Origin of the sequence: Gemmiger sp. (genome assembly GCF_036306485.1) — a bacterium.
In the GTDB taxonomy this organism is placed as follows: domain Bacteria; phylum Bacillota; class Clostridia; order Oscillospirales; family Ruminococcaceae; genus Gemmiger.
This window is the reverse complement of sequence record NZ_JAXJZK010000051.1, coordinates 114,910-171,506: the sequence shown is the minus strand read 5'-3', so window position 1 is coordinate 171,506 and position 56,597 is coordinate 114,910. Positions and strand designations below refer to the sequence as shown.

Annotated in this window: 57 protein-coding genes (2 of these 57 only partly in view); 49 read left to right on the top strand and 8 right to left on the bottom strand. The window is 58.0% G+C overall.

All coding sequences use genetic code 11. The features are described 5' to 3' along the window. From U0L91_RS11455 to tsf, 16 genes are all read left to right on the top strand, one after another. A protein-coding gene (locus U0L91_RS11455; RefSeq protein ID WP_330047077.1) for an HAD-IA family hydrolase crosses the window boundary here: on the top strand, positions 1-1,509 show its 3' portion. It extends 336 nt beyond the left edge of the window; the window shows 1,509 of its 1,845 coding nt (coding positions 337-1,845); its start codon lies beyond the left edge, outside the window; the stop codon is at positions 1,507-1,509. A gap of 6 nt (positions 1,510-1,515) precedes the next feature. After that, a complete protein-coding gene (locus U0L91_RS11450) occupies positions 1,516-2,553 on the top strand; it encodes a glycosyltransferase family 2 protein (protein WP_330047075.1) in 1,038 nt (345 codons plus the stop codon). Next, positions 2,550-3,395: an NAD-dependent epimerase/dehydratase family protein gene (locus U0L91_RS11445; protein ID WP_330047074.1), complete on the top strand. Its 846-nt coding sequence runs from the start codon at positions 2,550-2,552 to the stop codon at positions 3,393-3,395. Before U0L91_RS11450 ends, U0L91_RS11445 begins: the two co-directional genes overlap by 4 nt. Positions 3,396-3,409: 14 nt before the next feature. After that, positions 3,410-5,350 (top strand): rhamnan synthesis F family protein, encoded by a 1,941-nt coding sequence (locus tag U0L91_RS11440; protein ID WP_330047072.1) that lies wholly within the window; start codon positions 3,410-3,412, stop codon positions 5,348-5,350. Positions 5,351-5,358: 8 nt separating this feature from the next. Continuing rightward, complete coding sequence (locus U0L91_RS11435; protein ID WP_330047071.1) at positions 5,359-6,840, top strand: rhamnan synthesis F family protein; 1,482 nt, start codon at positions 5,359-5,361, stop codon at positions 6,838-6,840. Continuing rightward, positions 6,830-7,843: an acyltransferase family protein gene (locus U0L91_RS11430; protein ID WP_330047070.1), complete on the top strand. Its 1,014-nt coding sequence runs from the start codon at positions 6,830-6,832 to the stop codon at positions 7,841-7,843. Before U0L91_RS11435 ends, U0L91_RS11430 begins: the two co-directional genes overlap by 11 nt. A gap of 132 nt (positions 7,844-7,975) precedes the next feature. Next, positions 7,976-8,914: an HPr(Ser) kinase/phosphatase gene (gene hprK / locus U0L91_RS11425; protein WP_330047068.1), complete on the top strand. Its 939-nt coding sequence runs from the start codon at positions 7,976-7,978 to the stop codon at positions 8,912-8,914. A gap of 28 nt (positions 8,915-8,942) precedes the next feature. Further along, complete coding sequence (locus tag U0L91_RS11420; RefSeq protein ID WP_330047066.1) at positions 8,943-9,692, top strand: phosphatase; 750 nt, start codon at positions 8,943-8,945, stop codon at positions 9,690-9,692. After that, positions 9,689-10,645, top strand: coding sequence for an ROK family protein (locus U0L91_RS11415; protein ID WP_330047064.1), 957 nt, complete (start codon positions 9,689-9,691; stop codon positions 10,643-10,645). Before U0L91_RS11420 ends, U0L91_RS11415 begins: the two co-directional genes overlap by 4 nt. A gap of 28 nt (positions 10,646-10,673) precedes the next feature. Next, positions 10,674-11,588, top strand: a complete 915-nt coding sequence (gene murB, locus U0L91_RS11410; protein WP_330047062.1) for a UDP-N-acetylmuramate dehydrogenase — start codon at positions 10,674-10,676, stop codon at positions 11,586-11,588. Between the two features lie 30 nt (positions 11,589-11,618). After that, entirely contained in the window at positions 11,619-12,482 is an 864-nt protein-coding gene (gene rapZ, locus U0L91_RS11405) for an RNase adapter RapZ (protein WP_330047060.1), read from the top strand. 29 nt (positions 12,483-12,511) lie between these two features. After that, positions 12,512-13,426, top strand: a complete 915-nt coding sequence (gene whiA, locus U0L91_RS11400) for a DNA-binding protein WhiA (RefSeq protein ID WP_330047058.1) — start codon at positions 12,512-12,514, stop codon at positions 13,424-13,426. Between the two features lie 30 nt (positions 13,427-13,456). Beyond that, positions 13,457-16,990 carry a DNA polymerase III subunit alpha gene (locus tag U0L91_RS11395; protein WP_330047056.1) on the top strand — a complete coding sequence of 1,178 codons (3,534 nt, stop codon included), beginning with the start codon at positions 13,457-13,459 and terminating at the stop codon, positions 16,988-16,990. Between the two features lie 126 nt (positions 16,991-17,116). Then, positions 17,117-18,091: a 6-phosphofructokinase gene (gene pfkA / locus U0L91_RS11390; protein WP_330047054.1), complete on the top strand. Its 975-nt coding sequence runs from the start codon at positions 17,117-17,119 to the stop codon at positions 18,089-18,091. Between the two features lie 257 nt (positions 18,092-18,348). Continuing rightward, positions 18,349-19,077: a 30S ribosomal protein S2 gene (rpsB, locus tag U0L91_RS11385; protein WP_330047052.1), complete on the top strand. Its 729-nt coding sequence runs from the start codon at positions 18,349-18,351 to the stop codon at positions 19,075-19,077. A 45-nt stretch (positions 19,078-19,122) separates the two neighbouring features. Beyond that, positions 19,123-20,040 (top strand): translation elongation factor Ts, encoded by a 918-nt coding sequence (gene tsf / locus U0L91_RS11380; protein ID WP_330047050.1) that lies wholly within the window; start codon positions 19,123-19,125, stop codon positions 20,038-20,040. A 149-nt stretch (positions 20,041-20,189) separates the two neighbouring features. Here the strand turns inward: tsf and U0L91_RS11375 are convergent, their stop codons facing one another. Then, a complete protein-coding gene (locus U0L91_RS11375; protein WP_330047048.1) occupies positions 20,190-20,774 on the bottom strand; it encodes a xanthine phosphoribosyltransferase in 585 nt (194 codons plus the stop codon). A 306-nt stretch (positions 20,775-21,080) separates the two neighbouring features. Between U0L91_RS11375 and U0L91_RS11370 the strand changes: the two genes are divergently transcribed. From U0L91_RS11370 to U0L91_RS11350, 5 genes are all read left to right on the top strand, one after another. Further along, positions 21,081-22,268 carry an ABC transporter substrate-binding protein gene (locus U0L91_RS11370; RefSeq protein WP_330047045.1) on the top strand — a complete coding sequence of 396 codons (1,188 nt, stop codon included), beginning with the start codon at positions 21,081-21,083 and terminating at the stop codon, positions 22,266-22,268. 233 nt (positions 22,269-22,501) lie between these two features. Next, positions 22,502-23,383, top strand: coding sequence for a branched-chain amino acid ABC transporter permease (locus U0L91_RS11365; RefSeq protein ID WP_330047044.1), 882 nt, complete (start codon positions 22,502-22,504; stop codon positions 23,381-23,383). Between the two features lie 10 nt (positions 23,384-23,393). Next, a complete protein-coding gene (locus tag U0L91_RS11360) occupies positions 23,394-24,482 on the top strand; it encodes a branched-chain amino acid ABC transporter permease (protein WP_330047042.1) in 1,089 nt (362 codons plus the stop codon). Continuing rightward, positions 24,483-25,244: an ABC transporter ATP-binding protein gene (locus U0L91_RS11355; protein ID WP_330047040.1), complete on the top strand. Its 762-nt coding sequence runs from the start codon at positions 24,483-24,485 to the stop codon at positions 25,242-25,244. It abuts the gene before it with no gap. Position 25,245: 1 nt separating this feature from the next. Further along, positions 25,246-25,965 (top strand): ABC transporter ATP-binding protein, encoded by a 720-nt coding sequence (locus U0L91_RS11350; protein WP_330047038.1) that lies wholly within the window; start codon positions 25,246-25,248, stop codon positions 25,963-25,965. Between the two features lie 49 nt (positions 25,966-26,014). Here U0L91_RS11350 and U0L91_RS11345 read toward each other — a convergent pair whose 3' ends face one another. Together U0L91_RS11345 and U0L91_RS11340 are read right to left on the bottom strand one after the other, a co-directional pair. Next, entirely contained in the window at positions 26,015-26,593 is a 579-nt protein-coding gene (locus tag U0L91_RS11345; RefSeq protein ID WP_330047036.1) for a DUF4364 family protein, read from the bottom strand. 63 nt (positions 26,594-26,656) lie between these two features. Further along, positions 26,657-27,565 (bottom strand): S1 RNA-binding domain-containing protein, encoded by a 909-nt coding sequence (locus U0L91_RS11340; protein WP_330047034.1) that lies wholly within the window; start codon positions 27,563-27,565, stop codon positions 26,657-26,659. A 107-nt stretch (positions 27,566-27,672) separates the two neighbouring features. Between U0L91_RS11340 and U0L91_RS11335 the strand changes: the two genes are divergently transcribed. The 7 genes from U0L91_RS11335 to U0L91_RS11305 all read left to right on the top strand — a co-directional run bounded on the left by U0L91_RS11335 (position 27,673) and on the right by U0L91_RS11305 (position 34,369). Next, positions 27,673-27,861, top strand: coding sequence for a DUF951 domain-containing protein (locus U0L91_RS11335; RefSeq protein ID WP_330047032.1), 189 nt, complete (start codon positions 27,673-27,675; stop codon positions 27,859-27,861). Positions 27,862-27,904: 43 nt separating this feature from the next. Continuing rightward, on the top strand, positions 27,905-28,987 hold the full coding sequence (gene prfA, locus U0L91_RS11330; RefSeq protein WP_330047030.1) for a peptide chain release factor 1: 1,083 nt from the start codon (positions 27,905-27,907) through the stop codon (positions 28,985-28,987). Beyond that, positions 28,984-30,003 carry an L-threonylcarbamoyladenylate synthase gene (locus U0L91_RS11325; protein ID WP_330047028.1) on the top strand — a complete coding sequence of 340 codons (1,020 nt, stop codon included), beginning with the start codon at positions 28,984-28,986 and terminating at the stop codon, positions 30,001-30,003. The genes prfA and U0L91_RS11325 overlap by 4 nt, the downstream gene beginning before the upstream one ends. Before the next feature lie 6 nt (positions 30,004-30,009). Beyond that, on the top strand, positions 30,010-30,618 hold the full coding sequence (gene coaE / locus U0L91_RS11320; RefSeq protein WP_330047026.1) for a dephospho-CoA kinase: 609 nt from the start codon (positions 30,010-30,012) through the stop codon (positions 30,616-30,618). Further along, entirely contained in the window at positions 30,611-31,234 is a 624-nt protein-coding gene (locus U0L91_RS11315; protein WP_330047024.1) for a lytic transglycosylase domain-containing protein, read from the top strand. Before coaE ends, U0L91_RS11315 begins: the two co-directional genes overlap by 8 nt. A 40-nt stretch (positions 31,235-31,274) precedes the next feature. Then, complete coding sequence (locus U0L91_RS11310) at positions 31,275-32,666, top strand: aminopeptidase (protein WP_330047022.1); 1,392 nt, start codon at positions 31,275-31,277, stop codon at positions 32,664-32,666. A gap of 248 nt (positions 32,667-32,914) precedes the next feature. Continuing rightward, on the top strand, positions 32,915-34,369 hold the full coding sequence (locus U0L91_RS11305) for a radical SAM/SPASM domain-containing protein (protein ID WP_330047021.1): 1,455 nt from the start codon (positions 32,915-32,917) through the stop codon (positions 34,367-34,369). Between the two features lie 148 nt (positions 34,370-34,517). Here U0L91_RS11305 and U0L91_RS11300 read toward each other — a convergent pair whose 3' ends face one another. Then, a complete protein-coding gene (locus U0L91_RS11300) occupies positions 34,518-35,399 on the bottom strand; it encodes a YitT family protein (protein ID WP_330047019.1) in 882 nt (293 codons plus the stop codon). Positions 35,400-35,616: 217 nt separating this feature from the next. Here U0L91_RS11300 and U0L91_RS11295 point away from each other — a divergent pair, with 217 nt between their 5' ends. From U0L91_RS11295 to U0L91_RS11285, 3 genes are all read left to right on the top strand, one after another. Further along, complete coding sequence (locus tag U0L91_RS11295) at positions 35,617-36,486, top strand: sigma-E processing peptidase SpoIIGA (RefSeq protein ID WP_330047017.1); 870 nt, start codon at positions 35,617-35,619, stop codon at positions 36,484-36,486. 12 nt (positions 36,487-36,498) lie between these two features. Further along, on the top strand, positions 36,499-37,212 hold the full coding sequence (gene sigK, locus U0L91_RS11290) for an RNA polymerase sporulation sigma factor SigK (protein ID WP_330047015.1): 714 nt from the start codon (positions 36,499-36,501) through the stop codon (positions 37,210-37,212). Positions 37,213-37,315: 103 nt separating this feature from the next. Beyond that, positions 37,316-38,104 (top strand): SigB/SigF/SigG family RNA polymerase sigma factor, encoded by a 789-nt coding sequence (locus tag U0L91_RS11285; RefSeq protein ID WP_330047013.1) that lies wholly within the window; start codon positions 37,316-37,318, stop codon positions 38,102-38,104. A 4-nt stretch (positions 38,105-38,108) separates the two neighbouring features. Here U0L91_RS11285 and U0L91_RS11280 read toward each other — a convergent pair whose 3' ends face one another. After that, positions 38,109-38,768 (bottom strand): HAD family hydrolase, encoded by a 660-nt coding sequence (locus tag U0L91_RS11280; RefSeq protein WP_330047012.1) that lies wholly within the window; start codon positions 38,766-38,768, stop codon positions 38,109-38,111. Between the two features lie 113 nt (positions 38,769-38,881). On the opposite strand from U0L91_RS11280, the gene U0L91_RS11275 reads away from it, so the two are divergent. The 14 genes from U0L91_RS11275 to thrC all read left to right on the top strand — a co-directional run bounded on the left by U0L91_RS11275 (position 38,882) and on the right by thrC (position 50,676). Further along, positions 38,882-39,148 (top strand): YlmC/YmxH family sporulation protein, encoded by a 267-nt coding sequence (locus U0L91_RS11275; protein ID WP_330047010.1) that lies wholly within the window; start codon positions 38,882-38,884, stop codon positions 39,146-39,148. A gap of 102 nt (positions 39,149-39,250) precedes the next feature. Then, a complete protein-coding gene (locus U0L91_RS11270) occupies positions 39,251-39,598 on the top strand; it encodes a ComEA family DNA-binding protein (protein ID WP_330047008.1) in 348 nt (115 codons plus the stop codon). 31 nt (positions 39,599-39,629) lie between these two features. After that, positions 39,630-41,864 carry a polyphosphate kinase 1 gene (gene ppk1, locus U0L91_RS11265; protein WP_330047007.1) on the top strand — a complete coding sequence of 745 codons (2,235 nt, stop codon included), beginning with the start codon at positions 39,630-39,632 and terminating at the stop codon, positions 41,862-41,864. A gap of 30 nt (positions 41,865-41,894) precedes the next feature. After that, a complete protein-coding gene (locus U0L91_RS11260; RefSeq protein WP_330047005.1) occupies positions 41,895-42,275 on the top strand; it encodes an SRPBCC family protein in 381 nt (126 codons plus the stop codon). A 100-nt stretch (positions 42,276-42,375) separates the two neighbouring features. Next, positions 42,376-43,182 (top strand): M23 family metallopeptidase, encoded by an 807-nt coding sequence (locus U0L91_RS11255; RefSeq protein ID WP_330047003.1) that lies wholly within the window; start codon positions 42,376-42,378, stop codon positions 43,180-43,182. A 79-nt stretch (positions 43,183-43,261) separates the two neighbouring features. Next, entirely contained in the window at positions 43,262-43,621 is a 360-nt protein-coding gene (locus U0L91_RS11250; RefSeq protein WP_330047001.1) for a metalloprotease, read from the top strand. A gap of 63 nt (positions 43,622-43,684) precedes the next feature. Next, positions 43,685-45,547, top strand: coding sequence for a TIGR03960 family B12-binding radical SAM protein (locus U0L91_RS11245; protein ID WP_330046999.1), 1,863 nt, complete (start codon positions 43,685-43,687; stop codon positions 45,545-45,547). Continuing rightward, on the top strand, positions 45,522-46,169 hold the full coding sequence (locus U0L91_RS11240; RefSeq protein WP_330046998.1) for a TIGR03936 family radical SAM-associated protein: 648 nt from the start codon (positions 45,522-45,524) through the stop codon (positions 46,167-46,169). The genes U0L91_RS11245 and U0L91_RS11240 overlap by 26 nt, the downstream gene beginning before the upstream one ends. Before the next feature lie 161 nt (positions 46,170-46,330). After that, entirely contained in the window at positions 46,331-46,672 is a 342-nt protein-coding gene (gene rplS / locus U0L91_RS11235; RefSeq protein WP_330046996.1) for a 50S ribosomal protein L19, read from the top strand. A gap of 98 nt (positions 46,673-46,770) precedes the next feature. Continuing rightward, positions 46,771-47,286, top strand: a complete 516-nt coding sequence (lepB, locus tag U0L91_RS11230) for a signal peptidase I (RefSeq protein WP_330046994.1) — start codon at positions 46,771-46,773, stop codon at positions 47,284-47,286. 13 nt (positions 47,287-47,299) lie between these two features. Then, on the top strand, positions 47,300-48,235 hold the full coding sequence (ylqF, locus tag U0L91_RS11225; protein WP_330046992.1) for a ribosome biogenesis GTPase YlqF: 936 nt from the start codon (positions 47,300-47,302) through the stop codon (positions 48,233-48,235). Next, positions 48,213-48,851, top strand: a complete 639-nt coding sequence (gene rnhB / locus U0L91_RS11220) for a ribonuclease HII (RefSeq protein WP_330046990.1) — start codon at positions 48,213-48,215, stop codon at positions 48,849-48,851. Before ylqF ends, rnhB begins: the two co-directional genes overlap by 23 nt. After that, a complete protein-coding gene (locus tag U0L91_RS11215; RefSeq protein WP_330046989.1) occupies positions 48,838-49,194 on the top strand; it encodes a YraN family protein in 357 nt (118 codons plus the stop codon). The genes rnhB and U0L91_RS11215 overlap by 14 nt, the downstream gene beginning before the upstream one ends. A gap of 33 nt (positions 49,195-49,227) precedes the next feature. After that, positions 49,228-50,676 (top strand): threonine synthase, encoded by a 1,449-nt coding sequence (gene thrC / locus U0L91_RS11210; protein ID WP_330046988.1) that lies wholly within the window; start codon positions 49,228-49,230, stop codon positions 50,674-50,676. Between the two features lie 53 nt (positions 50,677-50,729). Here the strand turns inward: thrC and U0L91_RS11205 are convergent, their stop codons facing one another. Beyond that, positions 50,730-50,882, bottom strand: coding sequence for a DUF1540 domain-containing protein (locus tag U0L91_RS11205; protein WP_330046987.1), 153 nt, complete (start codon positions 50,880-50,882; stop codon positions 50,730-50,732). A 71-nt stretch (positions 50,883-50,953) separates the two neighbouring features. Here U0L91_RS11205 and U0L91_RS11200 point away from each other — a divergent pair, with 71 nt between their 5' ends. The 4 genes from U0L91_RS11200 (at position 50,954) to clpX (ending at position 55,125) form a co-directional block, all read left to right on the top strand. Beyond that, positions 50,954-51,637, top strand: coding sequence for a metallophosphoesterase (locus tag U0L91_RS11200; protein WP_330046985.1), 684 nt, complete (start codon positions 50,954-50,956; stop codon positions 51,635-51,637). Between the two features lie 114 nt (positions 51,638-51,751). After that, the gene (gene tig / locus U0L91_RS11195) at positions 51,752-53,068 is read left to right on the top strand and encodes a trigger factor (protein WP_330046983.1); all 1,317 of its coding nucleotides are present in this window, start codon (positions 51,752-51,754) and stop codon (positions 53,066-53,068) included. Positions 53,069-53,177: 109 nt separating this feature from the next. Further along, positions 53,178-53,777, top strand: a complete 600-nt coding sequence (gene clpP / locus U0L91_RS11190) for an ATP-dependent Clp endopeptidase proteolytic subunit ClpP (protein ID WP_330046981.1) — start codon at positions 53,178-53,180, stop codon at positions 53,775-53,777. 16 nt (positions 53,778-53,793) lie between these two features. Further along, entirely contained in the window at positions 53,794-55,125 is a 1,332-nt protein-coding gene (clpX, locus tag U0L91_RS11185) for an ATP-dependent Clp protease ATP-binding subunit ClpX (RefSeq protein ID WP_330046979.1), read from the top strand. A gap of 87 nt (positions 55,126-55,212) precedes the next feature. On the opposite strand, the gene U0L91_RS11180 is transcribed toward clpX, so the two are convergent. Then, a complete protein-coding gene (locus U0L91_RS11180) occupies positions 55,213-55,833 on the bottom strand; it encodes a glycerol-3-phosphate acyltransferase (RefSeq protein WP_330046977.1) in 621 nt (206 codons plus the stop codon). After that, positions 55,830-56,597, bottom strand: the 3' portion of a protein-coding gene (locus U0L91_RS11175; RefSeq protein WP_330046974.1) for an MGDG synthase family glycosyltransferase. It continues 366 nt past the right edge of the window; the window shows 768 of its 1,134 coding nt (coding positions 367-1,134); its start codon lies beyond the right edge, outside the window; the stop codon is at positions 55,830-55,832. Before U0L91_RS11175 ends, U0L91_RS11180 begins: the two co-directional genes overlap by 4 nt.

Below are 56,597 nucleotides of genomic sequence, written 5' to 3'. Positions count from 1 at the left end.
CATGCCCGCGGACAGAAACTCTATGCGGTCTCGGATATGTACCTGCCGGCGGAGGAAATCCGTGCAATCCTGACCGGCTGCGGCTACGATTTCCTGGAGAATGTGTTTGTCTCCTCGGAGTTCGGCGTACAGAAGCGGAGCGGGAAACTGTTCCGTCTCTTTCTGCACGAGACCGGATACCGCGCTGCGGACGTCCTGTTTGTCGGCGATGATCTTCGTGCCGACCGGATCGGGGCAGCGGCGGCGGGAATCCGCAGCTTTTTGGTGCCGGCTCGCCGGCCCCTGCCCTATACCGAGAGAACCGGGGACGATCTTGCCGATGCGGCGGCCGCCCTTCAGCAGATTCTTCCAAAGGACTCGCCGGCCGCTGCGCGGGGGGCTGAGCTTCTTGGCCCGCTGGCCGTTTCTTTTGCCGGCTGGCTGCACGCCCAGCGGCAGCAGCTTCCCGGGGCAAGACTGGTCTTTCTTGCGCGGGATATGGAACTGATCCGCCGGGTTTATGAAATGCTGTATCCCGGGGAACAGACGGACTATCTGCGGGTGTCCCGCAAGAGTCTGCTGCCGGCCCTGCTTTATCGCCCCATGGATGACGGTACCTTGGCCCTGCTCGCCGATGCCTTGCCTCGCCAGCGTCTGACAAGGGGACAGATCTGTGAATATCTGGGCCTGGATGCAAAGTTCCTGCCGGCAGATGCTCAGCAGATCTGCGATCTTCGTACCCGACCGCTGGACCGGGCGACGCGGGAACTGCTGCTCTCGCTGGCAGCCCGCTGCAAAACGGCGGCAGGGGAACCAATCCGCGAGGCCGCTGCGCTGGTACGGCAGTATTTGCAGCAGTCCGGACTGGACCATGGACAGATCCTGCTGGTGGATATCGGCAGCGGCGGCACGACCCAGCGGATTCTGGAGGAACTGACCGGCCATCCTCTTGACGGGCGCTATCTGGCCTGTGACAGCCGGCTGCATGAACAACTGCCGGCACAACGCGCCCGGGCGTTCCTGTTCGGCGGCAATCCGGCGCCGCTCTGGTACTGGGCGGGTCAGCCCATGCTGGAACGGTTTGTCTCGGAACTCTGCGGGCCGACGGTCGGATATGCCAGGGAGGATGACGGCCGGACGGTTCCCCGGATCGGCCGGTATGACCCGGCACAGGACGAGGTAATTCTGGCGCTGCGCAAGGGAACGCTGGCCTTCGCAAAGGCGTGGAAGGACTCCCCGCTCAGCGAACTCACACTGCCCGCACAGACCGTGTGTGATCCCTTCCTGCGGATGGTCCGCTGCCCGCGCAGCGAAGAGATTGCCCTGTTCGGCCCGCTGACCGTCGAGGACGGCGGCAGCTGGCAGCTGGCGGCGCCCCGGAAAATCACGGCGTATCTGCGCCGCCCGGCTCTTGCGGCGCGGGATTTCAGAAACTCGCGCTGGAAAGTCGCATTCATGAAACAACTGATCGGATTGCCGCTTCCGTATGACAGAATCTATGCGGCGATGAAACAAAAACAAGGCAGGTGAAAACGCATGGAACGGGCACCGCTCGTCAGCATTATTATGCCGGTGTACAATGCGGCGCCGTTCCTGCGTTCGGCGGTGGCCGATGTGCTCGGACAGACCGTCCGGGACTTTGAGCTGCTCCTCATTGATGACGGTTCCACCGACGGAAGTGCGGAACTGTGCCGGGAACTGGCGGCGGCCGATGCCCGGGTCCGGGCATACCATCAGCCCAACGCGGGCATCTGTGCCGCGCGCAACTGCGGGCTTGAGAGGATGCGCGGACGGTGGTTTACCTTCTGCGATGACGATGACCGCCTGCTGCCGACGGCGCTGGAAACCCTTCTCACCGCTGTGCGGGAGCAGGGGACCGATGCGGCGCGCACGGGGTACCGGCTGCTGCGCCAGAATGCCGCCGGCAAGCCGGTGGAACTGCCGCACCCGCCGGGGCGTGCCCGGAGACTGTCTGCGGACAGTACCGGGACCGAGTATCTGGCCTTCCTGCAGGACAGTGGCCCCCAGTTTGTCTGGAATGCGCTGTACAGCACCGAAAAATTCGGGTCGCTCCGCTTTGATCCGAACTGCAGGAACGGTTTGGAGGACTTTGTCTTCAATGCGGCGTTCTACGCCTGCAGACCGACGGTTGCGTATCTGCCCGACGTTACCTACGAACACCTCGAGCGCCGCGGCAGTACCTCGGCCTGCGCGGACCCTGCGGCGGTGCTGGCGCGGCTGCAGACCGTGCCGCGCTGGGTGGAAGGGGAATATGCGGCCGTCTGCGCCTGGTGCAGTGACCGGGAACGCGGCAGTGTCTGGGCATCCCGCTGTGCCGAGGTGATCGCCTTTGCGATGCACCAGATGCGGGACAGCCGGATGCCGCCCGGACAGGCCCGCGCCGCCTGGCGGATGCTGTACGCCGTGCTGGCGCCGTATCCGTATACGGTACTTGACTTTTGGTCCGTACTGCGTCAGAATAAAAAGAAAGCGGCGGTGCTGCTTTTGTTCCGCACGCACCTGCAGGGACTTTACGGGTTCCTGCCCAACAGGGAGGAAAAATTGCTGCGATGAAGAAAACCATTCTTGTGACCGGCGCAGCCGGTTATATCGGCCGCCATGTTGTCAAGACGGCTCTGGATATGGGATACTCGGTGATTGCCTCGGACTTTGCCTTCAAGGGCGTTGATGAGCGCGCCGAGTTCTGTGACCTGCCGATTTTCAGCGGGGACAAGAACATCTACAATACGCTGGGCCGTCCGGATGTCTGCATCCATCTGGCCTGGCGTGACGGTTTCCGTCACAATGCCTCCAGCCATATGAAGGATCTGTCCTCCCATGTCACCTTCCTGAACAATATGGTCAGCGGGGGACTGCCCGCCCTGACGGTGATGGGAACCATGCACGAGGTGGGCTACTGGGAAGGCGCCATCGAGGAGGATACGCCCTGCAATCCGCAGAGCCAGTATGGGATTGCCAAGAACGCCCTTCGCCAGAGCCTCATGCTCTCGCTGAAGGACTCGCCCTGTGTCCTGCACTGGCTGCGGGCCTACTACATTACCGGCGATGAGGCTCACGGCAGCTCGATCTTTGCCAAGATCACCCAGGCGGAACTGGACGGCAAGGAGACCTTCCCCTTCACCAGCGGCAAGAATCAGTACGATTTCATTGATCTGGAGCGTCTGTCCACGATGATTGTCGCGGCCAGCGTCCAGAACGAGGTCAACGGAATCATCAATGTCTGCACCGGCAAACCGCAGTCGCTGGCCGACCGTGTGGAGCAGTTCCTGCGCGACAAGAATTACCGGATCAAACTGGATTACGGCGCCTTCCCGGACCGTCCCTATGACAGCCCGGGCGTCTGGGGTGACCCCGCCAAGATCAATCAGATTCTGAAGAATGCACATCTGGAATAAACAAGGATGATACGATGAGACGACTGGGAATCTTTTTCTTCTATGAAAAAAACGGCGATGTGGATGAGTTCATCACCTACTATCTGCGCGACCTCGCCCGCAATCTGACGGAACTGATTGTGGTCTGCAACGGCAAACTGAGCGACCAGGGCCGCAAGGCATTTTCGGAATTCACCGACCAGATCATCGTCCGCGAAAACAAGGGACTGGATGTCTGGGCCTACAAGACGGCGCTGGATCATTACGGCTGGGACCGCCTGTGTGAATTCGACGAGGTGGTCATGACCAACTCGACCCTGATGGGACCGGTCCGCCCGCTGCGGGAAATGTTCGACGCGATGGCGGAGAACAAGGATCTGGATTTCTGGGGCCTCACGGTCCACCACGGGGCCGAGGGCAACCCCTTCAAGGGCAAGCATCTGTACAGTTATCTGCCGGTACATATCCAGTCCCATTTCATTGTCTACCGCAAAAAGTTCCTGCAGTCCCGCGATTTGCAGACGTACTGGGACAAGATGCCGATGATCGAGGATTACAACGATTCCGTTCAGCGGTATGAATCGGTCTTTACCAAACAGTTTGCCGACAAGGGTTACCAGTGGGATGTCTATGTCAAGACGGACGATCTGCGGGACTTCACCGATTACCCGCTGCTGGTCTGCCCGGTCCGCCTTCTGCGGGATAAAAAATGCCCGCTGTTCAAGCGCCGCAGCTTCATGCACGACTATGAGGCATACCTGAACGATACGGCCGGCGAGCCGGTGCGGGAACTCTATGCCTATCTGCGCGATCACACCGACTATCCGGTCGATCTGATCTGGAAAAACATGATCCGCACGATGCACCCGTATGATTTCACGAGAAATTTGGGCCTGACGCGGCTGATCCCGCAGCAGGTGCAGGACCCGGCCTGTGCACAGAAGGTGCGCAGCGAACGCCGGATTGCCCTGGCCATGCATCTCTATTTCATGGATATGCTGCCCCAGAGCTATGCGTTTGCGGCCAACATGCCGCCCGAGACGGATGTCTTTGTCTCCACCAATACGGCTGAGAAAAAGGCCCAAATCGAGGAGGTTTTTGCCACCCTGCCGGTTCATCATGTCACGGTCCGGGTGGTGGAGAACCGCGGCCGCGATGTGGGCGCGTTTCTGTGCGACCTGGCACCGCAGCTGGCGGAATATGACTATGCCTGCTTCATGCACGATAAAAAGGCAATCCAGACCAAACCCGGCAGCGTGGGTGCCAGCTTCGGCTATGTCTGCAACGAGAATGTCTGCAAGGACGCCGATCATGTCCTGAATATTCTGTGCGAGTTTGAAAAAGACCCCTACCTGGGCCTGCTCTGCCCGCCGTTCCCGACGCACGGCGTCTATTTCATGAATATGTGCTCCAACGGCTGGGGCCCCAACTTTGACAACACCAAGGCGCTAATGAAAAAGCTGGGCATCGACCGCCCCATTTCCGGGGAAAAGATGCCGATTGCCCCCTTCGGCAGCGTATTCTGGTTCCGCGTCAAGGCACTCAAGCCGCTGTTTGACTACGGCTGGAAGCATGAGGACTTCCCGCCCGAACCCCTGCCGCAGGACGGGACCATCAGCCATGCCATCGAGCGGATTTACCCGTTTGTGGCACAGGGGGCGGGGTACTATCCCGCCGAGGTCATGAGCACCGAGTTTGCGATTTCCCGCTGCGATGCCATGCAGGCGTATGCCGGCGGACTTGTGCGGCCGCTGGCAAGGGTGTTTGACTGCACCACCTTCGGCGCCGCTGCTGCCGCTGCCGGTGCCTTTGCATCGCGCCGCCATTTCTTCAGAAGCTACGGCCCGTACTCCAATTCCAGACGCCGCCGCGCCCGCAACTGGCTGCGCGACCGGATGTCCCCGGAAGCGTACAAGAGCATGATGCGCGTCAAGCGAACCGTCTTCGGACCGCACAACGCCCCGTATGAGGAGTAACACCGGCCATGAACAAGCGGCTCATTGTTTATTTCCATTATGATCCCCGCGGGCAGGTCGATTCGGCCTGCCGTTTTGCTGTGCAGGCGCTTGCACGGTGCGGGGACCTCTTTTTTGTCACCAACGGAACGCTGGAGGAAGCCTCCCGCCGTTGGGTCGGAAGCGTCTGCTTTGACTGTCTCGAACGCCCCAATACCGGGTTTGATGTGGGTGCCTACCGGGATGCGCTGTGCAGACTCGGCCGCCCGACGCTGGACCGCTATTCGGAAATTGTCCTGATGAACTACACGCTGGCCGGTCCGGTTTTGCCGGTGGAGCGGATGTTCGAGACGATGGACCGCCGTACTGAGCTGGATTTCTGGGGGCTGACCCGGCATTATGCCATGAAGAGCCGCCGGTTCGGCGGGCAGGTGCCGGAACATCTGCAGTCCCACTTTCTCGCGGTGCGGCCCCGGATGATGGAGGATTTCTGGAACTACTGGCAGACCATCCGGCTGCCGTCGCGGTACGAAGAGTCGGTGATCTGCCACGAAACGCGCTTCACCCCGTATTTTGCCGCCCGCGGTTACCGGTGGGACAGCTATGTGGATACCGGGGACCTTGCCCCGGTGTTTGTCAATCCCATCATGGCCTGCCCGGCCGAACTGATCCGCAGCCGCGGCTGTCCGTTTTTCAAGCGGCGCAGCTTCTTTACCCCCTACGGGGACGAACTGCGCCGTACCGATGGCCAGGCCGCCGCAGAGCTTTACCGGTATCTGCGGGAACAGACGGCGTTTCCGGTACAGGAGCTTGTTGCCTCCCTGCTGCCGGTCCAACCGCTGACCAATATGGCCCAGAACCTGCACTGGCAGTTCCTTCTGCCGGAGAAAGCGGATGGGAAACTGCCCCGGCAGCTGGGCCCGGACGATCTGCGCAGCCCCGTCAAGCTGGACCCCGACGGCATCTATTTCTTACCGCTGCCGCAGAATTCCGGCGATGCGATAGGGTGGTACCTTGACCGCAGCATCCCCGACGAGACGGTGCAGCGTGCGGCGGCCGCGCTTCTGCGCCGGGAACCGTGGATCGGCGTTCTTGGACCTGCATTGCCGCTTTTCCCGGCCTGTCTGGCAGAAAAACAAAGCCGCTGGCATCGGGACCTGCCGTATCTCCGGCAGCGGATGGAGGAACTGCATCTCAAGGTCCCGCTCGAGGAACGCCAGGCATTGCCGTTGCCCAACGGGGGCGGACTGTTTTTGCGCGCAGAGGCTTTTCCGCAGGGACTGCCGGCCATCACGCAGCGCGGGGATCTCTGGCTGCTGCCGCTGATTGCGCAGTACAACGGCCATGGCAGTGCGGTCTATGAGACAGCGTCGCAGAGCCTCGCCCGCGGTGCGGTGCTCGAACAGTGTCTGTACAATCAGATGGGGCTGCGCGCCAACGCAAAGAATCTCGCCCGCTCCGCAAAAGCGGCATGGCGGGAACGCAAAGGGGAGAACGGAAATGCCGGTTAAACGGCCACGTCTTTTTTATCTGGATCTGATCCGCACGGTCGCGCTGATCAGCATTCTGATCATTCATTTCAACGCCTCGGTGACGGGGTACTTTACCTATCCGTCCCGGCTGTTTGGCAGCATCCTGCCGTTCGGCATCTATCTGGGAGATTTCGGCTCCAGCCTCTTCTTCATGGTCTCCGGAACGGCTCTGGCCTTCACGACGAAGGAACCGTTTTCCGTCATGGCATTTTATAAAAAACGTGCCAAGGCGGTTTATCCGATGTTCTGGCTGGCGTGGTGCATCTTCTTCTCGCTGCGGTTCGTCACCCGTCCCTGGTACTACGCTTCCGCCAAGCCGGTCACCCTGATCCTGACGGTGCTCGGCCTTGACAACTACGCTGTGGCGGCCGGATGGGTGTCCCAGGACTTTGCTTGTGTGGGTGAGTGGTTCCTGGGAAGCATCCTCTTTCTCTATCTGCTGTTCCCGCTGCTCCGCGCCGGACTGAAAAAGCATCCGGTCCTGACCTGGGCGGCGGCTGCGGCGGTCTGTCTGCCGGTGCATGCTGCCGGTTGGGACGCCCACCTGCTGGCGGTGCATCTGCTGGAATTCCTTTTCGGAATGACCTTCCTGCGCTTCGGAAAACGGGCCAAAATTCTGACGGCAGCGGTCTGTGCGGTGTTCCTGCTCTCGCCGCTGTGGAAACTGGACAGCAAGATCACCTGCGCCCTGGCCAGTGCCCTGGTCTTTGTGGTGCTCGCCTGGCTCGGCGGCCGGATTCACTGCCCGCCGCTGCAGAATTTCTGCGCTTTGGCCGGCAAGTATTCCTATGCCATTTTCCTGACGCATCACGTCATCATCCTGCGTTTGGTGGAGGCGTTTGACCTTTCCGCCATCACCCGGCGCGATACGGTGCTTCTGTTCGGGGCGTATCTGTTCCTGGTCGGGCTGATCTCGGCCCTGCTGTTCCGTCTGGACAAGGCGGTGCACAGCGGAACCGCGGCTCTGTTCGCAAAATCGTAAGTCTTTCGGTACCTGCTTTCCCGGCGGGTACTTTTTTGTTTTCCGTATTTTTTCGTTTGGATTTACTGTACAAAAAAAATCTGTTACGGTATAATAGAACCAAATTGAACCGGTATGAAAGGAGCGTTTTTTGTGGAACAGTTTTCCGTCAGTCTTGAAAAGCTGGCTCAGGAATCCAACCTGACCGTTGCGTATACGCCCAAAGAGCTCGGAGAGATCAAGGTGTTCACCGCAGAAGTCTATCGCCCCGGTATTATGCTGGCCGGTTATTACCAGTATTTTGACCGGACCCGTATCCAGATCATCGGCCTGACGGAGTTGTCCTACCTCAACGAGCTGGAACCCGACATCCGCCGCACGCATCTGGAAAAACTGTTTTCCTTTGTGCCGCCTGCGGTGATCCTTTCCCGGGGACTGGACCCGCTGCCTGAAATGATGGAGTTTGCGCAGAAGTACGAGGTGCCGCTGCTGCTCTCCACCGAGATGACTTCTCCTCTGATGAGCACGCTGATCACGACGCTCAACACCGAGCTGGCCCCGCGCATCACGCGCCACGGCGTTCTCGTCGAAGTATACGGCGAAGGCATCCTGATTCTCGGCGACTCCGGCGTCGGCAAGAGCGAGACCGCCATCGAGCTGGTCAAGCGCGGCCACCGGCTGATTGCCGACGATGCGGTGGAGCTCCGCAAGGTGAGCAGCCGCAAGATTATGGGCATGGCGCCTGAGAATATCCGCCACTTCATCGAGCTGCGCGGCATCGGCATCATCAATGTGGCCCGGCTGTTCGGCATCGGCGCGGTCAAGAACAGCGTGGAAGTCGAGATGGTTGTGGAACTGGAACCCTGGGACCGCACCAAGAACTATGACCGCACGGGTCTTGAGACCAGTACTTATGACATTCTCGGGGTCAAGGTCCCCAGCATGCTCATCCCCGTCATGCCCGGCCGTAACCTCGCGGTCATCCTTGAGACCGCAGCCATCAATAACCGTCAGAAAGAGATGGGGTACAACGCGGCCCAGGAACTGCTGCAGCGCCTTGGTTTGCAGAATGACATCGACGGCGGTTTTTAATCCTCAAGAAACGGAAGTTTGAAATTTTATGCAGGTTATCGCAGATCTTCATACCCATACACTGGCAGCCACCCATGCGTTCCAGACCGTCCTGGAGATGGCAGCCCAGGCCAGACGGCTGGGCTATACGGCACTGGCCATCACGGACCACGGCCCGGCCATGCCGGATGCCCCGCATATCTGGCATTTCGGCAATCTCAGCGCCCTGCCGCGCACGGTGGACGGCGTGACGATGCTGTACGGCATCGAAGCGAACGTCATGGATACCAAGGGCGGCCTGGACATGACGCAGCGTCAGCTCAGCTCGATGGACTGGGTGGTGGCCTCCATCCACAGCCCCTGTATTCCCGGCCTCCTGACCGAGCGGGAAGCCAACCGGATCTGGCTGGCGGTGGCCGAGAACCCGGCAGTGGACTGCATCGGTCATTCCGAACAGCAGAACTACCGGTACGACTATGACCTGGTGACCAAGGCATTTGCCCGGAACGGGAAGGTTGTGGAGCTCAACGGCAATTCCTGCAATGTCCGCCGGGACGGGATTCCCAATATGCGGGCGCTGCTGCGGGCCTGCCTGAAGAACGGGTGCTCCATCACACTGGATTCCGACGCGCACAGCACCATGCAGCTGGAGGAAAACATTCCGCCGCTGCTCCGGATGCTGGAAGAGATGGACTTTCCCGAAGAGCTGGTTGTGAATGCGAACCGGCAGAACCTGATCCATACGCTGAAATCGCACGGTAAGGCCTGTGCGGAATTGATAGGAGGAAACAAAACATGAGCAAATATACAATCGGCATCGATCTCGGCGGAACGACCATGACCGCCGGACTCGTGGATGAAGCATACAATCTGGTGGGCAAGGTTACCTGGGCCACCCGCCTGCCGCGCCCGGCGGATGATCTGGAGAAAGCGCTGGCGGACCTCTGCCGCACGGTGGCCAAGGAATGCAAGGTGGATTTTTCCGAGGTTGCCTATGTGGGCATCGGCACGCCCGGCAGCGTCAACTTCACGACGGGCTTTGTGGGCTACAACACCAATTTTGGTTACTACGACTGGAACCTGGGCCCCGATATGGAAACGCTGCTCGGTTGCAAGGTCTATGTCGAAAATGACGCGAATGCTGCGGCATTTGGCGAGTACATTGCCGGCGGCGCAAAGGGGTATAAGGACGCCGTCGTCATCACGCTGGGCACCGGCATCGGCAGCGGCATCATTCTGGGCGGCAAGATTCTGCGCGGCTTCAACTTTGCTGCCGGCGAGATGGGCCACACCGTCATCGTCAAGGGCGGACGCCAGTGCAACTGCGGCCGCCGCGGCTGCTGGGAGCGGTATGCTTCCTCGCGGGCGCTGTCCGAAGATGCCAAGGAGGCCATGGAACAGCACCCCGAATCCCTGATGTGGAAACTGGCGGGCAGTCTGGACCGCGTCAACGCCAAGGTGCCGTTCGATGCCATGGCGGCCGGCGATGCGACGGCCAAGGCGGTCGTGGACAACTGGATTGAGTACGTTGCCTGCGGCATTGCCAACGTTGTGAATACCTTTGAACCGGAGGTCATCTGCATTGGCGGCGGTGTCTCCAACCAGGGCGAAACGCTGCTGGCGCCGGTCCGCACCTATGTCGAGCAGGAAACCAAGAACATTACCAGCGGCAACGTGCCGGCCATCTGCGCCTGCCGCCTGACCAATGATGCCGGCGTGATCGGCGCCGCGGCATTGGCCGATTCCATCTGAACCCGGTGACCTGATACGAGGAACCGCTATGAACGAACTGTTTTTATCCGCGCTGCGCGCCGAAAATCTTCCTTTTCTGACTGATGAGCCGCTGAGCCGGCATACCACTTTCCATATCGGAGGACCGGCAGATTGTTTCTGCCAGCCGCAGACCGTTCCCGAACTGACCCGGACACTTGAACTCTGCCGGCAGTATGGGCAGCGGGTGTATCTGCTGGGCAACGGCTCCAACACGCTGTTTTCCGATGCGGGATTCCGCGGGGCAGTGGTCTGTTTGTCCCGTCTGCAGACACGGTTTTCCGTGTCGGAATCTCCCGACGGCAGTGCGCAGGTGTATGCCGGCGCCGGCATGATGCTCTCCGCACTCTGCCTTTCGGTGCAGAAGCGAGGACTTTCCGGTCTGGAATTTGCCTACGGCATTCCCGGAACGGTCGGCGGTGCAGTTTATATGGACGCCGGTGCCTACGGCGGCGAGATGAAGGACGTGGTGACGGAGGTCTCCTTCCTGGACGAATCCTTCCGGCTGCGCACCTTGCCGGTCGGCGAGCTGGGACTCGGCTACCGCACCAGTATCTTTGAAAAGCAGCCCTGGTGCATCCTGGAAGCGGGGTTCCGCCTTCATGCGGGCGATGCCTCGACGATTCTGGCTTCCATGCAGGACTATATGAAACGCCGCAGGGACAAACAGCCGCTGGATCTGCCGTCAGCCGGCAGTACCTTCAAACGGCCGACGGGACAGTTTGCCGGCAAGCTCATTGAGGACTGCGGTCTGCGCGGGTTCCGTGTGGGCGGAGCCGCCATCAGTGAAAAACACTGCGGCTTTGTTGTCAATCTGGGCAACGCCACCTGTGCCGACGTCATCAAGCTGACCGACGAGGTGCGCCGCATTGTACAAGAAAAAACCGGCTATACGCTGGAACGGGAAATCCGTGTTGTGGAATAACATAACAAGACGAAAATACGAGGTAGGGCAATGAATTTTTTGGTGGTTACCGGCCTTTCGGGCGCAGGGAAATCCATGGCGGTCAACGCTCTGGAAGATATCGGCTTTTTCTGTATTGACAATATCCCCGTGGGCTTGCTGCCGAAAATTCTGGACTTTGCCCAGAAAGGCGAGAATCAGCTCAGCCGGGTAGCGGTCGTCATGGACGTTCGCGGTCTGCACTCGGTGCAGGATACCAAGGAGGCCCTGGACGCACTGGACGAAAAACAGATGCCTTATGATATTCTGTTTTTGGATGCCAATGATAATGCCATCCGCCGCCGGTATAAGGAAACCCGCCGTCTGCATCCCATGACGATCAGCGAGGGCCTGCCGGTCGGGGATGCCATCACCAAGGAACGCACAATCCTGCAGCCGCTGCGCGACAGGGCCAAGTATGTGATTGATACCTCGCTTCTGTCGGCCGCACAGAACCGGGAACGAGTCTGCGGACTGTTCCTCGGCAAGGATCAGTGCTCCATGTCGCTGAGCATTGTCTCGTTCGGGTTCAAGTACGGGCTTCCGCAGGAATCCGACATCGTCTTTGATGTGCGCTGCCTGCCCAATCCCTTCTATGTTCCCGAGCTCAAATCGCTGACCGGACTGGACCAGCCCGTGGTTGATTATGTGATGCAGTTCCCCGAATCCCAGGAACTGCTTCGCCGGATGGAAAGCTTTCTGGAATACGCTCTGCCGCTCTATGTCAAGGAAGGGAAGAGCCAGCTGGTGATTTCTGTGGGCTGTACCGGCGGCAAGCACCGTTCCATCACCTTTGCACGCAAACTCGGGGAGTTCTGCCAGAAACTGGGCTACCAGCCCAGCGTGCAGCACCGGGATGCCAACCGGACTTCCTGATTCCCGACAGGAAAGGAGATTCCCGTATTTTGAGTTTTTCCCAGGATGTCAAGGCGGAAATTCTGCGCCGCAAGGTTTCCCGTAACTGCTGTGCGGCTGCGGCAGCCTATGCGATTGCCTGCTTTGGCAAATATTTTGATGACCGCGGTGTGGTGCTCCAGACCGAGAACGAGGGCGTCGCACAGTTTGCCCAGAAGATGTACGCACGCAGCGGGATTGCGGGTACGGTGCTGCGCAAGGAACGCACCTGCGGCGCGATCTATGAATTCAGCGTCAAGGACCCGGAACAGGTCCAGAAGATGCTTGCGCTGTTCGGCCATACGGGACGGGAAACGACGCTCCGGATCCGGCCGGACTGTTTCAAATGCCAGAACTGTGTTTCTTTCTTTGTCTCGACGGCATTCCTTTGCTGCGGGACGGCAACGGACCCCGAAAAAGAATACAACATCGAATTTCTGTCCCCCCGTCACTCGCTCTCCCAGCAGCTCGAGGGAATTCTGGCCCAGCATGAATTCAACCCGCATCGGGCGGTCCGCAAAGGCGCCAATACCGTCTATGTGAAATCCAGTGATCATCTGGAAGATCTGCTCACCTTCATGGGCGCTACCAATGCGTCCATGCGCATCATGGAACAGCGGATGTACAACGACATGCGCAACAAGACCAACCGTCTGTCCAACTGCGAAACCGCCAACATGGGCAAGACCGTCCAGGCTGCTGTCCAGGTCCGACTGGCCATCCAGACGCTGGAGGAAGCCGGAGCGATGGAAACCTTGCCCAAGCCGCTGCAGCAGACGGCCCGCCTGCGGATGCAGTACCCCGACCTGCCGCTTGCCAAGCTGGCCGAAAAGTTTGATCCGCCCGTCAGCAAGGCGGGACTTTCCCATCGGCTCAAGCGGATTCAGGAAGCCGCCCGGCGGGTGAGCGATCCCTCCGGCCGGTAAGATCACCTGATTTTTTAAAGAAGGACCACTATGCCCGAGACCATTTCCCAAAACAAAAGACAGTTTGCCCACCTGCATCTGCATACCGAATACAGCCTGCTGGACGGCGCCTGCCGGATCGATCGGCTGTTTGACCGGATCAAGGAGCTGGGCCAGACCGCCGTGGCCATCACCGACCACGGCGTCATGTATGGCTGCGTGGCGTTTTATGACGCGGCCAAGGCGGCCGGCATCAAGCCGATCATCGGATGTGAGGTGTATGTCGCGACCCGTACCCGGTTTGACAAAGTCAACCGGATTGACGGCAACAACCACCTGATTCTGCTGTGCAAAAACGAGACCGGCTATAAAAACCTCATCAAGATGGTTTCGGCAGGCTTTCTCGAAGGTTTCTATTCCAAGCCCCGCATCGACAAAGATCTGCTGGAACAGTACCATGACGGCCTGATCTGTCTGTCGGCCTGTCTGGCAGGGGAGATCCCCCAGGCAATCCTGGCCGGGGATTACGAGCAGGCCCGGCGCACGGCGCAGTATTATCAGGACCTGTTCGGCGAGGGAAACTATTATATCGAACTGCAGGACCACGGCCTTGAGGAGGACCGCGTCGTGCTTCCCCAGCTGATCCGGCTTTCCCGGGAAACGGGAATCCCGATGGTGGCAACCAACGATGCCCACTATCTGCGGCGGGAAGACAGCAAGATACAGAGCATTTTGCTCTGTATCCAGACCGGCAAGACCATCCGCGACGTGGATCGTATGGAGTTCCAGACCGAGGAGTTCTATGTCAAGAGCACCGAGGAGATGTACGACCTGTTCTCGATGGTGCCCGAAGCGTGTGAGAACACCAACAGGATTGCCGAACAGTGCAATTTCGATTTTGTGTTCGGCGACACCAAGCTGCCCTATTTCAAAGCGCCTGACGGAATGGAAAACCAGGCGTATTTTGAAAAGCTCTGCTGGGAAGGCCTGGAACGCCGCTATCCCGGCAAGGTCACGCAGGAACTGCGGGACCGCCTGCAATATGAGATTGATGTCGTCAAAAAGATGGGGTACACAAACTACTACCTCATCGTCTATGACTTCATCAACTATGCCAAGAGCCGGGACATTCCGGTCGGACCGGGACGCGGCTCCGGCGCAGGCAGCCTGGCGGCCTACTGTGTCGGCATCACCGATATTGACCCGATCCGGTACAACCTGATCTTTGAACGCTTCCTCAACCCCGAGCGTGTTTCCATGCCGGACTTTGACGTGGATTTCTGCTATGAACGGCGGCAGGAAGTGATCGACTATGTCAACGAAAAATATGGCCGGGACCATGTGGCCCAGATTGTCACCTTCGGAACGATGGCGGCCCGGGCAGCGGTGCGCGATGTAGGCCGTGTGATGGGCATGTCCTATCAGGACGTGGACCGGGTTGCCAAGCTGATCCCGATGGAACTCAAGATGACGCTCAGCCATGCGCTGGAGGTCTCGCCGGATCTCAAAGCCATGTACGACAGCAATCCGGAGGTCCATGAGCTGATCGAAACCTCTCTCAAGGTCGAGGGAATGCCCCGCCATGCCTCGACCCATGCAGCCGGCGTCGTGATTACCCGGGAACCGGCCACCGAATATGTGCCGCTGTCCACCAACGACGGCCTGCCGGTCACCCAGTTCAACATGGTGGAGATCGAACGCCTCGGCCTGCTCAAGATGGACTTCCTGGGGCTGCGGACTCTGACGGTCATCCATGATACCGAGACGGCTGTCCGGCTGCGGGAGCCGGAATTCCGCGTTGCCAACATCGACTACGACGACGCCGACACCTATGCGATGCTTGCCAACGGCGAGACCGAGGGCGTGTTCCAGATGGAATCCACCGGCATGACGCAGGTGCTGGTCAGTCTGCATCCGAAGAACCTGGAAGATCTCATTGCCCTGATTTCCCTCTACCGTCCCGGCCCGATGGATTCCATCCCCACCTATCTGCGCAACCGCCGCGAGCCGGACAAAGTCACCTACAAGACGCCGCAGCTGGCCCATATCCTGGACGTGACCAACGGCTGCATCGTCTATCAGGAGCAGGTCATGCAGATCTGCCGGGAACTGGCGGGATTCAGTTTCGGCCAGGCTGACAACGTCCGCCGCGCTATGAGCAAGAAAAAACACAAGGTCATGGAGGCGGAACGCGAACATTTCGTTCACGGCTGCACCGAACCCGGCAAGGAGTGTGCAGGCTGCGTCAAGAACGGCATCCCGGAAGATGTCGCCAATGAAATCTATGACGATATGTCCAGCTTTGCCTCCTACGCGTTCAACAAATCCCATGCCGCCTGCTATGCCTATGTGGCGTTCCAGACTGCCTATCTCAAATGTCACTATCCCAACGAGTTCATGGCGGCCCTGCTGACCAGCGTGCTGGACAACACCTCCAAGGTCATCGAGTACTCTACTGAGTGCCAGCGTCTCGGCATCAAGGTCCTGCCGCCCGATATCAATGTTTCCCGCGGTGGATTCACCGCGGACGGCGGCAGCATCCGCTTTGGACTCAACGCCGTCAAGAGCGTGGGACGAGACCTGATTGACGCGGTGGTCCGGGAGCGGGAAGAACGCCCGTTCCGCGGCCTGTATGATTTCTGCAAGCGGATGCGTGGCAATACCCTCAACCGCCGCGCACTGGAAAGCCTCATCAAGGCCGGTGCCTTCGACAGCCTGGAGCCCAGCCGCCGCGGCATGCTCGAGAGCGTCGAGACCATCCTGAAAATCGTCGAGAATGACGCCCGCCAGAACCTGGAAGGTCAGCTGGACCTGTTCAGCGCACTGGGAGGGGAGGACGCTGAGCAGAACGATGACTATCAGGTCCCCCATATGCGGGAATACGAGACCGATGAACTTCTCAAAATGGAGAAGGAAGTCTCGGGACTTTACCTTTCGGGACATCCTTTGGATGCCTACCGGGAACAGATCAAGAAGATTTCCACCTGCACGATTGCCCAGCTGCAGGGGGAGAACGCCAAGGATTTTGACAACCGCACCGTGACCATTCTTTGCACGGTGGTCAAGAACAAGGTCATGACGACCAAGTCCAACACCCTGATGGCCTTCACCACCGTTGAAGACCTGACCGGCACCATGGAACTGCTGGTCTTTCCGCGGGTATATGCCAACTGCCGGGCCTATCTGCAGGAAAACGCCGTTGTCGTCACAAGCGGCCGGGTTTCGGTCAAGGAGGACGAGGGCACCCGCCTGATGGTGGAGAGCGTCCTGCCCGTGGAAGGATACGATGCCTCCAAGAGCTTCGGACAGAACCGTGCCGACAAGGTCAGCGAATCCGTCGCGGCTCCCGCTGCCGGGAGTATCTGGCTGCTGGTGCCGTCCATGCAGAGCCCCGAGATGCACCGGATTGAAAATCTTCTGCACAACATTTTTGATGGGCCCACGCCGGTCTATTTCAAGTTTGAGGACACCGGCCGCAGAATGCGGGCTCCCCAGCGGCTCTGGGCGCTGGATCATCCGCTTTTGCGTCAGGAACTGGAAAGAATTCTCGGACCTGATCACGTCAAGATCAGCAGTGCAAAATAAATCCATATGTTTTGCAAGTTTTGTCCATAATCCCCGGGCGCCGTCTATGGTATAATGGAGCCGAGGGAGTATGTTAAAAAATAAACTTATCTGTGTTTTCCGTTTACTCTCAAGGAGGACATTTTTATGGCGAAGGAAATCAAAACCATCGGCGTGCTGACCAGCGGCGGCGACGCCCCCGGCATGAACGCAGCGGTGCGCGCCATTGTGCGTGCCGGCATCACCAAGGGCTACCGCATGATGGGCATTCAGCGCGGCTACAACGGTCTGATCAACGGCGAGTGCTATGAGATGAACGTCCGCAGCGTTTCCGAGATCATCCACCGCGGCGGCACGATTCTGTACACGGCCCGCTGCCTGGAGTTCAAAACCCGGGAAGGCCAGGCCAAGGGCCTTGCGCGCTGCAAGGAACTGGGCATTGATGCGCTGGTTGTCATCGGCGGTGACGGCTCCTTTATGGGTGCCCGTGCGCTGGCAAACCTGGGCGTGCCCTGCATCGGCATCCCCGGCACCATTGACAATGACATCGCCTGCAGCGAGTACACCATCGGCTATGACACGGCCATGAATACTGCCGTCGAGGCCATCGACAAGCTGCGCGATACCACCCAGAGCCATGACCGCTGCAGCGTTGTGGAGGTCATGGGCCACCATGCCGGCTATATTGCACTGAATGTGGGCATTGCCACCGGTGCGCTGTCGGTGCTGCTGCCGGAGCGTCCCTTTGATTTCGAGCGCGATATTCTGCAGCGGATGCGTCAGACCCAGGTGACCGGCAAGAAGCATTTCATCATTATCGTGTCGGAAGGTGTCATCGGGGCGCAGGAACTGGCCAACGAGATTCAGGCTGCCACCGGCGTCGATTCCCGTGCAACGGTTCTCGGCCATATCCAGCGCGGCGGTTCTCCGACGGTGCGTGACCGTGTCAACGCCTCCCTGATGGGCTATCATGCGATTGACCTTCTGGACAAGGGCATTTATAACCGCGTCGTGGCGGTTTCGGGCGGCAAGATCGTGGACTACGATGTCAACGTGGCGCTGTCCATGCACAAGACCATCGATCCGTATGAGATCGAAGTGGCAGAGTCCATCTCGATCTGAGCGCAGAACTGTCCGATCCGCAGTCCGCTGGACTGCGGATTTTTTGCGGCTCCGGCGGACTATCGCGGGCCGGTTTTGCCAATTCTCTCGATGCAGGAAAAAAGTTCTTGCATTTTGTGTGGGATTGTGCTACTATATTACGGCAATACACACGCATTGCGTTGTTTTTTTGTGCCTTTTTGGCCGTCCGGCCGGAACGGTTAGAAAACAAGTACGCAGTGCGGAGGGTAAAAACTAAATTTTGGAGGAAAATTACTATGGCAGTCGTTTCTATGAAGCAGCTTCTCGAAGCCGGCGTACACTTCGGTCACCAGACCCGCCGCTGGAACCCCAAGATGGCGAAGTACATCTTTACGGAGCGCAACGGCATCTACATCATCGATCTGCAGAAGACCGTGAAGAAGCTCGATGAGGCTTACAACTTCGTGCGCGATGTCGCTGCTGACGGCGGCGAGATCCTGTTTGTCGGCACCAAGAAGCAGGCTCAGGAGTCCATCCGTGACGAGGCTACCCGCTGCGGTATGCACTATGTCAATGCCCGCTGGCTGGGCGGTATGCTGACCAACTTCCGCACCATCCGCAAGCGTATCGACCGCATGGAGCAGCTCAAGACCATGCAGGAGGACGGCACGTTTGATCTGCTGCCCAAGAAGGAAGTTGTCAAGCTCGAGCTCGAGATGGCCAAGCTGGACAAGTACCTGGGCGGTGTGAAGAACATGAAGACCCTGCCGAAGGCCATGTTCATCGTTGACCCCCACAAGGAGCGCATTGCCGTTTCTGAAGCCCGCAAGCTGAACATTCCCATCGTCGCCATCGTCGATACCAACTGCGATCCCGACGAGATCAGCTATGTCATCCCCGGCAACGACGACGCCATCCGTGCCGTCAAGCTGATCTCCGGTGCGATGGCTGACGCGGTCCTCGAAGGCAAGCAGGGCACCCAGGAGGCTCCTGCTGAGGAAGCCGCCAAGACGGAAGAGAACTAATTCCGAACGCATCCGAAACCTTTGAATCAGAAAGGACTTGTGAATATGGCTGTTTCTGCAAAAGACGTTATGGAACTCCGCCGCCAGACTGACTGCGGCATGATGGAGTGCAAGAAGGCTCTCGTCAAGGCTGACGGCGATTTTGCCAAGGCAATCGAGATCCTGCGTGAGGAAGGCCTTGCCACCGCCACCAAGAAGGCTGGTCGTATCGCCGCCGAAGGCATGGTTTATGCCACTTCCAACGCCAACGGCGCCGTTGTGGTTGAGGTCAATGCCGAGACCGACTTCGTTGCCAAGAACGAGAAGTTCGTTGAGTTCACCAAGGCTCTTGCCGATGTCATCGCCGAGCAGAAGCCGGCCGACGTCGAGGCCCTGATGGGCTGCAAGATGGGCGACGGCACGGTTGACGATGCCCTGAAGGCCCTGATCCTGGTCATCAAGGAGAACATCAAGATCCGCCGCTTCGCCGCCTACGAGGGTGCCTGCGCTGCTTATGTCCATGGCGGCGGCACGCACGGTGTCATCGTCAAGTTTGACACCACGCCCGAAGTGGCTGCCAAGCCCGAGTTTGTCGAGTTCGGCAAGGATATCGCCATGCAGGTTGCTGCTGCGAACCCGAGCTACCTCGACCGCAACGCTGTGCCTCAGGCTGCCATCGACAACGAGAAGAAGATCATCCTCGCTCAAATGGCCAACGATCCCAAGGCTGCCAGCAAGCCCGACGCCATCAAGGAAAAGATGGCTACCGGCCGTCTGGGCAAGTTCTACAAGGAGAACTGCCTGGTCGATCAGGCCTTCATCAAGGACGGCAACATGGACGTCAACGCCTATGTGAACGCCACTGCCAAGAAGCTGGGCGGCGACATCAAGATTGTTGCCTACACCCACTTCATCAAGGGCGAAGGTCTGGAAAAGCGCAACGAGGACTTTGCTGCCGAAGTTGCTGCTGCCATCAAGCACTGAGTTCCTGAAACGAAATGAAAAGGCCCCCGTCTGCCAGTCCGGCAGGGCGGGGGCCTTTTTGTGTCTGCCTGAAAGAATAACACCATGCAAAACCCCGGAACGCAGAATGCGTTCCGGGGTTGTTGCGATCAGATAACAGGGTTTGTCATTCAGTAGGTGCAGGGGCGGAAGGTGATGTGGCCATCGTCGTCCATCGAATCCACAATCGCGAGACTGGCCAGCTTGTAACCCTCGGCGCGCAGTTCATCGCCGCCCGGCTGGAAGCCCTTTTCGATGCAGATGCCGATGCCTGCAACCGTGGCACCGGCCTGCTTGCAGACATCCAGCAGCCCGCGCATGGCCTTGCCGTTGGCAAGAAAATCATCCAGGATCAGAACACGATCCTCGGGACCAAGGAATTTCTGGGCGAGGGTGATGTCGTAATCGCGGCCGTAAGTATAGGAGTGAACCGTGGAGGTGTACACATCGCCGTCAATGTTTTTGCTTTTGGCTTTTTTGGCAAAGACGACCGGAACATTGAAATGGCGGGCGGTCATGCAGGCAATGGCGATGCCGGAGGCTTCGATGGTCAGGATCTTGTTGATGCCGTCCTTCTCGAAGATCCGATGAAATTCGGCACCGATCTGATCCAGCAGCTCCACATCCAGCTGGTGGTTCAGAAAGCAGTCCACCTTCAGAACATTGCCGGGCCGTACCTGCCCTTGACTCAGAATTCGATCTTGCAAAAGCTTCATTACATATAACCCCTTTCAGACGCTTGCATCCATTATGCCGAATTTCGTCGAATTTTGCAATCCCCTGTGAAAAAAATACGGAAAAAGTCTGCCTTGACCACGAAGTCGCTCAGTTTTCGGGTTTGTTTTTTGTGCAAAACGTCCACAAAGATGAACAAACTAAAAATAAACTATGTCGATTTAACATATTGCAGTCTGTGTCCGGCAGCGCTATAATTTAGAATAACTTGCAGTGAAGAGATTGTGCAACTCAGATCGGAGGATTTTTCCTCCGGCACTGCAAACGAATGTAGGAGGGAATACATTATGAACAAGAAAATCGTCAGTGCATTGCTTGCCGCGGCCATGACGTTTGGTCTGGCCGGCTGTGGTGCCACCGGTACGTCCGGTTCGACCGGTTCTGAAGGCTCTACGATGGAGTCCGCCGATACCACCGGTGCCATCAAGATTGGCGGTATCGGACCCCTGACCGGCAGTGCAGCCGTTTACGGCACCGCCGTCAAGAACGCCGAGGAACTCGCCGTCAAGGAAATCAACGAGTCGATGGGCAAGACCGTCTTTGAACTGGAGTTCGAGGACGATGAGGGCGATCCTGAAAAGTCTGTCAACGCTTACAACCAGCTCAAGGACTGGGGCATGCAGATGCTCGTCGGTCCCGTCACCACCAACCCCTCTGTGGCTGTCGGTGCTGAGGCTGCCAACGACAACCTGTTCATGCTGACGCCGTCCGCCTCCGCTGAAGCGGTCATCGAGACCGGCGACAACGTGTTCCAGATCTGTTTCACCGACCCCAACCAGGGCGTTGCTTCGGCAGACTACATTGCCGAGAACAACCTGGCGACCAAGATCGGTGTCATCTATGACTCTTCCGATACGTACTCTTCCGGTATCTACGACAAGTTCTCTGCCGAGGCGGAGGTCAAGGGCCTGACCATCGTGGCAGCCGAGGCCTTCAACAGCGATAACAAGAGCGACCTTTCCACGCAGCTGATCAAGTGCCAGGATGCCGGTGCGGAACTGGTGTTCCTGCCGATCTACTACACCGAGGCTTCTCAGATCCTGACCGCTGCCAACAAGATCGGCTATGAGCCGAAGTTCTTTGGCTGCGACGGCATGGACGGCATCCTCAATGTGTCCGGCTTTGACACCTCCCTGGCCGAGGGCCTGATGCTCCTGACCTCCTTCGCCGCCGACGCACAGGACGATCAGACGCAGAAGTTCGTCGCCGCATATCAGGCAGCATACGGGGATACTCCCAACCAGTTTGCGGCGGATGCCTATGACTGCATCTACGCACTGCTGCCGTTTGCCGTCAGCGGTGATATCACGGCCGACATGTCCGCGTCCGAGATGTGTGACGTTCTCAAGGTCAAGATGACCGAGACCACCTTCGACGGCCTGACCGGTTCCGGCATGACCTGGGATGCTTCCGGTGCTGTGTCCAAGTCCCCCAAGGCTGTTGTCATCAAGAACGGCGCTTACGCTGCCCTGTAATTGCTGCCAGCTGCGCAGCTGATCCAATCGAATCCTTTGTCAATGGGGGCTGCCGAAACAGAACGGTTCGGCAGCCCTCATGCTTTTTTTGCAGGGATAGCGCGAATTTTATCGTCTCTCGTCGCAAAAGGGCATTGTCCTGTCACAACAGATGTGTTAATATTATATACATATTTTCTTCCTTGCGGTGTCCTTCGGGGCGGGGAAGGCGATTGAGTGAGGTGTTCTGCACAATGCAATTTTTATCCTACCTGATTAACGGCATTAGCCTGGGCAGTGTGTACGCGCTGATCGCGCTGGGCTACACCATGGTTTACGGCATTGCCAAAATGCTGAATTTCGCCCATGGCGATGTGATCATGATCGGCAGTTATGTGATCTTCTTCACCTTCGGTTCGTTCGGGATGAACCCGTTCCTGTCGATCTTCCTTTCGATGATTGTCTGCACGATTCTCGGTGTGACGATGGAGCGTGTGGCATACCGTCCTCTGCGCGAAGCGCCGTCGCTGGCCGTCCTGATCACGGCCATCGGCATTTCCTACCTGCTGCAGCAGGTCGCTCAGCTGCTCTGGACTTCCAACCCCAAGAACTTCAAGTCGGTGGTCAGCCTTCCGCCGCTTGAGCTGTTCGGCGGTCAGCTGGTCATCTCCTCCGAGACCATCGTCACCATCCTGGTCTGCATCGTCATCATGATTGCGCTGACAACCTTTACCAACCACACGGCCACCGGTCACGCCATGCTCGCCGTGTCGGAGGACCGCGGTGCGGCGCAGCTGATGGGCGTCAACGTCAACGCCACGATCTCTCTGACGTTTGCCATCGGGTCCGCGCTGGCGGCCGTGGCCGGCGCCCTGATGTGCTCGTCCTACACCATCCTGATGCCCACCACCGGCTCGATGCCCGGCATCAAGGCTTTTGTGGCGGCTGTGTTCGGCGGCATCGGTTCTATTCCCGGCGCCTTCCTGGGCGGTATCCTGCTGGGCATCATCGAGAACCTGAGCAAGGCGTACATTTCCACCCAGCTCTCGGATGCCATTGTGTTTCTTGTCCTGATCGTTGTGCTGATCGTCAAACCAACCGGTCTGCTGGGCAAGAAAGTCAATGTGAAAGTGTAAGGTGATCGACATGGCAATCACGAAATGGAAACATATGAAAAAAACCACCCGCAGCAATGTCATCACCTTCGGCATTGTCCTTGCGTTTTTCCTGGTCGTGGAGCTGCTGACGGCTCTCGGTCTCATGACCAACTCGTTTGCCGGTCAGCTCGTTCCCATCTGCGCCTACGTCATGATGGCGGTGGCACTGAACCTCGTGGTCGGCTTCCTCGGGGAGCTGAGCCTGGGCCATGCCGGATTCATGAGCGTCGGCGCATTCAGCGGCACGCTCGTCTGGATCTGCCTGTATGATGCGGCCCCGCACTGGCTCGGTCTGGTTCTGGCCTTCCTGATCGGCGGCGTGATGGCCGGTATCTTCGGCTTCATCGTCGGCGTCCCCGTGCTTCGTCTGTCCGGCGACTACCTGGCCATCGTCACGCTGGCTTTCGGCGAAATCGTCAAGAACATCATGAACGCACTGTATCTCGGTGTGGATTCCAGCGGCCTGCATTTTTCGCTGAAGGATTCCTCCTCCCTGGGGCTGGCTGAGGACGGCAAGATCCTCATCAACGGTGCCATGGGTATCACCGGCGTCAAGAAGGCCTCCACTTTCGGCATCGGCATCGTCCTGGTGTTCCTCACGCTGATTGTGGTGCTTAACTTCATCAATTCCCGCGCCGGCCGTGCGATCATGGCCATCCGTGACAATGAGATTGCCGCCAAGAGTGTCGGCATCAATATTTCCCGCTATAAACTGATGGCGTTTGTGGTGTCGGCTGTGATCGCCGGCATGGCGGGCGTGCTTTACGGCCTGGATTTCTCGACGCTGGTCGCCAAGAAATTCGACTACAACACCTCCATCAATATTCTGGTCTTCGTGGTGCTCGGCGGTATCGGCAGCATCCGCGGTTCCGTGATCGCCGCTGCAATTCTGACGGTTCTGCCCGAAATGCTCCGTGGCCTCAACGACTACCGCATGCTTATCTACGCCATTGTGCTGATCGTGATGATGATCTTTACCCGCAGCCCCAAGATTGTTGCATGGCGCGAAGGGGTAGAGGAAAAGATCCGCAGCCGATTCGGTTCGCACAAGACCAAACAGACAAAGGGGGTGGCGTAAATGGCACTGCTGGAAGTCAGCAACCTGGGTATTGCGTTCGGCGGTCTGCAGGCCGTTACGCAGCTTGACCTGAAAATTGAGAAGGGCCATCTGTATGGCCTGATCGGCCCCAACGGTGCCGGCAAGACCACAGTGTTCAACATGCTGACCGGCGTCTACAAGCCTACCGAGGGCAACATCGTGCTGGACGGCAAGGACATCACCGGTGCCACGCCGGAGGCCATCAGCAAGGCGGGCATTGCCCGTACCTTCCAGAACATCCGTCTGTTCAGTGAGATGTCTGTGCTGGACAACGTCAAGGTGGGTCTGCACAATCAGGTCCCGTACAGCATGTGGACGGGCATTCTCCGCCTGCCGTCCTTCCGTGAGAAGGAGCACGAGATGAACCGCCGGGCCATGAAGCTCCTGAAGATTTTTGATCTTGACAAGGAAGCCGAATTCAAGGCCAGCCAGCTCCCGTACGGCAAGCAGCGCAAACTGGAGATCGCCCGTGCACTGGCCACCAACCCGAAACTGCTGCTGCTGGATGAGCCGGCGGCCGGTATGAACCCCAACGAGACCGACGAGCTGATGAAGACGGTCCGCAGTGTCCGTGATCAGTTCGGCATCGCCATTTTGCTGATCGAACACGATATGAACTTTGTCATGGGCATCTGTGAGGAGATCACGGTCCTGGACTACGGTCGTGTGATTGCGCACGGCGACGGCAAGGCAATCCGCAACAACCCCAAGGTCATTGCGGCATATCTGGGAGGTGACTGAGATGGGGGAGCTGCTCTCTGTCAAAAATATCAACGTCTTTTACGGCTCGATTCATGCGATCCGGGATGTCTCGTTCTATGTCAACGAAGGAGAAATCGTCACGCTGATCGGTGCCAATGGTGCCGGCAAGACCACAACGATGCACGCCATCTCGGGCCTGCTGCGTCTGGCCAGCGGTGAGATTGACTATTGCGGTCATGTCATCAGCAAGATGGAGCCGCATAAGATCGTCCGTCTGGGCCTTGCCCAGGTTCCGGAAGGACGCCGCGTGTTCAGCGGTCTGACGGTTCAGCAGAACCTGCAGATGGGTGCCTACACCCGCCGTGACGGCAAGGAAGCCATCCAGTCGGACTATGATATGGTCTTTGACCTGCTGCCTCGCCTGAAGGAACGCCGCAACCAGCTGGCCGGCACCCTGTCCGGCGGCGAACAGCAGATGCTGGCCGTGGGCCGTGCCCTGATGTGCAAGCCCAAGATCCTGCTGCTGGATGAACCCTCGATGGGTCTGTCGCCGCTGCTGGTCAAGGAAATCTTCAAGATCATCCGGGATATCAACCGCAACGGTGTGACAGTCCTGCTGGTCGAACAGAACGCCAAGATGGCACTGGACATTGCAAACCGCGCCTATGTGCTGGAAACCGGCACGATCAAGATGGAAGGGGAAGCCACCGAGCTTGCCAACAACATCGAGGTCCGCAAAGCCTATCTGGGCTGCGAATAAACAAAAAAACACCCACATCCGCGCTGCTGCGGAGTGGGTGCTTTTTTGTTTACATGGCGCCTTCGGGCGGGCGCTCCTCATCGGTCAGCGGCTGGGTCAGGGTGGTCAGCAGCCTGGCGTAGATCTCGCTGCCGCGGGAGATGAACCGGTTCTTGACCTGCTCGGCGGTCAGAGCGTCCGGCATGGTCAGTTCCAGACGGAACGCATCATCGGCGTGGCCGTCATCCTGGATTGTGCAGGTCACACGGAAATGGTCGCCGACCTTCTGGATGGTGGCATGGTTCTGGGCTGCCTTGTGCACCCAGCTCTGGATGCGGATCACCGCCAGAATGGCGCTTTCCCGCACGCTGCGGGGCAGGTCCTCCGAGAGGGTATCCGCCACGACGGCGCCTTTGCGGGTGATGCGGTAGCCGTCCTCGCTCAGTTCGGCCAGTTCCTGGCTTTCCAGATCCACCAGGGCATTCGCGAACTCAAAGTAGTTGACCAGCTCCTCCTGCAGGACGGCGCCCTGCATGGCTTCCTGCGTGACAGGACCGACGGTCTTGATCAGATAACACAGAAGAATCCGGATCTCGACATCGCTCGTCAGTCCGCCCCGCTTCACCCCGCCGGTAAAGGCTTCCGCCATGGTATCACTTCCCGAATAAAATCTTTATCCTCATTATACAGGAGTTGCCCAAAAGTTACAAGATTAAAAAAACGTTTCGATCTGCTTGCGGCTCTGCGGCGTGGAGTAGGTCCAGTGCTTGAGTCTGCCGCGGGTCACAAAGTAATGCGGTTCAAACCGCAGCGGCTGATTCAGATGCTTGTTGACGATGACAAGCTTGATTTTCATCTTGTCCGGCAGAATACTCTTGATGTAAACGCTGACGGCCTGCCCCGGATGCAGCTCGGCGTCCGGCTCGGCCAGCCCGGCCAGGTTGGGGGCAATCTCAACAAAAACGCCGTAATCCTCCACACTGCGCACAATGCCCACCACCGTCTCGCCGGCGGCAAAACAGGCGGCGTTTTCACTCCATGTTCCCAGCAGCTCCCGCAGCGTCAGCACAATGCGTCCCTGCTCGTCGCGGTTCTTGATCACGCAGAGCAGCTGCTGGCCAACATTGACGCGATCGGCGGGGGAGGCAATCCGGGACACCGACAGACAATCGATGGGCAGCAAGGCGGAGATGCCGCAGCCGACATCACAGAAGGCACCGAAATTCTCGATATGGGTGACGGTGCAGGGAATCACGCTTCCGGCCTCCAACGTATCCAGATACCCGGTCCGGCAGGCCCGCTGTGCGGCTGCACGGGAAAGCAGATACACCATCTCTCCCGATTCGTCCCGCTCGGTTCCGGTGATGACAAAACAGGTCGGACGCCCCACGCGGGTCAGAACGGCAATGTCCTTGATGCTTTCGCCCGGTGCCACATCCAGACATTCCTCGAAGGGCATGTAGGCTTTCTGACCGCACAGTTCAAAGCGCAGGCGGCGGTTGGTGTCGAACGCCAGAGCGGTACTCTGCAGGACCTCTCCGGTGGCGATACAGTGATCCAGCTCTTCTTTGCGAAGATGCGACGCATTGCGGCAAAGCCCCTCGGCACGATATTCAAGCATTTCGTGGTTCCTCTTTTCTTCAGTATGGTTTTACAAGTTGCCTATTTGCAAAAATGCAAGGTTGGTATATAATAGAATCTGCGAAAAAATGAAAGGCGGCGGGATAGATGGACGTACAGGTCGGAGATGTGATCGTGACAAAAAAAGCGCACCCTTGCGGTGCAAACCGGTTTGAAGTGCTGCGCGTCGGCATGGATTTCAAGATCCGCTGTCAGAAATGCAGACATGAGATCATGCTTCCGCGGGTCAAGATCGAGAAGAACATCAAAAAGATCCTGCGTGGCGGGGAAGAGTAGATCGGAGCTCCTGTCCAATAGCTATGTAAGGAGAAGCTGATCTATGTTTGAAGAACTTCAAGATGTGGAGCGCCGGTACGAAGAACTTGCCTATCGGATGACAACCCCCGAAGCCATGGCCGATGCGGCGGAATACGGCAGACTGACACGCGATTATAAAGAACTGACCCCCCTTGTGACGGCGTATCGTTCCTACCGCAAGCTGTCCCGGGAGATCGCAGAGGAAGAACAGTTCCTCCGCAATCCGGAAAGTGATCCCGCCTTCACCGATATGGTACAGCAGGAGCTGTGCGAAAATAGGGCAAATTTGGAGGCTGAGGAACAAAATATCAAGCGGCTGCTTCTGCCCAAGGATGCCAATGACGAAAAGAACATCATCATGGAGATCCGCGCAGGGGCCGGCGGTGACGAAGCGGCACTGTTTGCCCACAGCCTGTTCCGGATGTATTCGATGTATGCGGCGCGCCGCGGCTGGACCTGCTCGCCGATCAGCATGAATGAAACCGAGCTGGGCGGCCTCAAGGAAGGCGTGTTCAGCATCGAGGGAGCCGGTGTGTACAGCCGGCTGAAATTCGAGAGCGGCGTCCACCGCGTGCAGCGCGTCCCCGAAACCGAGACCCAGGGACGGATTCACACCTCCACTGTGACGGTGGCGGTGATGCCGGAAGCCGAGGAAGTCGAGCTGGCCATTGATCCCAAAGATCTGAGGATTGACACCTTCCGGGCTTCCGGCGCGGGCGGACAGCATATCAATAAGACGTCATCGGCCATCCGGGTTACCTATCTTCCGACCGGGATGGTGGTGGAATGTCAAGACCAGCGCAGCCAGCGGGAAAACAAGGAACGCGCCCTCCAGGTGCTGCGCAGCCGTCTGCTGCAGCAGAAACAGGCCGCCTACGATGAGGCATACAATGCCCGGCGGCAAAGTCAGGTCGGCACCGGCGACCGCAGCGAAAAAATCAGGACCTACAATTTCCCTCAGGACCGTGTGACGGATCACCGCATTGCGCTGACGCTGCGCAATCTGCAGGATGTTCTGGACGGAAACCTAGACCGGGTCATTGATCCACTGATTCTGGCGGATCAGGAAGAAAAACTCAAGCAGCGTCAAGAGGAAACAACATGATTACAAAGGTTTTACCGATCAATGAGGAAAGCATCGCCCTGGCAGCCAAGCTGCTTCGCCAGGGGGAACTGGTGGCTTTGCCCACCGAAACGGTCTACGGCATCGCAGCAGATGCCCGCAATGCCGAGGCAGTCAAAAAGATTTTTGAAGCCAAGGGGCGCCCCCAGGACAACCCGCTCATTGTGCATATCTGCGGCATGGAAATGCTGCACGGCATCGTGGCGGAGGTGCCGGAGCGTGCCAAAAAACTGGCGGCAGCCTTCTGGCCCGGCCCGCTGACGATGGTCATGCCGCGCGGTCCCGAGGTGGCGGACGTGACCTGTGCCGGTCTGGATACCGTGGGCGTGCGGATGCCGTCCCATCCGGTTGTCCAGGCGGTCATCAAAGCGAGCGGCGTGGCATTTGCGGCGCCCTCGGCCAATCTTTCCGGCAAGCCCAGCCCCACCAATGCGGCGGATACCTTCGCCGATATGGATGGTCGGCTGCCTTTGATCCTGGACGGCGGCGAGAGCGCCGTGGGTGTGGAATCCACGGTGGTGGCCGTGACCGGCGACAAACCGATGATCCTCCGTCCCGGATATGTGACCAAGGAACAGATGGAAGCCGTCCTTGGCGAGGAAGTGCTGGTCAACCATGCCATTCTCGAAAAACTCCGGGATGGCGAGGTGGCCCGCTCCCCGGGTATGAAATACAAACATTATGCCCCGAAGGCGGAAGTCACGATCGTCAAGGGATCGTTCCCGGCGTATCGGTCCTACCTGGAAGCCCATGCGGCGCCCGGTGTCTGGGCCCTCTGCTTCGACGGGGAAGAGTCTCAGCTCCCGGTGCCCTGCATTTGCTATGGCAAGGCCGATGACGGCATCAGCGAAGCGCATCGTCTTTTCACGGCGCTGCGGGAACTGGATAAACACGGCGCCAAGACCGTCTATGCACGCTGCCCCCGCAGTGACGGGGTTTCGATGGCGGTCTACAACCGTCTGATTCGCGCGGCGGCATTCCGTGTGGTGGAGGTCTGAATGACCATGAAGATCATTGGCCTCACAGGGCGTTCCGGCTGTGGAAAATCCACGCTGACCTCCCTGATCGTCGGGGCGGGGTATCCCTGTGTGGATGCCGACAAGATCGCACGGGAAGTCCTGCTTCCGGGATCTTCCTGTCTGCCCCTGTTGCAAAATATCTTCGGTTCTGATATCGTAGAGGAAAAGACGGGCCAGCTCCGGCGCCGTCTGCTGGCCGACCGTGCCTTTGCCACCCCGCAGGGAACGGCGCAGCTGACGCAGATCACCCAGCCTGCGATCTATCGCCGCATCGACGAAGAGATCGAAAAGGCAGAGAAAGCCGGGAGCCGCCTGTTTTTTGTGGACGGTGCCGTTATCATCGGTACACCGTTCGAGAGCCGATGCGACCACATCGTGCTGGTTTCGGCGCCTTACGAGGTGAGCGTTGCACGGATCTGTGCACGCGACGGCATCTCCGCCGAGATGGCGCGCCGCCGGCTGGATGCCCAGGTCCCGGAAGAGACACTGCGGCAGGCAGCCGATTTCTGCATTGAGAACAACGGCACGGTGCAGCAGATGCAAGAACGCTGCAGGGCTTTGCTGGAGACCCTGAGAAAGGAGGCCTATGACTAAAAGCAGACGCAGAAGAAAGAGAAAGACCAGGACAGGGGGACTGCGCAGGGGATTGCTGCGGCTTTCCGTTGTGCTGCTGATTCTTCTGGCCGCCGGAATGCTTGTATTGTTCTTTGGGCACGACACGGTCATGAACACGGCATACCCCCGCAAATATCAGGAATATGTGGATTACTACGCCGACAAATACGAATTGGACCCGCTGATTCTGTATGCGTTTATCCGGACAGAGAGCAACTTCAATCCCGAAGCGGAATCCAATGTCGGGGCCCGCGGCCTGATGCAGATCACCGAGGAAACCTTCGACTGGATCAAGAGCAAAATCGCTGCCGACGAGCCGCTGACGTTTGATGACCTGTATGATCCCGAAACCAATATCCGGTTCGGAACCTACTTTGTCAGCTATTGCCTGCTGCGGTATCACGAAGATCTCGCAACGGCAGCTGCGGCCTATCACAGCGGATGGGGCACCGTGGACAGCCTGCTGTCGGATTCCGCTTACTCCCAGGACGGAGAAACCTTGACGGCATTCCCGTACCCGCAGATGCGTCGGTATGTCCAGAAAATCACCGATGCGTATGCGATGTACTGCGAAATATATGCGCCGGATTCATGATCCGGTGAAAATCTGAAAGAAAAGAGGACCAACCAAGACTATGAAATCCGCAAAAGAACTTCAGGCGCTGCTTTACAAGAACGAAACCGTGGCCGATCAGGCTCCGGAACAGATCGCCAAGGCAGCTGAATTCTGCGAAGGCTACAAGCGCTTCCTGGACAACGGCAAGACCGAGCGGGAAGTGACGAAATACAGCGAAGAACTGCTGAAGAAGGCCGGCTACAAGCCTTTTGTCGCCGGTCAGACGCTGAACCCCGGCGATAAGATCTACAAGATCAACCGTGCCAAGTGCGTGCTGGCTGCCACGATCGGCACCAAGAGCATTGCGGAAGGCTTCCATCTGAACATTGCGCACATCGACTCTCCGCGCCTTGACCTGCGCCCGGTGCCGCTGTTTGAGAAGGAGGGCATTGCCTACTTCCGCACCCACTATTACGGCGGCATCCGCAAGTATCAGTGGCCCACGATTCCTCTGGCCATCCACGGCGTTGTGTGCCGTCAGGACGGCAGCAGCGTTGAGATCAGCATCGGTGAGGCCGAGAACGATCCTGTCTTTACCATCACCGACCTGCTGCCGCATCTGGGCTCTCAGCAGAACGAGAAGAAGCTGCCCGATGCCATCACCGGCGAGAATCTGAACGTGCTGCTCGGCTCTCTGCCCATCGAGGAAAAGGATGCTTCCGACCGCATCAAGCTGCGTGTCCTGGGACTGCTCAATGAGGCATACGGCATTTCGGAGGCGGATTTCACCACCGCCGAGATTGAGATCGTCCCCGCTTTCAAGGCCCGCGATATCGGCTTGGATCGCTCGATGATCGGCGCCTACGGCCATGATGACCGTGTGGATGCGTACCCGGCACTGATGGCGGAAATCGAGAACAAGAATCCCGCCTACACCACGGTCTGCGTCCTGACTGATAAGGAGGAAACCGGCTCCGACGGTGTCACCGGCCTGAACAGCATGTACACCTTCCACTTCCTGCAGCAGCTCTGCGCCTGCCAGAATGTGGATGCCATCACCGCGTTCCAGGCATCCAAGTGCCTCTCTGCGGACGTGACCGCTGCATACGACCCGAGTTTTGCCGATGTCTTTGAGCCCTGCAACGGCACCTATGCGGGCCGCGGCGTGGCCATTTACAAGTACACCGGCGCTCGCGGCAAGAGCTCCACGAATGATGCATCGGCCGAAATGGTCAGCTACCTGACCAGCCTGATGCGCCGCAACGGCATTGTCTGGCAGATCGGCGAGATGGGCAAAATCGATGTCGGCGGCGGCGGAACCGTTGCCAAGTATGTTGCCAACCAGGATATTGACACCATCGATATCGGCGTGCCGGTTCTGTCGATGCATTCTCCGTTCGAGGTTGTCTCCAAGGCGGACGTTTACATGGCATACCTGACCTTCAAGGCTTTCGGCGAAGACGCGGAATAAATAATTCTGACCGCCCCTTCCTTTTATGGAGGGGGCGGTTTTTTGTGCGGAGCCGGATACGGCAGAATTTTTTTGAACAAAACGGGAGAAAACGGCAAACTATTTTACGAAGGGGTGGTAGAATGTTTGAACAAAACCCCTTTTTTGACTATGTACAAACGGCCGAAATTTGACTAAAATTACAACATGGCGAAATAATAGAAGGGAGCAGCATGAAACGTGCTGCTTTTTGTAAGGAGAGAGTATTTATGCCGATGAATAAAGTTGTGCATACCGCTCAGCGCGCCGCTTTCAGTGCGGCGGTTGACCTGGCAATCAATTCGATCCGCGGAAAAGGCACGGAAAAGCTGTCCGAGAATGCGGTCAAGCTGATCAATCTGGCCGAACCGCTTCTGAAGGACCGGTATCCCGCGTCCGCGTTTGAGGCGGCCAGAAAGTTTGTCTCGGACCCCAACAGCAAATGGATGCAGTACGCTTACCGCGCCATCAACGAGATTGATCCCCATATTCTCAAGATGAACGCGCTGAACCTCGTGTATGAAGGCATGTTTGCGGGCTACAACTATGTCGAGGAACTCCGCAAGAAGTACGACTGCAATATGCCCTGGATTCTGCTGTTCGATCCGACCTCGGCCTGCAACCTGCACTGCACCGGCTGCTGGGCTGCCGAGTACGGCAACAAGCTGAACCTCAGCTACGAGGATATGGATAAACTGGTCACCGAGGGCGAGGAGCTCGGCATCCACTGGTACATGTGCACCGGCGGCGAGCCGATGTGCCGCAAGAACGACCTGCTCAAGCTGGCCGCTAAACATCAGACCTCGGTCTTCCATCTGTTCACCAACGGCACCCTGATTGATCAGGAGTTCTGCGAAGAGGTCAAGAAGGTCGGCAACATGGCGTTCTTCCTCTCGGTGGAAGGCATGGACAACGCCACCGATGACCGCCGCGGCGAAGGGGTCTTCAAGAAGGTCATGCACGCCATGGACCTGATGAAGGAGAACGGCCTGCTGTTCGGCACCTCCATCTGCTACACTTCGGCCAACTACAAGGCCGTCACCAGCGACGAATTCATGGATATGCTGATCAGCCACGGCGTCCGCTTCAACTGGTATTTCCATTACATGCCGATCGGCGACGGTGCCAATGTGGACCTGATGCTCAACCCCGAGCAGCGTGAATACATGGTTCGCCGTGTCCGCGAAATCCGCGGCTTCACCGGCGGCAAAGAAATCTTCTGCATCGACTTCCAGAATGATGGCGAGTACATCGACGGCTGCATTGCCGGCGGCCGCCAGTATGCACACATCAACCCCAACGGCGATGTGGAGCCCTGCGTCTTCATCCATTACTCCAACGCCAACATCCATGAGAAGAGCCTGCTGGAATGCCTGCAGCAGCCGCTCTTCAAGGAATACCACAAGGGCCAGCCGTTCAACGAGAACCACCTGCGTCCCTGCCCGATGCTGGAAAACCCGCAGATCCTGGGCGAGATGGTCAAGCGCAGCGGTGCGCACAGCACCGACCTGCAGCAGCCGGAATCTCCGGAGGATGTCTTCCGCCGCTGCCGTCCCTACGCAACCAGCTGGATGCCCACGGCCGACCGTCTGTGGGCGGAAGAGCATCCCGGCTATGTGGACCCTGAGAGCCAGGAATGCACCTCCTGCGAGTCCTGCGCAGCCTGTGCCGGCGCCAAGGAGTAAAATCCGGAATCCGGCAGGGAAGAGTCCCTGCGGCAGTTCGGAGTGAATACAACCAAAAACAGCCTGTCTTTTCCTTTTCGGAGAAGGCAGGCTGTTTTTTTGATGCGACAAAAAAATCTCCCGCGCCAGGCGCGGGAGAAAATGACGATCAGATGGAGCGGAACCCTTTGCCGATGATCTCACTGCTGTTCACGATCGTGATGAAGGCATGGGGGTCGGCGGTGCGGATGAAGTTCCGCAGCATGGCGGCTTCATGGCGCGTCAGCACCGTCATCAGCATCCGCTTGTCATCGTGCGTATAGGCACCGAAGGCTTTCTGCTCCGTCGCCGAACGATTGAGGACCTTCACGATAAAATCCTCAATCCGCTCGGGGTCAGAGGTGACCACCGTGCAGACCTTGCGCAGGTTGAGACTTTCAATGGCGTTGTCTACCACGGTGCATTTGAGAATCAGGCCCAAAATACAGTACAGTCCGGTTTTGGCGCCGTACAGATACGCAGCAATCAGTACAATGCCAAAGTCACTGACCATCAGCGCACGGCCGATTTCCAGGCTGGTGTATTTGTGCAGGATCATGGCGACAATGTCGGTTCCGCCGGTGGAGGCGCCGACGTTGAAGACGATGGCACTGCCCACAGCCGGAAGAATAACGGCAAAACACAGTTCCAGGAAGGTATCGTCCGTCAGGGGCCGGGTCAGGGGCAAAACCTTCTGGCACAGGCTGACAAAAAAGGAGAGTGCGAAGGAAGAGTAAATCGTCCATCCCATGGCACGGGCGCCCAGAAAAATCAGGCCCAGAACGACCAGGATGGCGTTGACCAGCCACATGAAACCGCCTACATTCCAGGTCGGAAAGAGGGTCGCCAGAATGATCGATATGCCGGAGGTGCCGCCGAAAGCAAAATGGTTCGGCGTTTTGAAAAAGGCGATGCCCGCGGCAGTACAGAACAGACCGCTGTTCAGCAGTGCGAAGAAGATGGCGCTGTCCCGCAGCTGGGACTTGCTCAAATGAAGCTTCTCTTCGATCATACAGATCTCCATTTCTTTTGTTATATTCCGGGAAAAGGCAGATTTTCTCACTTTTGATCGGAACCCCGGGAAAATCCCGACTAAGCGTACCACCGAACCACGGCCCTGTCAAGCGTGCCGGACAAATCTTGCGGGACATCAGGTTTCCCGCATTTTTTCTCTGCGGAAGGAATACACTGGGAAAGCCACCATGGACCTGGGCAGGGGAGGAGATGCGGTGAAAACAGTTATCTATCTGGACGTATTGCTTCTGGTCAATTTTCTGATTGCCTATTTTCTGCTGCTTGCTGCCGGGATGCTCACAGGTCAGCAGGCGTCCTTCCGCCGGATGCTGCTGGGCAGCGTGCTGGCCAGCGGCAGTGCCCTGATTCTCTTTGCACCGGAACTGTCCTACCCAGCACAGGTTGCATACAAGCTGGTCACGGCCGGCGCCATTGTCGGGGCCTGCTACGGGATGCGGCGGGTCAGAAAGTTCCTCTCGGCAGTTTTCTGGTATGCGGCGCTCAACATCCTGCTGGCAGGACTTGCGATTCTGGCTATCCTGCGCACCGGCACACCGATGATCCAGACCGGCAACCTGACGGTCTATCTTCGTCTGCCGCCGGTATTGCTGCTGCTGTTGTCGGCGCTGTGCTGCCTGGCGGTGTGGGTGTACCTGTATTTTGCGGGCGGAACACCCCGGAAAACGCCGACCATCGGTGTGGAGTTTGAACTGTGCGGCAGTATGGTGCGTCTGCGTGCCATGCTGGACACCGGGTGCCATCTCAAGGACCCGGTTACCTGTCTGCCGGTGCTGGTTATCAGTTGGCCGGGCGCCCGGGGGCGGCTTCCCGAACCGGTTGACCGCTATCTCCGGGACTGGTTTGACGGCCGACGACCCGACCGCCCGCCCGAACAGACCTCCCTGCGACTGATTCCCTGCGCGACGGCTGCCCGGAATACGCTTCTGCCGGGATTTGCAGTGGACAACATCGGTCTCATCACCGAACACGGGGTCGTCGAACTGGGACATTCTGCGGTGGCGTTTTCGCCGCAGGAATTCAACTCTGCCGAATATGAAGCACTTTACGGCCCGGATTTTCTGTAAGGAGGGGTGATTATGGAAGCTCTGAAAACGATCCGCCGCAGTCTGGAACATCTGGTTCTCTGTTTCGGGAACCTACCGGATCTGCATTACATCAACGGCCCCGATACGCTGCCGCCGCCCCTGACATCCGGGGAGGAAAAAGAGGTGTTCGCTCAGCTGGAAGCGGGCGTGCCCGGTGCGCGGGACCGGCTCATCACACATAATCTTCGTCTGGTGGTCTACATTGCCAAAAAATTTGAGTCCGCAACCGCCGGGGTGGAGGATATGATCTCGATCGGAACCATCGGCCTGATCAAGGCGGTCAACACCTTTGAACCGGACAAGAATATCAAACTGGCGACCTATGCCAGCCGCTGCATTGAAAACGAAATCCTCATGTATCTTCGCAAAAGTTCCAACCGCCATCAGGATGCCAGCATCGACGAACCGCTCAACACCGATTCGGACGGCAATGAGCTGCTGCTGATGGACGTGCTGACCGGCGAACAGACGCAGGTCGGGGAGGAACTGGAACGCAGTGCCGAGCGTGCGGCCCTGCATGCTGCCGTTCAGGGACTTGCTCCGCGGGAGAGGCAGATCATGGAGATGCGGTTCGGGCTGCGGGATGGCGTCGAACATACCCAGAAAGAGGTGGCCGACGCCATCGGGATTTCCCAGAGCTATATCTCAAGGCTTGAAAAAAGGATCATCAAGCGGCTGAGACGCGAGATTGAATCCATTGTCTGATCGCATAATTTGCAGAAATTTCCATGCTGTCTGTCCGCCATCCCGCCAGCCCATACTTCCTGTATCAGCCGGGGCAGAATACGGCCCCGGAACAGACGGGAGGATGGTTAAATTGTTCACAGGCAAAGTAGAAATCTGTGGGGTCAATACGGCGATGCTGCCGGTTCTGAGCGAACGGCAGAAAAGCGAGCTGCTGGTGCAGGCCAAAAACGGGAACCAGGAAGCCCGGCGCCAGATGATCCAGGGAAATCTTCGCCTGGTATTGAGCGTGGTCCAAAAATTTACCGGCCGGGGAGAGAATCTTGACGACCTCTTCCAGGTCGGCTGCATCGGGCTGATCAAGGCCATCGACAACTTTGATCCTGGCCTGAATGTCCGTTTTTCCACCTATGGTGTGCCGATGATCCTCGGGGAGATCCGCCGGTTCCTGCGGGACAACAATCCGGTCCGGGTCAGCCGTTCCATCCGGGACCTGGCATATCACTCGATGCAGGCGCGGGAAAGTCTGCAGAAAGAAACGGGGCGGGAACCCAAGGTGAGCGAAATCGCCGAGCGGGTGGGCAATACCCCGGAAAACGTGGCCATGGCGCTGGAATCGGTGATTGAACCGGCGAGCTTGTATGAGCCGGCCTACTCGGACGGGGATGACAGTCTCTCGGTGATGGACCGGGTTCCCGAAGCCAGCTCCGAGGAAAGCTGGATCAGCACCATCATGTTCCGCGATACCATGCAGCAGCTGACCCCGCGGGAACGCAAGATCATTGCACTGCGCTATTTCTCCGGCCAGACACAGACACAGGTGGCACGCACGATCGGCATCAGCCAGGCCCAGGTCAGCCGTCTTGAGAAAAGCGCCCTGGGGCACATCAAAGAACAGATCTCTTCCCGCTGAACGGTCAGGACTCCTCAGAGGCGGATTTGACCTGCGCGGGGCGTGATGCGCGCTTGTCCAGCTTGATGCCGCACAGACCGAGTGCGCGGTTGAAGGACTTGTGATTTTTGTAAAGAATCCCGGTGATGCCCAGGTTGTAGGCGGCCTGGGCATTTTGCTTGCTGTCGTCAATGAAGATGGACTCGTCGTAGGCCAGGCCGTATTTCTGCATCAGCAGCCCGAAAATACGGGGGTCCGGCTTGCACAGATGAACCTCGCAGGAGGCAATGCCGCCGTCAAACAGCGGGAAAAAGTCCCGCTGCCGGATCTCATCGATGATGTCCTGGGAGATGTTGGACAGATAATACAGCCGGTAACCCGCCAGCTTGAGCTTGCACATCGTCTTGACGGTCCGTTTGTTGGTGTGCAGAATGGCCTGCCATTCGTCAATCACGGCCTGCACTTCAAAAGTGCGTCCGTGTTCGGCGGCGTTTTCCAGCATGATGCGGTTGGCGGTGCCGCGGGTGATGTCGCCCCGGTCAAGATCCTCCCACTCCTTGCTGCCGAACGTCAGGTCATACACTTCATTTTCTGCGTGCTTATTCATAAAATGATCCATCAGGAAATCGCGCGGCTTGAAATCCACAACGACACCGCCAAGATCAAAGATAATGTTTTTGTACATAGAGGTACCCTCCGGTTTTTGCTTTCCTATTATTATACACGCAAACTGCGAAATACACAAATGAAAAAACCGCTGCATAGAATGGAAACGAGAAAAAAGAAGGGGGCGATCCGATGACACTGCAGGAACTGCACGAAAAAGATGTCATTCAGATCAAATCGGGGGAGAATCTCGGGCGCATCGATGATCTGGTATTTGAAAATTCCCAGATTGTGCAGGTCATTCTGCACGGGCGTTCAAGACTGTTCGGGCTTCTGGGGCGGGACGATGACCTGGTGATTCCCTGGCTGGCCATCAAGACGATCGGGACCGATGTGGTGATGGTGGATACCGAGATTCCGCAGCCGCACGCCAGCCGCAGCAAGCACAGCTGGCTGTAAAAAACAGGAAAAATCTTTCCCGGCGGGATGAAATCAACGCCAAGGTATGTTATAATAAAAACAATTCTATGGCCTGCCCGGAAAACGGAGGAATTCTTTACCATGACATGGCGCCGAATGCTGGTTGTGACGGCCGCTGCGGTGCTGATCCTGCTGCTCGGTGCGGCATTTCTGATTGCGCCGGTCTGGCAGTTCGGCTATACGACGGGACAATCTCGGCAAACCGGTACGGACATCCGGAACGGGACGGCCTGTATCAATGTAAATACCGCCTCGGAGGAAGAGCTGATGGAACTGCCGGGGATCGGCCGCACCAAGGCGGCTGCCATCCTGACGTACCGGCAGGAACACGGTCCTTTTCTGAAGGTGGAAGATCTTGCGAACGTGGAGGGCATCTCGTCCCGGATGGTCAGCGACTGGGACGGGATGATCTGCGTTGCCGATCCCTGAACTCCCCAAATTGAATTAGGAGGAACCTGTTTTGGAAAAAACGTCGGACAGCATTTTTATTAACCGGGAACTCAGCTGGCTGGATTTTGACAGCCGTGTGCTGGCGCTCGCCAAGGAAAAGAGTGTCCCGCTGGCGGAGCGGATCAAGTTTGCGGCGATCTTCAGCAGCAATATGGACGAGTTCTTCATGGTCCGTGTGGGCTCGCTGTATGATCAGACGCTGCTCAAGAACAACAAGCTGGACATTGTAACCCATATGACGGCGTCGGAGCAGATTGCCGCCATCACGCCGCGGGTCGCGGAACTGCAGGCCAAGTGCGATAAGTATTATCAGCACCTGCTGACGGCTTTGCAGGAAAACCATTTCCGCAAGGTGGACTTTGACCATCTGGACAAGCATCAGGAACACTACTGGAAGGCCTACTATGAGCAGGAGATCTTCCCGATCCTCAGCCCGCAGATTGTCGATCAGCGGCATCCGTTCCCGTTCCTGCGCAACAAGGAAATTTATTTTGCCGTGCAGCTCAACAGCAAGAATGATGGTGTCTATTACGGCATCATTCCGATCAGCAACCAGTTTGAGCGGGTCCTCTTTACCAAGGAGGAGGACGGTACCACCAGCTTTGCCTTTGTGGAAGAGCTGATTGCCCATTTTGCGGGCCGTGTCTTCAACAAGAGCACGGTGCAGAAATCCTGCCTGTTCCGTGTCACCCGCAATGCGGACATCACGGTGGACGAGGGCATGATGGATCATGACATCGATTTCCGCGACGTCATGAGTGAACTGCTCAAGAAGCGGCGCAAACTGGCGGCGGTACGGCTCCAGTTCTGGCCGGAAGCGCCCCAGGATATTGTCAAGTTCCTGCGGGAAAAGCTCGTCGTTCCGGCGGACCGCTGCTATGCGCAGACCTCGCCGCTGGACCCCGGCGGGCTGTTCCGGCTGGCCTCCCGCGTCAGTGCGGAGGGCGGACCGGCCATGAGTTATCCGCCGGCACGACCCATCCAGGCGCCGCCGGACTATGATCTGTATACCGAGGCACACAAGCATGACGTGCTGCTCTCTTACCCGTACCAGAGCATCCGTCCGTTCATCCGGATGCTGATGCGGGCCGGGTCGGACCCTGACGTGGTCAGCATCAAGATGACGCTGTACCGTATGGCCAGCGACTCCCAGATTGTGCAGGCGCTGATCAACGCGGCGGAAAACGGCAAGGAAGTCGTGGCCATGGTGGAGCTGCGGGCCCGGTTTGACGAGCAGAACAACATCGACTGGTCCAAACAGCTCGAGGAAGCCGGCTGTACGGTCTTTTACGGATTTGACGATTACAAGGTCCATTCCAAACTGACCCTCATTACCAGCAAGGTCAACGGTAAATACCAGTACCTGACGCAGATCGGTACCGGCAACTATAACGAAAAGACCAGTGAGTTGTACACCGACCTCTCCTTCATCACCACACGGCAGGAAATCGGTGAGGAAGCCAGCGCCGTCTTCAACAATATGGCACTGCAGCGTCTGACCAGCGAGGCGGATACCATGCTGGTTGCTCCGCTGCGCTTCAAGAGTGTCCTGCTGGAACAGATGGATCATCAGATTGAACTGGCGCGCCGTGGACAGCGGGCCTCGATGATCCTGAAAAACAACTCCATCAATGATCCGCAGATCATCAACAAGATCAGCGAAGCCAGCTGTGCGGGCGTCCGCGTGGATATGATAGTCCGCGGCATCTGCTGTATCAAGGCAGGGGTGCCCGGCAAGACCGAAAACGTTCATATCCGCAGCCTGGTGGGACGGTATCTGGAACATTCCCGGATTTACTGCTTCGGCGAAGGCGAGGACATGAAGATCTATATCGCTTCGGGCGATTTCCTGACCCGGAACACCGAGCGCCGCGTGGAGGTCGGCGTCCGGGTGGACGACCCGGAGATTGCCAGAAAGCTGCGCGGAATCCTGGACCTGCAGCTTCGCGATACCGTCAACGCGCGGGAAATGCAGCCGGATGGTACTTACACCCGGGTCAAGCCGGTGGACGGACAGCCGCCGGTGGACAGCCAGATGGCAATGTATGGGTATTTCCAGCACGGGTTCGAGACTTCCCCCGCCAAACCGGTGCGTAAGCCGGAGGCACCGCGTGTGAAGGCCACGGCCGTGAAACGGGTGGCCAGTCAGGATCACAGCAGCCTGCGCGTCCGGCAGCAGACGGCGGCGGACAGCGTGCGGTTCCGCGGCCTGTGGGATTCTTTGTTCGGACGCGGTAAAAAGTAAGATTTCAATCCCGGAATAGGAGGACATAACATGAAAAGCTGTGTGGTGACCGCTACCTACGCGTGTTCGGCCAACAAAGTGTGGCTGTACCTCACCAATCCGACACTGAACAGCTGGCGCCCCGATGTCACCAGCGCCGAGATTGATCCCGGCGGGATGAAGATCGTCGAAAAGCATCAGGACGGCAGCACGACGGAGATTCTCTTCACCAACATGGAGAAGCCGCGCCGTATGACCTGCAATTTTGTCAAGGGACGGGTCAAGGGAACGTTCACGGCGATTCTGTTCGGCAGTGCAGAGTCCACGAGTCTGGAGTGCACACTGGACGTGGAGGGACTCGGCCTGTTTGCCAAACCGCAGAAGCAGCTGCAGGCGTTTCTGGAAACGCTTCGCAAAGCACTCGGCGAATAAGTTCAATCAGGGGGCACCTGTCCGGGGTGCCCCTTTTTCATATCCTTTCCGGCACCGGCATATATCTGAAAGAACCGAACACGGTAAGGAGGGATAGCCGATGTGGGAGGATGCGACCCCGAAGGAACCCGAAAAGGAGCCGGGCTCTGCTCCACGCCGCTCCAGACCCGGCGGCCATGATTACGTTCTCTGGGTGCAGCTGGGAATCTGTCTGGTCATTGTGGGGGTGGTCCTCGGCGCCCGGAAGCTGAACCTTCCCATGGCTGCCAGCCTGCGGACAGCCTTCGACTTGGCGGTCAGTCAGCCCGGCCCGTCTTTTCTGCAATGGGACGGCGACCGGGAATTTCAGAAATTCACCCAGGAAACCCTGGCGGAGCTTCGCGGTGCCGTGCAGGAGGTGGCCGGCAGCCTGACGCAGTCCACGCCGGAAACCGCCGGACGGGCCAAACGGGCAAGGCCCGGCGGATCGGTCAGCAGTCAGGAAAGTTGTTATCTGCCGTCGTTTGCCCTGAGCTTCCCTTTGCCGGACCGCAATGTGGCCAGGACGTCCGGTTATGGAAGCAGAACCGATCCGATCGGCGGACTGGAGCAGGAGTTTCACACCGGCGTGGATCTTGGCGCCGCACAGGGGACCCCGGTTCTGGCCGCGGCGGATGGCGTGGTTCGCATTGCCCAGACTCACAGCAGCTATGGCAACTATGTGAGACTTCTGCATGAGGACGGGGATGAAACGCTGTATGCCCACATGCAGTTCCTGTTTGTCAGACCCGGACAGACTGTAACCCGGGGAGAACAACTGGGAACGGTAGGGCAGACCGGCAATGCGACGGGGCCGCATCTGCATTTTGAAATTCTGCATGAAGGGGTGCGTTATGATCCCACACAGGCGTTGGAGGAAGCCGGTTAAGCTCCGCGTCCGGGCTTTGCCGGCCGTGCTGTTTGGCCTGGCCGCGGCCCTGGCCTGGGATTCCTCTGGGACGGTGCGCATGGGGCTTTTGTGTGCGGTTCTCCACGAGGCGGGACATCTCGCAGCCTGGACGATTCTGTTCCGCCGCGTGCCCACCGTGACGCTCTCCCTGACCGGCCTGTGTCTTTCCCTGCGCGGGGAATTGCCGGGCAAGACGCAGGAAATCCTTCTGGCGATGGCGGGCCCGGCGGTGAATCTTGCGCTGTGCATCCTCTGCCTGGTCTGGATGGAATATGTCGGGGGATATACCTATCCGGGATACCGGTTTGCCTGTGTCAATCTGCTGTTGGGAGCATTCAACCTGCTGCCGCTTCCCGGCCTGGACGGAGGACGGCTGGCGGCAGTTCTGCTGGATGAATTGCATTTTACAGGAAAATAAGGTACAATAAGAGCAAAAATCAAAGGTTTCCTTTCCTGGAAGGGAACCGTGGAAGGATGAACCATGGCTTTCTTTTCTCCGAAGATGAAAGAGGCGCTGAGCCTGGTGCAGAAGCCCGGCCGGTATACCGGCGGCGAGCCCGGATGCACTTATAAAGACAAGGACAAGGTAGATGTCCGGATGGCATTCTGTTTCCCCGACACCTACGAGATCGGTATGTCGTTCCTGGGCGAGAAGATCCTGTATGAGCTTCTCAACCGGCATGAAAACTGGTGGTGCGAGCGTGCCTTCATGCCCTGGACCGACATGAAAGAGCAGATGGAACGGCTTGACATTCCGCTTTACTGCCTGGAAAGCAAGGACCCGCTGCGTGAATTTGATATTGTGGGATTCTCGCTGGAGTATGAACTGTGCTACACCAATGTCCTGGCGATGCTGCAGCTCTCCGGCATTCCGCTGCGTGCGGCAGACCGTGACGAGCGCTGGCCTCTTGTGATTGCCGGCGGTCCCTGCGTGTGCAATGCGGAACCGATGGCGGATTTCTTTGATGTGATGCAGCTCGGCGAGGGCGAACAGATGCTGCAGGACATCTGTGCCACGGTGGAGAAGGGAAAGAAAGCCGGCTGGAACCGGGAACGTCTGCTGGAGGAGCTGGCCGGCATCCCAGGCGTGTATGTTCCGTCCTTCTATGATGTGACCTATCTGCCGGATGGGCGGATTGAATCCATCCGCCCCAACCGTCCCGGGGTGCCCGAAAAGGTGACCAAGGCCATTGTCCGGGATATGGACAGCTTTGTCCCGCCGGAAAACTTTGTGGTGCCGATGGTCGGCGCCGTTCAGGACCGTGCCAGCGTCGAGGTGCTGCGCGGCTGTGTGCGCGGATGCCGGTTCTGCCAGGCCGGGCAGATCTACCGCCCGTTCCGGGAACGCTCGCCCAAGCTGATCAGCGACAGCGCCCGGATTCTGTGCCGGAACACCGGTTACGATGAACTGAGCCTGACCAGCCTTTCCACCTCCGATCACTCCCGCCTGGAGGAAATCCTGGACAACCTGAATGCCTGGGCCGAGGCGGACCATGTCAGCCTCTCGCTGCCTTCGCTCCGCGTGGACAACTTTTCGCAGTCTCTGGTCGAAAAGACCACCAAGGTGCGCAAAAGCGGTCTGACCTTTGCCGCCGAGGCGGGGACCCAGCGCCTGCGGGATGTCATCAATAAAAACGTGACCTGGGAGCAGATCGAGCGGGGCTGCCGGATCGCTTTCTCGGAAGGGTATACCTCCGTCAAACTCTATTTCATGATGGGCCTTCCCACCGAGACCATGGAGGACATCAAAGGCATTGCCGACACCGCACAGAAGGTTGTGGATCTGTACTATCAGATGGACCATGCCAAGGGCAAAGGCGTTCAGGTTACCATCAGCGTGGCCTGCTTTGTCCCGAAACCGGACACGCCCTTCCAGTTCTGTGCCCAGGATCGCCGGGAAACCCTGCGCGAAAAGCAGAGATACCTGCTCAGCTGTGTGCATTCCCGCAAGATCAAGGTCAACTATCATGACAGCGCGACCAGTGTACTGGAAGGCGTTTTTGCCAAGGGGGACCGCCGGCTCGGCAAGGTGATCGAGACCGCGTTCCGCAATGGCGCCTTCTTTGACACCTGGGAGGAGTATTTTGACTATGACCGCTGGCTGGATGCCTTCCGGGAATGCGGTCTGGACCCGGACTTCTACAATTATCGTCCGCTGGGGCTGGATGAGGTGACACCGTGGTCGCATCTCGACGTGGGCGTCAGCCACGCTCATCTGGTGCGCGAATATCAGAAAGCGCTCCGTGCCGAGACCACCATGCCCTGCAACCGTCAGTGCAGCGGATGCGGAGCCAACAAACTGCTGGGAGGACCTTGCTTTGATTACAGTCAGAATTCGATTTGAAAAACTGGGCGAGGCGGCTTATATCTCGCTGCTGGACCTGCAGCGGGTCTTCCACCGGATTTTGAAGCGCAGCGGCCTGCCGGTCTACTATACGCAGGGGTTCAACCCGCATATCTATCTGTCCTTTGCCTGTCCGCTTTCGCTGGGGCAGGAGAGCATCTGCGAATGCTGCGAGGTCAAGACCGAGGCGGAAGGTCAGGACTTTGAAACCTGGCGTGCCGCTCTGCAGCCGCTGATGCCGCACGGCATCCGGATCACCGGCATTGCACCGGCCTTGGACAAAGTGGGCGAGATCGACCATGCGGATTATCAGATCACCGTCCCGGCTTCGGCAGCGGCCGTTCTCGAGGAATATAATGCGGCGCCGGTCGCCATGGTGCTGAAAAAAAGCAAGCGCGGTCAAAAAGAACTGGACCTCAAACAGGTGATTCCGCACATCGATTACCGTGCCGAAGGGGAAGAGCTCACCTTTTTGCTGACGATGCCCTGCGGCTCGGGAGAGGCTCCCAACCTGAATCCCTCGCTGCTCCTGGGCTATCTGCACGAACGCGGCCTGCCGCTGTGGCAGTGCAGCGTGCTCAGAACGAAGCTTTACACAAAAAATGGCAAAGAATTTTGTTAAAATGCTGAAAAGCTCTTGCAAAAATTCCTTGAATGTGCTAATATAATCAAGCGTTAGTGCCGTCGAGCCATCGGCGGGGTAATGACAAATCATTATACAGGCGGTCCTCTGGCACCGGACAGATGCGTATGAACGTCGAAAAACAATGGAGGAATTCATCAATGGACGCAATGCAGAAAATGACCGAGGGCATGATCAAAGAGAACAAGCCCAAGTTCGAAGTCGGCGACACCGTTCGCGTGGCCGTTCGTATCAAGGAAGGCGACAAGGAGCGTATCCAGGCCTTTGAGGGCACTGTGATCGCCAAGAAGCACGGCGGCATCGCCGAGACCTTCACCGTTCGCCGCACCTCTTACGGTGTTGGTGTGGAGCGTGTGTTCCCCATCAACAGCCCGTTCGTCGAGAAGGTTGACGTCGTTCGCCGCGGCAAGGTCCGTCGTGCCAAGCTGTTCTATCTGCGTGGCCGTACCGGCAAGGCTGCCAAAGTCAAGGCTCGCATCTGATCATCCAAAGGGAATATGCAAAAAAGGGGAGGACGGTTGGCGTTCTCCCTTTTTTGTAGTGATGCCATCAATGATTCTGCGGAAAGCGGGGGTTGCACATGAGTCAGAAGGAGCGACGTCTGAAAACCAACCGGACACTGCTGGAATATCTGGATTCCATCCTGCTGGCTGTGATTGCCGTTGCTATGATCTTTACCTTTGTGGCACGCCTGATCCGTGTGGACGGCCATTCCATGGAGCCCACGCTGCATGACCGTCAGCTTCTTGTGATTTCCAGCCTGCCCTATACGCCCCATCATGGGGATGTGGTGGTTGTGGATGCCTATACCCGCCACAGCCGGACCCTCATCAAGCGGGTGATCGGGACGGAGGGCGATACGATCGATATTGATTTTGCAACCGGAACGGTTTACCGCAACGGGGAAGCGCTGGAGGAACCCTATACGGCGGAACCCACCTTCACCCAGCTGGATATGCAGTTCCCCGTCACGGTGCCGGAAGGGTGCGTTTTTGTGATGGGAGATAACCGCAACAATTCCCTGGACAGTCGTCTGGCGGAAATCGGCTTTGTCGATACGCGTGACATTCTTGGCAAGTCCATTCAACAATACTGAGCGGGAGAGGACAATGAGCGAAACAATCGTAAACCGGCGCGTCATTCAGTGGTTTCCGGGCCATATGGCCAAGACGCTTCGCCTGATGGAAACCGAGATCCGCAATGTGGATTGTGTTTTGCAGATCCTGGATGCCCGCATCCCTCAATCCAGCCTCAACCCTGAGATTGAGCGCATCACCAGCGGGAAGCCGCATCTGTACGTCCTGAACAAGGCGGATCTTGCCGACCCTGACATCACCCGGCAGTGGCTTCAGTATTTCAAAACCGCCGGTGCCGGTTGTCTGCCGATGGACTCCAAACAGAAAGGCAAGGCCGGTGCGGTCAGAGGCCCCATCACGCAGGAACTGTCTGCGCTCATGGAACGCCGCCGCAGAAAGGGTATGGTGGGAGCCAGAATCCGGGTGATGGTTGTGGGCATCCCCAATGTCGGAAAATCCACCTTCATCAATTCCTTTGCAGGTACCACACGCGCCAAGGCGGCCAACAAGCCGGGCGTGACGCGGGGCAAGCAGTGGATTACCGTTGACAATTTTGATCTGATGGACATGCCCGGTGTGCTGTGGAAGAAATTCGACAGCCTGGAAACGGCGACCAATCTGGCGTTCATCGGCTCCATCAAGGATGATATTCTTGATATTGAGGAACTCGCCTGCGGACTGCTTTCCAGCGTGCGGCAGATCTATCCCGAAAAGCTGCTGGCCCGCTACAAGCTCGGGGAGGAAGCCCTGCAGCTTTCGCCCTATGAACTGCTCCAGGCGATCGGGGCCAAGCGGGGAATGCTGATTTCCGGCGGGGAAGTGGATACCGAGCGCGCCGCCAAGATGCTGGTGGGAGAATTCCGTGCCAGCAAGTGGGGCCGCATTTCGCTGGAACGGCCGCCCGAACGGGCCCTTGTTCCGCAGGAAGAGTGGGAGGAGGACGAAGATGCCCCGCAGGATGACCGGTAACCCCGCTCTGTATGACTATGATGCCGAACAGCGCCGTCTGCACGGTGTGGTGTGCGGTGTGGATGAGGCAGGCCGCGGACCGCTCTGCGGGCCCGTCTGCGTGGCGGCCGTGATCCTGAATCCCGATGACCCGATCGAGGGAGTCAATGACTCCAAAAAGCTGACCGAGAAACGCCGTGAAGCGCTCTATGAACAGATCACGGCGCGTGCGCTGGCCTATCAGATCGTGTTTGTCCCGCCGCAGGAAATCGACGAGAAAAACATCCTTTGGGCCACGATGGACGGCATGTCCCGTGCCGTGACGGGGCTTTCCATCACGCCGGACTATGTTCTGGTGGATGGCAACCGCTGCCCGCCGGATCTGGAACAGCCGGCACAAGCCGTGGTCAAGGGCGATGCCACCAGTGCAAGCATTGCCGCGGCTTCGATTCTCGCCAAGGTCAGCCGGGACCGGTACATGGTGGAACTGGACAAACAGTATCCGCAGTACCAGCTTGCCCGGCACAAAGGCTACCCGACAAAGCTCCATTATGCGCTGATCGAACAGTATGGAATCCAGGACTTTTATCGCCGGAGCTTTTTGAAAAAGCAGGGATACTGGGATGGAACGCGCTGAGCTCGGGCACCGGGGCGAAGCCATTGCGGCCAAGTATTACCAGAGCCGCGGCTATCTGCTGCTCGGACACAATTATCGCACACGGCTGGGAGAATTGGATCTCATTGTCCGCAAAGGAGATCTACTGGTGTTTGCCGAGGTCAAGACCAGGACCCGGCAGGACCGGATGAAACCCTCCGAAGCCGTCGATGCGTTCAAGCGCCGCAGGATCATTGCGGCGGCGGGATATTATCTCCAGCACAGTCCGTTTGCGGATTCATCGGTCCGATTCGACGTTGTCGAGGTGGTGCCGGGGCCGGACGGCTGGCAGGTTCACTGTATCATGGATGCATTTCAATGCTGACATAAATAAGAATGACAAACGGGGTGTTTGACCATGCAGTATCAGAGTACACGCGATCCGAATACCGTCGTCTCTTCTTCGGAAGCCATTCTGCGCGGACTGGCGCCGGACGGAGGCCTGTTCGTGCCGCAGGAATTCCCGAAAGCGGATCTGGACAGCTGGCGTCAGCTTTCCTATCCGGAACTGGCTGCGAAAGTCCTTTCGCTGTTTCTGACCGATTATCAGGAGGACTTCCTGCGCCAGGCGGCCGAGCAGACCTACGGTGCGGCGTTTTCCGGCAAGGCCGGCTGGGTCGAGAAGGTCCGGGATGGCCTGTTCTCCCTGGAACTGTGGCACGGCCCTACCTGCGCATTCAAGGACTACGCCCTGCAGATCATGCCCAAACTGCTTGTGCAGGCCAAGAAAAATCTGAACCGCAGTGAGACCACACGCATTCTGGTTGCTACGTCGGGCGATACCGGCAAGGCGGCTCTGGCCGGGTATGCGGGGCTGGAAGGCATTGAGATCGCGGTTTTCTATCCCAATGCCGGCACCAGCGAGATCCAGCGCCTGCAGATGGTGACCCAGACCGGCGACAATGTCGCGGTCTATGCCGTGAACGGCAACTTTGACGATGCCCAGACCGGCGTCAAGCGGGTGTTCGGCGATCCCACGGTGGCACAGGAACTCGAAAAGCGGGGAATCCGGCTTTCCAGCGCGAACTCCATCAACTGGGGCCGTCTGGCGCCGCAGATTGTATATTACTTCTATGCCTATTTCCGCCTCGCGGAGCAGGGGGCTGTGGCCTGGGGCGAACCGGTGGACTTCTGCGTGCCCACCGGAAACTTCGGCGATATTCTGGCCGGCTACTATGCCAAACGGATGGGACTTCCCGTCGGCCGTCTGGTCTGCGCATCCAACCGCAACAATGTATTGACGGATTTCATCCGTACCGGTGTTTATGACGCGCGGCGGGAATTCTTCAAGACGGATTCCCCGTCCATGGATATCCTGATTTCCAGCAATCTGGAGCGTCTGCTGTATCATGTGAGCGGGGACAGCGCCAAGGTGGCCGGATGGATGAAGGATCTCGCCAAAAAGGGCACTTATACCGTCGATGCCGGTACGCTCGCGGCGATCCAGCAGGTGTTTGCCTGCGGCTGTGCCGATGACGCTGTCTGTGCACAGGAAATCCGGCAGCGCTTTGAGCAGGACCGGTATCTCTGTGATACCCACACGGCCGTGGCTTTCCGCGTGGCGGAGCAGGAGCACCGCGATGTCCCGATGGTGGTGCTTTCGACGGCCAGTCCCTTCAAGTTCCCCCGGCAGGTCCTGCGCGCGTTGGGCGGCGACGTCCCGGAAAGCGATTTTGCGGCCATGGCGGCTCTTACCGCCAGGACGGGCTGCCCGGCCCCCGAGACGCTCCGCACGCTGGATCGTCAGCCGGTCCGGTTCAACACCATCATTGAACCGTCCGAAATCCGCAGCGCTGCACTGCGCTGATTCGTATGTAGACGGGGGCCGTCTGTACCGTAGGCACAGGCGGCCGGCCGCACTCAGATCTCGCTGAAGGTTTCGCAGACCGTTTCAGCCGAACCGTTGGAGCGGTGGTTGACATGGATCTCGCGGGCCGTGCAGCAGCAGGAACCGTTGTTGTGGACGCAGTTTTCAACGTCGCAGCAGATACCGTTGATGATCTTTTCTTCCATAAGGCATTGCCTCCTTTCACACACTCAGTATGACCGGGCAAGGGGGCCTTTATACATCCGGGGAGGCGGATATGGCAGTATTTACAATCGGAGATCTCCACCTCTCCCTGGGCGGCAACAAACCCATGGATGTCTTTGAAGGCTGGGAAGGGTATCTTCCCAAACTGGAAGCCAACTGGAGAACCCTCATCCGGCCGGAGGATACCGTGATTCTGGCCGGGGATACCAGCTGGGCCATGAAACTCGAGGAGACAAAAGCGGATTTCTCTTTTCTTCAAACGCTTCCGGGGCAGAAATGGCTGCTCAAGGGCAACCATGACTACTGGTGGACCACGGCTCGCAAGATGGAGCGCTATCTGGCAGAGTCCGGGTTTGATTCGCTGCATATCCTGCACAACAACAGCTGTCTGGTGAACGGCACTGCACTCTGCGGTACCCGGGGATGGCCGTTTGATGAGGCGGAGGCGCAGTACAGCAAGATCATGCCCCGCGAGGCAGGGCGCCTCCGGATGTCCCTGGAGTCTGCCGGAGAGGCGGAGAAAATCGTCTTCCTGCATTATCCGCCGGTCTTCCCGGGCGGGTCGGCGCAGCCTCTGATTGATGTGATGAAGGAATTCGGCGTCAGGACCTGCTTTTACGGGCATCTGCACGGCAAATCCATCCGCTGCGCCGTGCAGTGGGAGGTGGACGGCATCCACTACAAGCTGATTTCGGCAGACGGACTCAAATTCTGTCCCTACAAGATCTGTGACTGAGAAAACGGGCGGAAATTTTTTCCCTGGACAGGTATATTTTTTTGAAAATGGGCTGGTATTCTTTGCCGGTACATGCTATAATAAATTGTATTTCTATGTTTGGAGGATTTATAAATGAATCTGATTTCCTGTGAAAAGCTCGAAAAGAGCATGGTAGAACTGCAGTTCTCTATCGACGCCGATACCTTCAAGAATGCGGTCAACACCGCCTTCAAGCGTGAGGGTAAAAAATATGCCATTCCCGGCTTCCGCAAAGGCAAGGCTCCCCGCCATATGATCGAAAAGATGTACGGCGCGGACATCTTCCATTACGATGCCATCAATGACCTGTTCCCGGACGCCTACGAGGCTGCCGTGAAGGAAGCGGCGATCGACGTGGTCGGCCGTCCCGAGCCGGAAGTTGTCTCGATGAATGAGAACGACGGCGCTGTGCTCAAGGTCAAGGTCGCTGTCAAGCCCGAAGTGGAGCTGGGCGATTACGCCGGTTTAACCGTGACCAAAGAGGTCAAGACTGTGGATGAGGCTGACGTTGACGCCGAGATCAAGCGCATGCAGGACCGCAACGGCCGTCTGCTGACCCGTGAGGGCGCTGCCGAGAACGGCGACACCGTTGACATCGACTTCGAGGGCTTTGTGGACGACAAGGCGTTTGAGGGCGGCAAGGCAGAGCACTATTCTCTGGTGCTGGGCTCCAACTCCTTCATCCCCGGCTTTGAGGATCAGCTGGTCGGCCATTCTGCCGGCGAAGAGTTTGACATCAACGTCAAGTTCCCCGACGAGTACGGCGCTGAGGAGCTGGCCGGCAAGGATGCCCGCTTCAAGATCAAGCTGCATGAAGTCAAGTACAAGGAGCTGCCCGCTCTGGATGACGATTTTGCCAAGGACGTCAGCGAGTACGACACGCTGGACGAGCTGAAGGATTCCATCCGCAACGGCATCAAGACCAACCAGGAAAAGCAGGCTGACCAGAAGGTTGAGAACGATCTGATCGATCAGGTTGTCAACAACATGAAGGCCGAGATCCCCGCCGCCATGATTGATCTGCGTGTGGACGAGCTGGTGCAGGACTTCCAGTACCGCATCTCTCAGCAGGGCCTCAAGCTGGATCAGTACCTGCAGTATATGGGCATGACGATGGATCAGTTCCGCGCTCAGTTCACCGAGCAGGCCGAGAAGCAGGTCAAGATGCGCCTGGCCATGGAAGCCATTGTTGCCAAAGAGAACATCGAAGTGAGCGACGAGGAGTTTGAGGAAGAAGTCAAGCGCATCGCCGACGCTTACAAGATGGATGTCGAAAAGGTCAAGAGCATCGTGGATGCCAACGCCGTCAAGGCGGACCTGGCCGTGAACAAGGCCATCGACTTCGTCAAGGAGAAAGCCAACGTTGTGCTGGCTTCCGCCGATGAAAACAAGGAGGAGAACAAGGACTGATCCTTGCTGCTCCCGGAATGTAAAAAGGCCGGTACGGTGAGCAGATGCCGCCGTATCGGCTCTTTATCGAATACCGACAATCTTTTTATGCTTTGAAGGAGGGAACCGAATGAGCCTGGTACCTTATGTTGTCGAACAAACCGCACGCGGTGAGCGTAGCTATGATATTTTCTCTCGCCTTCTCAACGACCGCATCATCGTCCTGAGCGAGGATGTCAATCCGTCCTCTGCCAGTGTGATTGTGGCACAGCTGCTGTACCTGGAAGGGCAGGACCCCGAAAAGGATATCAGCTTCTACATCAACAGCCCGGGCGGTTCGATCTCGGACGGAATGGCCATCCATGACACGATGCAGTACATCAAGTGTGATGTGTCGACGATCTGCGTCGGCATGGCTGCCTCGATGGGTGCCTTCCTGCTTGCCAGCGGTACCAAGGGCAAGCGCTTTGCACTGCCCAATTCGGAAATTCTGATCCATCAGCCGCTGATCTCGGGCGGCCAGAACGGCGGTATTGCCGGACAGGCCACCGATATTCAGATCCACGCCAACCACATCATCCAGATCAAGAAGAAGATGAACCGGATGCTCAGCGAGTACACCGGTCAGCCCCTGGAAGTTGTGGAGCGGGATACCGAGCGCGACAATTATATGACCGCTCAGGAGGCCAAGGAATACGGTTTGATCGACGAGATCATTGTGAAACACTGAACCCAGGGGGAAGGAAATGGCAAATTCGATTTCCGGCAAGGACGGAAAACGTGAACTGATCTGCAGCTTTTGCGGCCGGTCCCAGAACCAGGTGGAACAGCTGATCATCGGACCCGGCGTGAACATCTGCAAAGACTGCATTGATATGTGCTACAACGCCCTGTACAAGGACGGTGAACGTCCGGCTCCGCCCCGCGCGACGCCGGATCGCCGCACTGCGGCACGCCGCAGAAGCACGGACCCGCTGGACGGCATCAACATCATGACGCCTGCCGAGATCAAGGCCGGACTCGATCAGTATGTGATCGGTCAGGATGAGGCAAAGCGGGTTCTGGCGGTTTCGGTCTATAACCATTACAAGCGGATTCTCTCCGGACGTGAGAGCAGCGTGGAACTGCAGAAATCCAATGTGCTCATGCTCGGACCGTCCGGTACCGGCAAGACACTGCTGGCACAGACGCTGGCCAAGATGCTCAACGTGCCGTTCGCCATTGCGGATGCCACCACGCTGACCGAGGCAGGCTATGTGGGCGAGGATGTGGAGAATATCCTGCTCAAGCTGATCCAGGCTGCGGATTTTGATATTCCCAAAGCAGAGGTCGGCATCATCTATGTGGATGAGATCGACAAGATCACCCGCAAGAGTGAAAACCCGTCCATCACGCGGGATGTGGGCGGCGAAGGCGTTCAGCAGGCGCTGCTGAAAATCCTCGAGGGAACGGTCAGCAATGTTCCGCCCAACGGAGGACGCAAGCATCCCCAGCAGGAATTTATTCAGATCAACACCAAAAACATCCTGTTCATCTGCGGCGGTGCGTTTGACGGTCTGGAAAAGCTGATCCAGAAGCGGACCGATCAGGCGACGCTCGGCTTCGGCAGCCAGCTGCGCACCAACCTCGACAGTGAGGAGACCCGCCAGAAACTTCTGCGCAAGGTCGAGCCGGATGATCTGGTCAAGTTCGGTCTGATTCCCGAACTGATCGGCCGTCTGCCGGTTGTGACGGTCCTGGACCCGCTGGATGAGCCTGCGCTGATCCGCGTGCTCACCGAGCCGAAAAACAGCATCGTCCGCCAGTATCAGGAGCTGTTCTCGATGGATAATGTGGAACTGAACTTCACCAATGCCGCACTGAGCGCCATCGCCAAAAAGACGATTGAGCGCAAGAGCGGGGCGCGCGGTCTGCGCAGCGTCGTGGAGGATCTTCTGATTCCCATTATGTTTGATATCCCGTCCGATCCCACCATCATCCGGGTGACGGTGGACGAGGATACGGTCAACGGAGCACCTCCGCATCTGGAATACGGTGCGGTCCGTCGCCGCTACAAAAACGAAGCGCTTCCCAACTGAGGAAGCGGTCCCGGCTGAAATAGAAAAATCGGCGTGTCGCTGTACAAGGCGGCACGCCGTTTTTTTGATGATTTTGGGAATGACAGGTCAGCGATGACCCTCCGGCAGCAGGTGAACTTCGGGATGCTCCGGGCGGGTCTGGAGATGTTTGGCGGATACGACCATTGTGATTCCGGAGAAGCCCAGAAAAATACTGACGGGCAGCATGGCCATCCAGTCGACGAGGAGTGCGCTGCAGAAGGTACAGATGGTCCGCCAGGAATGCGGAGTGATCTTGACGAGCAGACTGTACAGAAGATAGAAGAACACCAGCGCCAGGAGCGGAAGGCAGAACAGGGGACAAAGCCCCAGCAGCACGCCGAAAGAAACGGCGATGGCTTTTCCGCCTTCAAAATGATAAAACAGAGGCCAGGCATGGCCGATCACCGGCGCCAGCAGCACAAAGACAAACAGCGGATCGGACGGCAGACAGAACCGGAGCGCCCAATGTACCGGCAGAAAGCCTTTGAGCAGATCACAGATCAGTACCGGGATTCCGCAGGCCAGTCCGCCGCACAGAAACGCACTCGCCGTTCCGGGGTTGTGATCCTCCTGCGCAGTCCGGACATCCTTGCCGGCAATCCAGCGGGTGAGGAGCTGCGCATACAGAACACTGCCCGAAAGATACCCTGCCAGGGTAAAAAAGAGATAGGGGGCCCAGGGAGTCATTCTGTCGTCAGCCCCCGATCTTTCTGGAGTGCTTCTGCCAGCTTGCAGATGGATTCTGCCGCATCACAGTGCAGGACCGAACACTGCGCACGCAGCATTTCATTGCGGGCGCCCTCGTCCCCCACCAGCATCCTGCCGGCACGGGCCTGGGCACGGATGGTCTTGCCGGTCACACTCAGCCCATGCCGCAGGAAGAAATTCCGGTTTTCTGTCTCACAGCCGGGAATGGGTTCGGTGTGGACCAGCGGAATCCGCGCGGCAACCGCCTCTGTGGAAGTCAGCCCGCCGGGTTTGGTGAACAGAACATTGCAGGCAGCCAGCAACAGCCGCATCTGGTCGGTTTTTCCCAGAATCCGGATACGCGGGTCGCGGTGGAACCGCGCAGTCAGACGCTTCTGCATGGATTCATTGCTGCCGCAGATGACCAGCAATTCGGCTTCTTCGCCGGTAAGACGGGAAACATCGTCCGTCAGGCGGCCAAGATTGCCTGCGCCCATGCTGCCGCCCACGATCAGATAGAGCTTTTTGTCCTGCGGCAGGGAAAGCTTAGCGCGGGCTTCGGCGGCGGTCACCGGAACGGCATAAGCCGGAGAGACCGGAATCCCCAGAGGGCAGAGCTTTTCGGCCGGAACACCGCGTGCGGCAAACTGGTCGATCAGGTCTTCGTGCGGAATAACGTAGCGGTCGCAGTCAGTTTCCTCCCAGAACGGGATGCAGGTGTAGTCGGTGGCAACAGCGATCACCGGCGGCAGGGATTCCCCGTG

What these genes read in the sequence shown, in the direction of transcription:
- U0L91_RS11430 (WP_330047070.1), top strand. Translation starts at nt 6,830, where the DNA reads ATGCCGGTTAAACGGCCACGTCTTTTTTATCTGGATCTGATCCGCACG.
- U0L91_RS11270 (WP_330047008.1), top strand. Translation starts at nt 39,251, where the DNA reads ATGACATGGCGCCGAATGCTGGTTGTGACGGCCGCTGCGGTGCTGATC.
- U0L91_RS11305 (WP_330047021.1), top strand. Translation starts at nt 32,915, where the DNA reads ATGCCGATGAATAAAGTTGTGCATACCGCTCAGCGCGCCGCTTTCAGT.
- U0L91_RS11360 (WP_330047042.1), top strand. Translation starts at nt 23,394, where the DNA reads ATGGCAATCACGAAATGGAAACATATGAAAAAAACCACCCGCAGCAAT.
- U0L91_RS11200 (WP_330046985.1), top strand. Translation starts at nt 50,954, where the DNA reads ATGGCAGTATTTACAATCGGAGATCTCCACCTCTCCCTGGGCGGCAAC.
- U0L91_RS11375 (WP_330047048.1), bottom strand. Translation starts at nt 20,774, where the DNA reads ATGAAGCTTTTGCAAGATCGAATTCTGAGTCAAGGGCAGGTACGGCCC.
- prfA (WP_330047030.1), top strand. Translation starts at nt 27,905, where the DNA reads ATGTTTGAAGAACTTCAAGATGTGGAGCGCCGGTACGAAGAACTTGCC.
- U0L91_RS11205 (WP_330046987.1), bottom strand. Translation starts at nt 50,882, where the DNA reads ATGGAAGAAAAGATCATCAACGGTATCTGCTGCGACGTTGAAAACTGC.
- sigK (WP_330047015.1), top strand. Translation starts at nt 36,499, where the DNA reads ATGGAAGCTCTGAAAACGATCCGCCGCAGTCTGGAACATCTGGTTCTC.
- U0L91_RS11285 (WP_330047013.1), top strand. Translation starts at nt 37,316, where the DNA reads ATGGTTAAATTGTTCACAGGCAAAGTAGAAATCTGTGGGGTCAATACG.
- tsf (WP_330047050.1), top strand. Translation starts at nt 19,123, where the DNA reads ATGGCTGTTTCTGCAAAAGACGTTATGGAACTCCGCCGCCAGACTGAC.
- thrC (WP_330046988.1), top strand. Translation starts at nt 49,228, where the DNA reads ATGCAGTATCAGAGTACACGCGATCCGAATACCGTCGTCTCTTCTTCG.
- lepB (WP_330046994.1), top strand. Translation starts at nt 46,771, where the DNA reads ATGAGTCAGAAGGAGCGACGTCTGAAAACCAACCGGACACTGCTGGAA.
- U0L91_RS11300 (WP_330047019.1), bottom strand. Translation starts at nt 35,399, where the DNA reads ATGATCGAAGAGAAGCTTCATTTGAGCAAGTCCCAGCTGCGGGACAGC.
- U0L91_RS11180 (WP_330046977.1), bottom strand. Translation starts at nt 55,833, where the DNA reads ATGACTCCCTGGGCCCCCTATCTCTTTTTTACCCTGGCAGGGTATCTT.
- U0L91_RS11280 (WP_330047012.1), bottom strand. Translation starts at nt 38,768, where the DNA reads ATGTACAAAAACATTATCTTTGATCTTGGCGGTGTCGTTGTGGATTTC.
- U0L91_RS11275 (WP_330047010.1), top strand. Translation starts at nt 38,882, where the DNA reads ATGACACTGCAGGAACTGCACGAAAAAGATGTCATTCAGATCAAATCG.
- tig (WP_330046983.1), top strand. Translation starts at nt 51,752, where the DNA reads ATGAATCTGATTTCCTGTGAAAAGCTCGAAAAGAGCATGGTAGAACTG.
- U0L91_RS11435 (WP_330047071.1), top strand. Translation starts at nt 5,359, where the DNA reads ATGAACAAGCGGCTCATTGTTTATTTCCATTATGATCCCCGCGGGCAG.
- U0L91_RS11340 (WP_330047034.1), bottom strand. Translation starts at nt 27,565, where the DNA reads ATGCTTGAATATCGTGCCGAGGGGCTTTGCCGCAATGCGTCGCATCTT.
- U0L91_RS11250 (WP_330047001.1), top strand. Translation starts at nt 43,262, where the DNA reads ATGGGGCTTTTGTGTGCGGTTCTCCACGAGGCGGGACATCTCGCAGCC.
- U0L91_RS11350 (WP_330047038.1), top strand. Translation starts at nt 25,246, where the DNA reads ATGGGGGAGCTGCTCTCTGTCAAAAATATCAACGTCTTTTACGGCTCG.
- U0L91_RS11315 (WP_330047024.1), top strand. Translation starts at nt 30,611, where the DNA reads ATGACTAAAAGCAGACGCAGAAGAAAGAGAAAGACCAGGACAGGGGGA.
- U0L91_RS11345 (WP_330047036.1), bottom strand. Translation starts at nt 26,593, where the DNA reads ATGGCGGAAGCCTTTACCGGCGGGGTGAAGCGGGGCGGACTGACGAGC.
- U0L91_RS11335 (WP_330047032.1), top strand. Translation starts at nt 27,673, where the DNA reads ATGGACGTACAGGTCGGAGATGTGATCGTGACAAAAAAAGCGCACCCT.
- U0L91_RS11310 (WP_330047022.1), top strand. Translation starts at nt 31,275, where the DNA reads ATGAAATCCGCAAAAGAACTTCAGGCGCTGCTTTACAAGAACGAAACC.
- U0L91_RS11260 (WP_330047005.1), top strand. Translation starts at nt 41,895, where the DNA reads ATGAAAAGCTGTGTGGTGACCGCTACCTACGCGTGTTCGGCCAACAAA.
- clpX (WP_330046979.1), top strand. Translation starts at nt 53,794, where the DNA reads ATGGCAAATTCGATTTCCGGCAAGGACGGAAAACGTGAACTGATCTGC.
- U0L91_RS11325 (WP_330047028.1), top strand. Translation starts at nt 28,984, where the DNA reads ATGATTACAAAGGTTTTACCGATCAATGAGGAAAGCATCGCCCTGGCA.
- U0L91_RS11415 (WP_330047064.1), top strand. Translation starts at nt 9,689, where the DNA reads ATGAGCAAATATACAATCGGCATCGATCTCGGCGGAACGACCATGACC.
- rapZ (WP_330047060.1), top strand. Translation starts at nt 11,619, where the DNA reads ATGAATTTTTTGGTGGTTACCGGCCTTTCGGGCGCAGGGAAATCCATG.
- rnhB (WP_330046990.1), top strand. Translation starts at nt 48,213, where the DNA reads ATGCCCCGCAGGATGACCGGTAACCCCGCTCTGTATGACTATGATGCC.
- U0L91_RS11255 (WP_330047003.1), top strand. Translation starts at nt 42,376, where the DNA reads ATGTGGGAGGATGCGACCCCGAAGGAACCCGAAAAGGAGCCGGGCTCT.
- murB (WP_330047062.1), top strand. Translation starts at nt 10,674, where the DNA reads ATGAACGAACTGTTTTTATCCGCGCTGCGCGCCGAAAATCTTCCTTTT.
- U0L91_RS11355 (WP_330047040.1), top strand. Translation starts at nt 24,483, where the DNA reads ATGGCACTGCTGGAAGTCAGCAACCTGGGTATTGCGTTCGGCGGTCTG.
- U0L91_RS11440 (WP_330047072.1), top strand. Translation starts at nt 3,410, where the DNA reads ATGAGACGACTGGGAATCTTTTTCTTCTATGAAAAAAACGGCGATGTG.
- U0L91_RS11420 (WP_330047066.1), top strand. Translation starts at nt 8,943, where the DNA reads ATGCAGGTTATCGCAGATCTTCATACCCATACACTGGCAGCCACCCAT.
- U0L91_RS11370 (WP_330047045.1), top strand. Translation starts at nt 21,081, where the DNA reads ATGAACAAGAAAATCGTCAGTGCATTGCTTGCCGCGGCCATGACGTTT.
- rpsB (WP_330047052.1), top strand. Translation starts at nt 18,349, where the DNA reads ATGGCAGTCGTTTCTATGAAGCAGCTTCTCGAAGCCGGCGTACACTTC.
- ylqF (WP_330046992.1), top strand. Translation starts at nt 47,300, where the DNA reads ATGAGCGAAACAATCGTAAACCGGCGCGTCATTCAGTGGTTTCCGGGC.
- U0L91_RS11450 (WP_330047075.1), top strand. Translation starts at nt 1,516, where the DNA reads ATGGAACGGGCACCGCTCGTCAGCATTATTATGCCGGTGTACAATGCG.
- U0L91_RS11395 (WP_330047056.1), top strand. Translation starts at nt 13,457, where the DNA reads ATGCCCGAGACCATTTCCCAAAACAAAAGACAGTTTGCCCACCTGCAT.
- U0L91_RS11365 (WP_330047044.1), top strand. Translation starts at nt 22,502, where the DNA reads ATGCAATTTTTATCCTACCTGATTAACGGCATTAGCCTGGGCAGTGTG.
- U0L91_RS11445 (WP_330047074.1), top strand. Translation starts at nt 2,550, where the DNA reads ATGAAGAAAACCATTCTTGTGACCGGCGCAGCCGGTTATATCGGCCGC.
- U0L91_RS11245 (WP_330046999.1), top strand. Translation starts at nt 43,685, where the DNA reads ATGGCTTTCTTTTCTCCGAAGATGAAAGAGGCGCTGAGCCTGGTGCAG.
- rplS (WP_330046996.1), top strand. Translation starts at nt 46,331, where the DNA reads ATGGACGCAATGCAGAAAATGACCGAGGGCATGATCAAAGAGAACAAG.
- pfkA (WP_330047054.1), top strand. Translation starts at nt 17,117, where the DNA reads ATGGCGAAGGAAATCAAAACCATCGGCGTGCTGACCAGCGGCGGCGAC.
- coaE (WP_330047026.1), top strand. Translation starts at nt 30,010, where the DNA reads ATGAAGATCATTGGCCTCACAGGGCGTTCCGGCTGTGGAAAATCCACG.
- U0L91_RS11215 (WP_330046989.1), top strand. Translation starts at nt 48,838, where the DNA reads ATGGAACGCGCTGAGCTCGGGCACCGGGGCGAAGCCATTGCGGCCAAG.
- clpP (WP_330046981.1), top strand. Translation starts at nt 53,178, where the DNA reads ATGAGCCTGGTACCTTATGTTGTCGAACAAACCGCACGCGGTGAGCGT.